Below are 44108 nucleotides of genomic sequence, written 5' to 3' on the forward strand. Positions count from 1 at the left end.
CCCGTTTTCGGCCCCGCCCAGGGCATGCACGGCGCCACCTTCGTGGTCGACGCCGCCTTCTTCACCCGCGACCTCGACGAGGACGGGCTGGCGGTCGACATCGGCGCCGCCACCAACGTGCTCGGCGAGGTGCTGAAGCCGCTGAATTACCAGAATCTCGACGAACTCCCGGCATTTTCCGGCAAGATCACCACGACGGAGGTGATCGCGAAACACATCTTCGACGCACTTGCGCGCGCGGTCGCCGACAGGAAGCTCGGACCGGGCAGCCACCGCATCTGCCGGCTGAAGGTGACGCTGCACGAGTCCCATGCTGCCCGCGGCTGGTACGAGGCCGATCTTTGAGCCAGAGCATCACCTTCGCCTATCCCGGCGATCTTTCCCTGAACACCGGCGGCTATGCCTATGACCGGCGAGTGATCGCCGGCCTCCTGGAAAGCGGCTGGTCTGTCCAGCGACTGTCGCTGGGCGAGGGCTTTCCCGCCCCGTCCCCCGAGATGAAGCGGGAAGCCGAGCGAAGGCTGTCGGCTCTGCCGGACGGTGGGCTCGTCATCATCGACGGCCTTGCCTTTGGCGTACTGGACGAATGGGCCGAGCGCGAGACCCGCCGGCTCCGCATCGTCGCGCTCGTACATCATCCGCTGGCGCTCGAGACCGGCCTCGACAGCACGCAGCAGAGCCGTTTCCACGACTGCGAGCGTCACGCACTGTCGTTTGCCAGGCACGTCGTCGTCACCTCGCCGATGACCGCGCGCACTTTGGTAGCCGACTACGGCATACGTTCGCACCAGATCACGGTCGCCATTCCGGGCACGGATCCCGCGTCCATCGCCACCGGCAACGGTGACCCGCCGCACATCATTTCCATCGGTACACTGACGCCGCGCAAGGGCCACGACGTCCTCGTATCGGCGCTGAAGGCGATGGAGCACCTGCCCTGGCGGGCAACCATCATCGGCAGCCAGACACTCAATCCGGAGACGGCCACGCTTCTGCGCCGGCAGGTCGAAGCACTCGGACTTGCCGATCGGATCTCGCTTGCCGGCGAATGCGACGATACGCGCGCCCTTCTGGCCGGCGCCGACATCTTCGCGCTGGCCAGCCGCTTCGAGGGTTATGGCATGGTCTTCGCGGAAGCCCTGTCGCAGGGACTGCCGATCATCGCCTGCCGGACGGGGGCCATTCCCGAGGTCGTTCCGGAGGACGCGGGACTGCTGGTGCCTGTCGATGACGTCGGCGCCTTCGCCCAAGCGCTCCACAGCCTTCTCACGGACAAGACGCTGCGGCGCGCGAAGGCCGAGGCAGCCAGGCGTGCCGGCGCACAACTGCCGGGCTGGACGACGACCGTCGACATCATCTCGACCGCATTGAGGGCCAATCCATGACCGGTTTCGACAAGGACTGGCTGGCCCTTCGCGAGCCCGCCGATCTTGCCGCACGTCATGACGGGCTGGTGGACGACCTCGCTCGCCATCTCGCAGGCATGGAAAACGCGCGGGTTCTCGACATCGGCTGCGGCACCGGCTCGACCTGGCGGAGCCTCGGTGATCGTCTGCCAGCCAAGGTGGGCTGGACGTTGCTGGACCATGACGCCGAACTGCTGGAAGAAGCGGAGCGGCGGATCGGCCAGAACGGCAAGGTCGCGTTCCGTCGGCACGACCTCAACGACATCGACGGCCTGCCGCTTCAGGGCATTGAGGTGGTCACGGCATCAGCGCTGTTCGATCTGTGTTCGGAGCGCTTCTGCGAAGCTGTCGCCGACCGGCTCGCATCCGCTCGCATCGGCCTCTATGCGGCGCTGAACTATGACGGGATCATGGAATGGTCCCTTCCCCACCCGCTCGACAGACAGATGGTGGACCTGTTCAACAGGCATCAGCGCACCGACAAGGGGTTCGGCCCGGCGCTGGGCCCCGATGCCACGGCCTGTCTCGCCAGCCTGTTTGCGGCACGCGGATACAATGTCAGGATCGGGAACAGTCCCTGGCGGATGGATGCCGGGTCGACCGCCCTGCACGTCGAACTGCTGAACGGCCTGCGCCGTCCGCTTCTGGAAATCTCCGAGCTTTCGGAGGAAACCGTCGCCGGCTGGCTGGAATACCGGCTTTTGGCCATCGGCCAGCCGGGCAGCTCATGCCGGGTCGGCCACACGGACATCATCGCCCTGCCGGTCTGGCTCTGATCCCCAAAAACTGGAGGAGGATCAGGGTGAGGTCGGCTTGGAATCATTGGGGAACGTGTTGCGCCGTGTTCGGTGCTCACATGGGAAGAAACGCCATCGTACTTCGGAAAGTCATCTCAGATCTTGGCCACCATTGAGAGACATCCACAATTCTTGGCGCCCTGTACGCCACGAACGACGAACCCGATGACGATGACGAGAATCATGGCATACTGTTTCTCGTCAGCGCCCGGCGTGCCACCTCGATCCAGTACTCCACACCGATGGTGAGCGCCTCGTCATTGAAGTCGTAGTTGGGGTTGTGCAAGTTGCGCCCGCCCTCGGCGCTGCCGTTCCCCATCCAGATATAAGCGCCGGGCTTCTTCTGCAGCATGAAGGAGAAATCCTCCGCCCCCATGCTCGCCGGCATGTCCTGGCGAATGGCGTCCTCGCCGGCCACGGCTTCGGATGCAGCACGGGCGATATCGGTTTCCGCCGGTGTGTTGATGGTGGCCGGGTAACGCCGCTGATAGTCGAATTCCACCCGCGCTCCGAAGGTTTCGGCAACCAGCCTCGCCCGGTGCCCCATCTCGGCCTCGAGCCGGTCGCGGACGTCGGGCGACAGGGAACGCGCGGTCCCCCTGATCAGCACGCTTTCGGGGATAATATTCCAGGTGTCGCCGGCGTGGATCTGCGTGATGCTGATCACCCCTGCGTCAGCCGGGCTCAATGTGCGGCTGACGATCGCCTGCCAGGCTGTGTTGATCTGCCCGGCCACCAGGATCGGATCGATGCCCTGATGCGGCATGCCGGCGTGGGATCCCTTGCCGATGATCTTCAGCTCGAAATTATCCTGCGCCGCCATCATGGCGCCGCTGTGGAGGGCGAACTGCCCGACAGGCAAGCCCGGCCAGTTGTGCATGCCGAATACGCAGTCGACCGGGAACCGATCGAACAGGCCGTCCTCCACCATGACCCGGGCGCCGCCTTCGTTTTCCTCGGCCGGCTGAAAGATGAAGACCACGGTGCCGCGGCTCGGCGGATCGGCGGCCATATGGCACGCCGCACCCAAAAGCATCGCGGTGTGGCCGTCATGGCCGCAAGCGTGCATCTTGCCGGGCGTCGTCGACGCATAGGGCACGCCTGTCGTCTCGGTTATGTCGAGGGCGTCCATATCGGCCCGCAGGCCGACCGACGGTCCATCGCCATTGCGCAGCACGGCAACGACGCCGGTTCTGCCGATGCCTTCATGGACCTCAAGACCGGCGGCCCGCAACTCGCGTGCGACAAAGGCCGCGGTGCGGTGTTCCTCGAAGGCCGTTTCCGGATGGGCATGCAGGTCGTGACGCCATTCGATCAGGCGCGGTTCGAGCGCCCTGACACTATCGGAAACCTTCATCGTTATGCTCCCAACAACAATGTGCCAGCCACGCCCAGCGCCGTTCCGACGAGCAGCCAGGCAACCCGGTCTATCAGCGCAATATGCCCGCCGCCGGCATAGGATCCCCCCGGCACAGCGGCGCCAGGCGCGCCCTCGCCCCGCTGCGGCACCTCGGAAAGACCTTTCCCCCCGGTGACGACGCTGGAAAAGGCCAAGAAGAAATCGTCGGCGTTCTTCTTGGCAACGCTCTGGATCAGCCGCCCGCCGACGCTTGCGAGTTTGCCGCCGATATCGACATCGGCGACATAGGCCAGCCGCGTGCCCTCGCCTTCTGGCGTCAGGCGGATCCTGGCCGAACCCTTGGCAAAGCCCGCCGGGCCGCCCTGCCCCCGCCCCGACAACGTGTAGCCGTGCGGCGGATCGAGATCGCTCAATTCCACCTTGCCCTTGAAGGTGGCGGAAACCGGGCCCACCCTCACGACCACAGAGGCCGTGAATTCGCTGTCACCGGTCCGCAGCATTTCGGTGCAGCCGGGAATGCTGCGCCTTAGGCTCTCCGGGTCGTTGAGCCCTGCCCAGACCTTGTCGATGGCCGCTGGGATCACATGTTCGCCAACAAATTCCATTGCCGTCTTCCCTGTTGCGCGATCTAGTTTCCGTAGACCCTGAAGATCGCCTGGGTTCCTTCTTCGCCAAATCCGCCCGCCGCCAGCTTTTCATAGAGCTGCTTGGCCAGCGCCAGCGCCGGCAGATCGAGCTTCATGCGCTCGGCTTCGGCAATGGCAATCGACATGTCCTTGATGAAGTGGTGGACATAGAAACCCGGCGCATAGTCGCCGTTGAGCATCTTCGGGCCGAGATTGTTGAGCAGGAAGCTCGACGCCGCCCCGGTGCCGATCGACGACAGGACCTGTTTCGCGTCAAGCCCGGAGGCCTTGGCGTAGGCAAGGCTTTCGCTGACGGCGAGCATGGTTGCCGCAATGGCGATCTGGTTGCACATCTTGGTGTGCTGCCCGGCGCCCGGCCCACCCTGACGCACAATGTTTTCGCCCATCAGCTGGAATAACGGCAACACGGCGGTGAAGGCCTCTTCAGTACCGCCGACCATGATCGAAAGCTTGGCCGCCCTTGCACCGACGTCGCCGCCGGAAACAGGCGCGTCGAGCACAGAGACCCCTTTTGCCGCTGCCCTGGCAGCGATCTCGCCCGCAAGGGTCGGGCTCGATGTCGTCATGTCGATAAGGACCGTCCCGGCCTTTGCCCGCTCCACGAGGCCGCCTGCGCCGAGATAGGTTTCCTCGACATCCTTCGGATAGCCGACGATCGTGATCACAACGTCACACGCGGTGGCAACGTCTCCCGCAGTATCGTGCCAGATGGCACCCCTGGCGACCAGTTCGTCCGCCTTGCTCCGGGTCCGGTTGTAGACATGCAATTCATGGCCGCCGTCGAGGATATGGCCGGCCATGCTGCGCCCCATGATCCCCAGCCCGATGAAGCCGACCTTTTTCCTGCCGTTCGTAACGCTCATGTCAGTTCCTGTCCTTCGTGCAGGGCCGTTCCGCTGCGCTCACGCAGCAACGACCGCAGATATTGCGGAGAAAGCGGCTGGCGATCCGCCACCACGCCAAAGGGCGCCAACGCATCATTGACGGCGTTGGTCACAGCGCCGATCGCTCCCATCACGCCGCCCTCGGCCATGCCCTTGATGCCGGCAGGCGTGCGCTTGTTCGGCGTGTGATGGTGCAGGATCTCGAAATTCGGCAGTTCGCAGGCCGTCGCCACCAGATAGTCGGCAAAGGTCGCGGACAGATTCTGCCCGTTCTCGTCGTAGACGACCTCCTCCAGCAGCGCGCCGCTCAGACCCATGGCGATCGCACCCTGCTGCTGGCCGCGCACCACGATCGGATTGATCACGGTGCCGCAATCCTCCGAGACCACGTATCGGGCGATGCTGAGCGCACCGGTGGCGATATCGACCTCGACTTCGCAGGCATGGGACGAGTTGGAATAGGTCATCGGCGGCGGATCATAGGTCAGCGAGAAATCGAGCCCCGGCGCCACCCCCTCGGGCAGGTTCGTCGGATCGAGATAGGCCGTGCGAGCGATATCGGCGAGCGACAGGCCCGTCCCGTTCCATTCGCCGTTGATAAGTCGCTCCACCTGCCCGTCGAGCAGACGAATCTCCTGCGCGGAGTTCAGGCCGAGCTTGTGGGCGGCGATCCGCAGCACCTGTTCGCGCGCCTTCTGCGCGCAGAGATACAGCGAGCCGCCACCCGCCGTACCTCCGCGCGCGCCACGGCTTCCCATGCCATAAGGAGCCACATCGGTATTGCCGATCTGAATCCTGACATTGGACGGGTCCACCCCTAGACCCTCAGCCACGGCCTGAGACATAGCCGTCTCATAGCCCTGTCCCGTCGCGCCGAGCCCGACGGAAGCATTGACCACTCCGCTCGGCTCGATCCGCACCCATGCCGCCTCGTGCCCCGAGCCGGGAATGCCGGTCGACTTGTAGAAGGCCGATCCATAGGTCGTGGATTCGACCACGGTGCAAAGTCCGAGGCCGATATACCGCCCTTCGGCGCGCAAAGCCTGCTGGCGTTTGCGAAAGGCCTCATAGTCAATCGCTTCGACCACGCTTTCGAGCGTCTCGGCCGGCGTGATGTCCTCCAGCACTTCGCCGGTCGCCATCCGATAGGGCAGATCGCCCTCGCGCAGCATGTTGGTCCGCCGGACCGCCAGCGGATCAAGGCCCAACTGGCGGGCGATGGCGTCGATTGTCCCGTCCATCACCCAGCTGGTAATCGCCATCGGCGCCCGCATCGGCCCGTTGCCGCATTTGTTGGTGAGCGCGATCTTCACCTCGAACGCATAGTCCTCGATCCGGTAGGGACCTGTCAGGATCATGGCGACGACGCGCGACATGTAGTTGGCCGGATAGAAGCAATAGGCGCCGAAATCCTCGGCGATCTCCAGCTCAAGTCCGAGGATCCGCCCGTCCGCGGCAACGGCAGCGCGGGTGCGGCACAGGTTCTCCCGCGCGTGACTTGCCGCCATCAGGTTTTCCGTGCGGTCCTCGCGCCAGCGCACCGGGCGATTGAGCTGGCGCGCGAGCGCGGCAACGCTCAGTTCCTCGCGGTAAAGCGCGATCTTCTGGCCGAAGCCACCGCCCACGTCGGGCGACATGACCGTGACCTGACTCTCCGAAAGCCCGAGCCGCGCGGCCAGCTGACTTCTTAGGGGATGCGGCACCTGGTTGCCGATATGGAAGGTCAGGTGTTCGCGTCCTGCGTCCCAGACAGCGGCGCAGCCGCGCGTCTCCATCGGTACATGGGTCTGGCGATGCTGATAGAAGGACGCCTCGACTATCGCATGGGCTTCGCCACGGCGCTGAGTGACGTTTCCGGCAGAGAATGTCTGGTGAGAAACCAGGTTGGAGGGCAACGTCTCGTCGACAAGTGTTGCACCCGGCGCAAAGGCGCCCTCCAACGACGCGATCGCCGGCAGCACCTCGTACTCGACCTCGACCAGTTCTGCCGCATCCTCGGCGATGTAGCGGTCGCGTGCCACGACGACTGCCACCGGGTCGCCGTGAAACCGCACCTTGTCGATCGGCAGTGTCGCTATCTCAGTCGGGTGAAGCCCTTCGATCGGCGGCGCCAGGCGCAGGCGATTGGTCCATTTGTCGAGGTCTTCGCCGGTAAAGACGCCGGTCACGCCGGGCAATTCCCGCGCCGCATCCGCCGAAATACCCAGGATTCGGGCATGGGCATGCGGCGACCTCACGAAACTGACATGCAGCGCGCCCGGCACGACAATGTCGTCCAGATAGCGCCCTTGCCCGGTGACGAGACGCTTGTCCTCCTTTCGCGCCAACGGCTTGCCGATGTAGTGGAAGTTACGAGTCTCGCTCACGACCGGACCTCCCGCATCGCCGCCGCGGCCTTCATGACGGCGGCAACGATGTTCTGGTAGCCCGTGCAGCGGCAGAGATTGCCCGAAAGAACATCGCGGACCTCCTCCTCCGTTGGATCCGGCGTATCGCGCAAGAATGCCTCGAAGGTCATGACGATGCCCGGCGTGCAAAAGCCGCATTGAAGCCCGTGTTCCTCATGCATGGCCTGCTGCAGCAGGCTCAGGCCTATTCCGCCCACCGCCTCGATCGTCGTGATCTCGTGCCCCTCCATCTGGACGGCATAGGTCAGGCAGGCTCGCGCCGGCTGGTCGTCGATCAGGACCGTGCAGGCGCCGCAGACCCCATGTTCGCAACCGACATGCGTTCCAGTCAGTCCGAGGTCCTCGCGCAGAACGTCGGCGAGCAGCTTGCGTGGTTCGACCATTGCCTCGCGGGTTTCGCCGTTTACGGTGAGAGATATCAATCGGGCGTCGCTCATGCTGTCTCTCCACGTGCGCGGGTTAGCGCTGTCGCCAAGGCCTTCTCGACCAGGGACGCGGCCACGTCCCGGCGAAAGGCTGCGGGGATCGACGCGCTGTCCTCAGGCGAGATGGATTGCGCCGCGAAGTTGGAAACGCCGGCAATCCATTTTCCGCTTGGCATAGCCCCGACCTCGGCCACCGCCGACACATCGAGCCGCAACGGTACGGAACCGACGCCGCCAAACGCCATTTCCAGGGACGCCAGCCTGCCGTCGCTGTCCAGCAGCAGCGTCACCGCAACCGCGACGATGGCGAAATCGCCACGTCGACGGCTGAAAAGCTCGAAGGCCCAGCCCGAATTCGCCGGCAACTGCGGAAACCGGACCGAGGTCACCATCTCGCCATACCCGACATCGACCGTCATTACGGACCGGAAGAAATCGACGGTATTGATCTCGCGTTGTCCGGAAAGCCCGCGCACCACGATCTTGGCTCCGCCCAGAACCGCGATCAGCGGCATTTGCGCAGCCGGATCCGCATGGACCAGGCTCCCCCCCAGCGTGCCGCGCTGGCGGATCGCGTAGTGCCCGATTGTCGCCGCCGCCGCCGCCAGCAGAGGATGTGCACGACGTACTTCCGGCGCTGTCGCCACCCGCTGATGCCGGGTCATCGCGCCGATTTCCAGCGCGCCGTCGGACATTCTCACGAAGTCGAGTTCGACAAGGTCATTCAGGTCGATCAGATGCTCCGGCCGGGCGAGCCGCATGTTCAGCATCGGGCCGAGGCTCTGCCCGCCCGCGATCGGCTTGGCCCTGTCGCCATAGCGCGCGAGAAGGCCAAACGCCGCCTCCAGAGTTTGCGGTCGATGATAGTCGAATGACGCCGGTTTCATCCTGCTATCCGATCAGGCTCATCTCGCTGTCGGCGTCGAATACGTGCAACCTGCTCGTATTCGCCGAAAGCTTGATCTGGTCGCCATAGTTGTGACGCAGGTCCTTGTTGACGCGGAAGAAGAGCTCCTGGCCCTCCACCTTCAGACCGAGAAACTGGTCCGAGCCGACCGGCAGCACGGACGTCACGGTACCGCCGATCACTTCACCAGCGGCGGCCTCGGCCCGCTCGTCGACGTCTTCCGCGCGAATGCCAAGCCTCACCTTGCGCCCGTCGTAGTTCAGCAGTTTCTTGCCGCGCTCCGGTGCGAGATCGAGCCGCGTTTCCCCGCGCACGAAGGTGACTTTTTCGCCTTCCACGCTCAAGACCCCGTCGAGATAGTTGATCGGCGGATTGCCGAGGAACGACGCAACGAAGGTGTTTGCCGGATGTTCGTAGATTTCATCCGGGGTGCCGATCTGCTGCACCCGGCCGCCGCGCATCACCACGATGCGGTCCGCAAGCGTGAGCGCCTCGGCCTGATCGTGAGTCACGTAGACGAAGGTGGTCTGCATGCTGCGATGCAGCTCCTTGATCTCTGCGCGCATGGAAATGCGCAGCGCCGCATCCAGGTTCGACAGTGGTTCATCCATGAGGAACACCGCCGGCTTGCGCACCATGGCACGTCCAAGCGCCACGCGCTGCCGCTGCCCGCCGGAAAGCTGGCTCGGTCGCCGGTCGAGAAGATGGGTGATCTCGAGACGCTCGGCCGCGTCGCGCACACGGCGGTCGATATCGTCCTTCGGATGTTTGCGCATCACCAGGCCGAAGGCAATGTTCTCGTAGACCGTCTTGTGCGGATAGAGCGCGTAGCTCTGGAACACCATCGCCACGTCGCGGTGATGCGGCGGTGTGTAGTTCACCGTCTCGTCGTCGAAGAAGAGATTGCCTTCGGTGACTTCCTCAAGACCGGCGATCATGTTGAGGGTGGTCGACTTGCCGCACCCCGAAGGCCCGAGCAGGACGACGAATTCCTTGTCCTTGATCTCGAGATTGAGATTCTCGAGCGCGACAAACCCGTTGGGATAGCGCTTGGATGCGTTTTCAAAAAGAATGCGGGCCACTGGCGAACTCCCTGTTAACCCTTCACCGCGCCGGCTGTCAGACCGGAGACGATGTAGCGTTCGAAGATGATGGCGACGATCACCGGCGGCACGATCGCGAGAAGACCCGCCGCGTTGATGAACGAGAAGCTGATGGTGAAGTCGGACGTGAATGATGCAAGCACGATCGGCAGCGTCTGGGATTGCGCCGTCTGGGTGAACATCAGGGCCAGAAGGAATTCGTTCCAGCTGGTCAGGAAGGCGAACAGGATCACGGCGACCAGCGAAGGAAGGGCGAGCGGCAGATAGACCTTGGTCATGGCCTGGAAGCGCGAGCAACCGTCCACACGCGCCGCCTTGTCCAACTCATCCGGAAGCCCTTCGAAATACTGGATCAGGATGAACACCGTGAACGGCACCGTGACCGCCAGATAGGTGATGACGAGCGACAGGATGTTGTCGAGCAGGCCGAGATTCTTGATGACCAGGAAGAACGGCACGACCAGCGCGATATCGGGAATGACCCGCGTCGTCAGGATGAAATAGACAGACCCGGACCGTCCCAGGAAGCGGATCTTGGCCATGGCATAGGCCGCGGGAACGCCGACCAGCAGGTTGAGGATGACGACCAGGGTCGCCACGATGAAGCTGTTGAGCATGGCAGGCAGCAGGTTGCGCGCCGTCGAGGGAATATAGTTGCCCGAGGCGGGATCCTGCTTGCTGCGCGTCTCGTAGGTGACTTCCTCGGCGCCGGCCGTAAAGATCGCCCTGAAATTCTTGAGCGTCGGCTCGTCGGGTATCCAATGCGGCGGAACCGATACGATCTCGGCTTCGGTCTGGAGCGAAGAGGATACGAGCCAGCCGACCGGCGCCAGGACAACGAACAGGATAACCAGCGATCCGAGAAGAATGATGCCGCGATGCAGCCACCTGAAGATCTCGCCGCGCCGCTTGTAGTCGATGCCGCTCGACCGGGAGGGCTTGCCGGCAGGATTGTGCTGAACCGTTGCCATGTTAGATGCTCCTGCCAAGGGTTCTGATGATGAAATAGGCGAGCGCAAACGTCACCAGCGCCAGCAGGTAGGACATCGCGGCCCCCGTGCCGAAGGACAGATTGCGGAATGTCTCGACGTAGATCTCCCAGGAGAGCACATGGGACGCCGTACCCGGGCCGCCTTCGGTCAGAATGAAGAAGAGATCGAAATGGCGGATCGCCATCATCGTCTCGTAGATCATGACCAGCATGAATCCGGTCCGCATCGAGGGAAGCGTCACATGGATGAAGCGTTGCCACAGCGGCGCGCCGTCCACGCGTGCGGCCTGATAGAGATCTGCCGGAATGGACTTCAGCGACACCAGAAGCAGGATTGTCGCAAGCGGCACTTCCTTCCAGACGAAGGCATTGGCGATCAGCGGCAGCGTCTTGTGCTGGTCACCGAGCCAGATCATGTACTTGTCGATGAAACCCAGCTGGTAGAGCAGGCCGTTGAGCGCGCCATAGCCGGAATCGTAGATCCATTTCCACATCAGCGCATCGGCGACATAGGGAATGGCCCAGGGGATCAGCAGCACCGTGCTGACCAGCCTGCGGCCGCGGAAGGTCTCGTTCAGCAGCAGTGCGGCCAGAAGCGCCAGAAAGGTGATGGCCGTCACCGACATGACGGTAAAGGACACCGTGCGCAGTACGGCGGTCCAGAACAGCTGGTCGCCGAAGAGTTCCAGATAATTGTCCAGCCAGACGAAGGGCGTGCGATTGGGACGGGTCAGCTTGATCTGAAAAAAGCTCAGATAGAACGAATAGGCGATCGGGAAGACCGCGACCAGCCCGAGGACGGCCATGACCGGTGCTATGAAGAGATAAGCCGTGCGTTCTTCATAACCAAAGTGCCGCCGCATGCTTGTCGCCATTCCCGCTTTTGTCGTCATCATGATGCGGAGATCCCCCGTAGACTTACGGCCGCGAACTGGTGGCCGAGTTCCGATTTCACGTGCCCGCATGAGGCATGCGATATGTCCGCTAAAACGCGATGGGTTCGACCCTCGCCCGGCCAGCAGTTTTTTGCTTTTTCTCGCGGCATCGAAGGTCGACAACCGCCCGCCGAACTGAGGATCAAGCGGCCCGCCCTCGTCGCGGGCCGCTCCGGTCCGCCCCTTAAGCCTGAGACTTAAGATCGTCCCATTCTGCGCCCGCTTCCTTCAGGGCATCCGCCGGCGTGGCGTTGCCAAGGATCGCCGACTGCCAAGCCGCGCCGTTAACCTCGCTCCAGTCGCCAAACCAGGGCGTGATGACGTCCTTCTTCTGGGCGAGAGCCTGCTGCTTCTGGATCATCTCCACGTCGCCATACTTGTTGTAGGCGGCGCGCACATCGGCATCCTGGAACAGCGGCTTGACGCCGAAGCCGGAACCCAGATCGAGGAAAAGAAGCTTCTGGAATGTGTACTCGCCGTTCGCCTTGCCGCCGAACCATTCGATCAGCTTGGCCGCATTGTCGGCGCGCGCCTTGTCGGCCGCCGCCTGCGCGGACATGCCGTGGAAACGCATCCACCCGACCGTCGCATGGGAACCGTCCGCGCCCATCGGCATCAATGCCTGTTTCGCGCGGCCGGCGATCTGCGACTGGCCGGGGTCATTCAGCATGGCGAGGCGGTACTTCGGCAGCAGTGCGAAGGCGTGATTGCCTGCCGCGAACGCCTTCAGGCCGTTGAGTTCGCCGATTTCCACGCAGCCTGGCGAAACGATCTTGTGCTTGCTGACCGCGTCGACGACCCACTGGAGGGCGGAAAGGGCCCCGCCCTTCTCCTCCTGCATGATCGAGTCACCCTTGTCATCCGTGAAGCGTCCGCCATGCGAGAAGACCATGGCCGACATGAACTCGATCAGCCAGCTTTCCTTGGCCATGGCGAGCATCAGCGGGAATTCGGCAATCCCCTTCTGCTTCATCACCAGCGCCTGCTCGACGAGTTCATCCCAGCTCGCGGGAGGCGCGGAGAAGCCGGCGGCGGAGAGCTTTTCCGCATCGTAGATGAAGCCCATGTAGTCGGTGTAGTAGGTGAGGCCATACTGCTCACCCTTGTAGGTCATGGAATCAGTGCAGAAGGCTTCCGCATCGCTGTTATAGGCCATCAGGTTGTCGTAGGCGTTGATCGGAGCAATCCACTTGGCCTCGGCCCATTCCGGCAACCAGGCGTCGGATACCCACAGGACGTCCATAGGCGCCGCGCCGACGAACTTGGTGACCATGGCGTCGCGATACTGTGCCCAGGGGGCATTCGCATAATCGACAGCCAGACCGCTGGCCTTCTCGAAAGCGGCAAGGTGGCTTTTCACCAGATCCACTGCCGCCGACCAAGTCTGATAGTTGATGGTATTGCCCGCGGCAAAGGCACCCATGCCCGGTAATGCGAGCGCAGCACCTCCGGCAAGCGCCGAAGTCTTGAGAAATTCGCGCCGTCCGATTGCGCGTCCGAACCCAGTTTTCATCCTTGTTTCCCCTTTTTTACATCAAGACCGCGCCTGTCGCAGCCCGCAGCCGCGGAGACATTTTCGACCTCGATGAAAAAAAGCTAACAGCGATTCTGTTTGTCGTCAATTGACGACTTACGTCGAAGGGACAAGTTTCCGCTCGGTGTTTGCCTCCACCGAAAAAACAGGCCCCGATTTACTTGAATTGCGTGACCATGGCGTCGAAACCGCTGAGGAACGCGCGAACATGCATGTCGACAACCTGGGCCTGCGGCGTGATCAGGCTGGCGCGGTAGATGTGGCGACGAATGCCGTAGTGGGAGAGCGCCCCGTGGATTGTCCAGCCGATCTCATGGATCGCCTCGGGTTCCATGCCAAGCGTAATGCCGCGTTCGCGCGCCGTTTCGGTAACGATCGTCTCCGTCAGCTTGGTGATGATCGACGAGATATAGTTCGGCGCCATGTCGGCCTCGGCCAGCGAGGAATAGAGGAAAAGCCGCAGCCACTGCCGGCCGAGCACCGTATCGAGATAGTCATTGTAGAAATCGTTCAAGCGGTCATGCATCGGTCGGGAGCGGTCGCTCAGTTCCGCGAACCAGACTGCCTGGAAAGGCCCGAGAATCGCGGTATCATAGACCTCCCTCAGCAAATCTTCCTTTGTCGGGAAGAAGCGGTAGAGCAGCCTTTGCGAGATACCGCATTCGGCCGCGAGTGCCCGCGTCTGCGCCGTGAGACCGTATTCGGCAAACAGTTCGGTCGCCTTTTCCAGGATCTGCGCGCGGCGTTCGGCATAGGGCATGCGTTTTTCCTTCTTCTTGCCCCTGGCTGCGCTGATCTGTGCGGCGCCGGTCTGACTTCCCCGCAAATTGGTGGATTTGGCCTTCAAGTTATCCTCACTCCCGGCGCTGCACGCCTCTCGGTCCTGGACGACTCATATCATTGAACCGCTTCCAACTATCAATAGAGCGCATTATGTCGTCAATTGACGAATTAATGTGCGATGTGCATGCTGCAGGAATTGGAACCGGCGAGACCGGAAGCTGGACTGACGGTAGAGGAAGACCCAGATGATCTACGAGCAGCGAATTTACGAGATGAAGCCGGGCTCGACCGGCGCGTTTCTGAAGGTCTATGAAGAGGAAGGCCTCGCCATCATCACACAATACGCGAAGCTCGTCGGCTGCTGGACAAGCGAGAGCGGCGTCTTGAACTCGGTCGTCTTCCTCTGGGCCTATGAGGATTTCGGCCATCGCACCGCACAGCGTGCCAAGATGGGCGCCAATCCGGCGTGGCAGGCATTCGTGCCCAAGATTCTTCCCTTTCTGGTTCATCAGGAGAGCCGCTTCCTGCTGCCCGCGCCGTTTTCTCCCCAGGCGTGATTGCATGGCCTGCTGTGCGTGTACGTCAAAGGCGGTTGATCCGTCAGCAGCACGTCACGTGGCACCTTGACCGCCGCCAGAGGCCCGGCGCACCACGCCTTCAACTGTTCGGGTAGCACATCGGCCCCGTCGCGAAGCTTCACAGCCTCGAGGACGTCCTCGTTACTCACTTCCCCGGGCACGCCGACCGCGGACGCCAGTTCAACATCGGGGTGTGGCAGAGGAACGCGGTCGGCCTCCGCACCGCAGACATTCTCGCCGCGGAGGCGGATGATATCCTTCCTACGCGCCACGAAGTAGAACTTCCCCGCGTCGTCGCGCCTGTCGATCGCCCGTGCGGAACCAGCCGTCCGTGAACGCGGTCTGCTCCGGGTCGTCGAAATATTCGATCATCCGCACCGAGGTCTTTACCCAGAGTTCGCCCGTCTCCCCTTACCTTGCCCCTTTGTTTCAAATTGAAGCAAAACCGTGCCGCACTGCAAAAAAAAATTGACATTTTCCATGAAGACGGCAGCATAGATCCTGCTCTCTTTTAAATGCAGGTAAGTAAAATCCTGCACGATGACGGCGCCAAGGGGTCTGAAGCGCCGATCATTATGGTCTTGGGGGGAAAGTTTCGCATTTCATGGGGAACTTTCATGGACAATCACGACAAGCTCCGTCTAGCCACGATTGGAGCCGACAAAGAAACAGTAAGAAAAATACGCGACAATGTCGCTCTAAGCCGCGTTGCGATCGTTGTCGACGAAATCATGGAATTCGAGAAGCTTAACGACTTTTTGGTGCGCACACTGCCAAATATTGTCGTCGTCGGAATCCGCAACGATATTTCCGAATTCGATGGTCGCGTCGTCATACGCGGCCTCAAGGCGGTTCGCAGCCAGGCGGCTGTGCTCTACGTCGTCAAGGACGACCTGATCGACCAAGTCCCGGCCATGTACGATGCCGGCATCCACAACATCATCCTCGAATCCGACGTGGCGACGGAGTTATCTCGCGCCGCCACGATCATCGGTGGCGCCGGAAACTATATCAGCCGGCGGATCTTCACCCTAATCCGGGAGCCCAACATCCGCTCCTTCTACGCCGCTCTCAACGGCGCGCCGCTCTTGAGTCCGGGGGAGACGACAGGTGGTCAACTGAGCCTGAGGGAAGAGCTGGTGCTGAAACTCTTCGCCTTCGGCTTCAGCACCAAGGAAATCGCCGCAGAGCTAAAAATAAGCACAAAGACGGTAGAAACATACAAATCCCGTGCATCTGCAAAACTTTCACTCACTTCACGCGTGGCAATCGTAAAATATGGATGCAACAGAGGGTGGTTTTCCGTTCTGATAAACTGATCATTATTGAACAATATTAGATTTATGGTCTCGTTGTATTTTTCGAGGCAGGATACTCCCTGTTCTTAATTCAGAAAAACGTCCTATTTCGGAACTTTTTCTCTTTTTCCTGACTTGCAAGGGTTTTTCCCGGACATAAGCTGGGCCTAACGAAACGGGCTGCGAAAGAGAGCCGCATCCCAGATCGTCATCCAGGGGACTTCAGACGGGGAATCCAAATGGCAAACATCAGCATTTTCGGAATTGGTTATGTCGGCGTGGTGTCGGCAGCCTGTCTGGCCAATGACGGCCACACTGTGGTGGCGGTCGATGTCGACCCCACGAAAGTCGACAAGGTCAACGGCGGCGAAACACCCATCGTCGAGGCTGGTCTCGATACGCTCATCAAGAAGACCGTCGACCTGGGCCGGCTGAGCGCAACACTGGATGTTGCCGAAGCCATTCGCACGACCGACATGTCCTTCGTCTGCGTTGGCACTCCGAGCGATCCCGACGGTTCCATCGGGCTCGCCTATGTCAAGCAGGCCTGCATCCAGATCGGCAAGGAAATCGCCCTGAAGGACGGCTTCCATTCGGTCGTCATCCGCTCGACCATCGTGCCGGGCACCATGGAAGCGGTCTGCATTCCGCTTCTCGAGGAAGCCTCAGGGCGCATTGCCGGCGTGGACTTTGGCGTCGGCTATTATCCGGAATTCCTGCGCGAAAGCACCGCCATCGAGGATAATTACAATCCAGGCCTGATCGTCTTCGGCGCCCTCGACGAGCCGACACTCGACATGCTGAAGGCGATCAATCGCGATCTTCCCTGCGAGATCAACGTCGTCTCGCTTTCGACCGCCGAAATGATCAAGTACACCAGCAATTCTTGGCGCGCGACCAAGATTAGCTTTGCCAATGAAATCGGCAATATCGCCAAATCACTTGGCATTGACGGTCAGCAGGTCATGCGGGTGCTGTGTTCCGACGGCAAGGTGAACATGTCGCCGTATTTCATGAGGCCGGGCTTTGCCTTTGGTGGCTCCTGCCTTCCCAAGGACGTCAGAGCGTTACGCCATCTGGCAGGCGCCAAGTCGACCAGCACGCCGCTGCTCGACGCGGTCCTGCTGGCCAATGCCCGCCAGATCGAACGCGCCGAAGCCATGGTGGAGAATACCGGAGGCCGCTCCGTCGGCTTGGTCGGTGTCAGCTTCAAGGCCGGCACGGATGATCTGCGCGAAAGCCCGCTGGCCGATCTTGCCGCCCGTCTGATCGCTAAGGGATATGAACTCAAGATCTACGATCCGAGCGTCCGGGAAGCCTACAATCATCACATGACAGGCTCGGGTCGCGGCAACAATGCCATTCCGGATCTGAAGGACCGGCTGGTCGAGGGCATCGGCGAGTTGATCGACCAATCGGACGTGATCCTCCTTGGCAATCGTTATGAAGAGACGATCAATCCGCTTTCGGATGCGATGAGCGAGAAATCCTTCGTCGACCTCGCTCGGCTACGGGCCGGACTGCGGTCCAACGGCCACTATGAAGGCATCTGCTGGTAGGAGAGGGCCGATGCTAGGACATGCGCTCTATCTTTCGGCACTGGCACTTCTCGTCTTGATTCTGCCTCTCCAGCAATTGTCGGCCCATGCGGGTCTTGCCGCGACCGTCGGGCTGATCGGTGCCTGGCGCTATGGCTGGGGCCTCGTCAACTTCGTGCGCGCGCATGTCTTTATCCGCCTCGTTCATCCAGAAAGGCGGAAAGCCGCAGAGGCGCGCTATCGCCAGCAGACCATCCCCGCCCATGCCTTCTTCCTCGTGACGAGTTTCAAGATCGAACCGGAAATTTCGACCCGGGTCTATCGGTCGGTCTTCGCAGCCGCCAAGGCATCCCGCGGGGATGCCACCATCATTGCCTCCGTGGTCGAGGCCGCGGACGAGCGCCTGATCCGCCGGCTCTACGAACTGACGCCCGGGATGGCGGAAAAGACACGGCTGATCATCGATCGCATCCCCGGCACCGGCAAGCGCGATGCGCTGGCAACCTCGCTTCGCCTGATCGCCGGGCAATGTCCAGGCGAACGCGACATCGTGATCCTCGTTGATGGCGACAGCTGTCCGCCCATCGACATCGTCGAACGCACGGCCCCCTATTTCACCGAGCCGGGCGTCGGAGCGCTGACCACCGACGAGCGCTGTGAGGTCAGCCAGGGGCGTCTGTTCCGCCACTGGTTCAATCTTCGCTTCACCCAGCGCCAGATGATGATGTCGTCCATGGGGCTCTCGCGCCGGATCCTCACGCTGACGGGACGCATGTCGGTCTTCAGGGCAAACCTTGCCTGCAACGGCGATTTCATCCGCTGTGTCGAGCACGACAGCCTCGAACACTGGCGCCTGGGCCGGGTGACCTTTCTCACCGGAGACGACAAGTCCACCTGGTTCTGGTTGCTGCGCAACGGCTGGCTGATGCTCTATCTGCCCGATGTCGCCAGCCTTTCGATGGAGACCCAGCCGAAACCCGGTTTCGTCCCGTCCGCCGTGACGCTCATGGTTCGCTGGTTCGGCAATATGCTGCGCACCAATGGCCGTGCGCTCGCGCTCGGCCCCCGCCGGATCGGCGCCTTCACCTGGTGGTCGCTTCTCGACCAGCGGATCTCCATGTGGACCACGCTTCTCGGTCCCGCCACCGTCATGGCCGCGGCGGCATTGATCGACCCCGTCATCCTACCGGCCTATATCGCCTGGGTTCTGGCCACCCGATATGTCTATTGCCTGGCCATGGTCAGTTTTCTCCCCGCATTTCCCATAAGCTACCCGTTTCTCCTCTACTTCAGTCAGGTTGTCGGTGCGGCCGTCAAGACCTACGTGCTGTTCCGGCTCGACCGGCAAAAGTGGACCCGGCAATCCGGCACGCGGCACACAACGCGACCACCTCTCCCGACCCATCTCAAGAATCTCTCGTCATCCTATCTGCATGCCCTCGCCACCGCCTGGCTTCTGCTCGCGGCCTTCGCTCTGAGTTGAGCCCGTAAGAAAAGGAAGAACCATGTCTATGCACGACGAAATCGACCGGGATCGGGGGGACCTCTCGTCCAGCCAGGGCCGCCTTGTCTCGGACTTCCATGAGGGCAACGAACACCCCGCGATGAGCATCCCGTTCACAGCGGTCGTTGACGGGCGCTCCTATGAGGGGATCTCCATTTCCTTGGTCGAGGCCCGCGTCTCGGGTCTGGCCGCCTTCGGCCTTGCCCAGGGCGAGCGCATGGCAAGCTTTCGCTTTGATTTCGGCCAGTTCCTCTTCTCCCTTCCGGTCGCAGTCACCTTCGCCGCCGTCAACAACGATACGGGCGAGATCACCCTCGCCTTTTCCGAGCCGGCCGGTCCCCACATGCCGCAACTGCGCTACATCCTCAATGCATGGCTTGCCGGAGACGTGATCAATCTTCACGACATGCTTCAGGCCCGGGCTCGCCTGCCCAAGGCGTCTTCACGGTCCGAGCGCTATTCAAGGCCCGGAGTGGTGCACCGAGTGCTCGCCAGGACCACCGGCCTGTTGGCGACCACGGCGGCGACGGCCCTCTTCGTGTTCGCCGCCTCGGCACTGCTTTCCGACAGGTTGTTCCTGCATGAGTTGCAGGGTCCAGCCTTTGCTGTGTGGGACGGGCCTGTGCTGAGAGCGACCACCTCGGGCCAGTTGTCCTTCCTGGCAGAAGCCGCCGAAAAGGGGGAACCGCTCTACACGATCATCACCTCCACTGGCAGTGCGGTGACCGCTGTCATGCCGTGCAATTGCGAGGTGAAACAACAGCTGACCGGCAGTGCCGATACCGTGCTGATGGGCGAACCGATTGTCAGTCTTGCCGCGCCCTCCGCCGGGCTTGTCGTCGAGGCCCGCTTCTCCGCCGAGGATCTCAAGGCGTTGCGCGATGATGCGCGCCTGACGGTAACAACGGCAGACGGCGCATCGCAGGCCGCAACTTACCTAAGGATTCTGCCCCATGCCAACGACGCCGATCCGGCAACCGCGGTCACCGTGCTGATGAATTCAGAGCCCCCCTTGGCTGTCAGCAATGCAGGAAAGCCGATCACCGTGACGATCGACACCACACCTTCCTGGCTTTCCTTTCTCGCTGCTGCGCGCGCGTCCGTCATCGCCCATCTGTCCAACCTGTTCGGAGCCTTGGCCCATGACAACGACATCTAAGATCTATCCGCTCATCCTTTGCGGCGGCTCCGGTACGAGGCTTTGGCCCCTGTCACGCGAAGAACAGCCAAAGCAGTTCCAGCCGATCAACGGCGTCGGATCGCTGACATTTTTCCAAGAAACGATCCAGCGCCACCGCGGAGGCTTCTTTGCCAATCCGATCGTCTCCGTCGCCACTCGTCACCTGAAGGTCGCGGCTCGGCAACTCCACGAGGTCCAGTGCAAGGCGCACATCATCGCCGAACCCTTAGCCCGCAACACCGGCCCGGCCGTTCTCGCTGCAGCCCTGCATGTCGGCGGAGCGGACCCGGACGCCGTTCTGATCGTGCTGCCATCGGACCACGTTATCGATGGCGATCTCAACGCCCTTGTCCTGACCATGCACAAGGCCGCCCATGATGGATTCATCGTGACCTTCGGCATCCGGCCGACTTTCCCGGAAACCGGTTACGGCTACATCATGGATGGGGGAGCGTTCGATAACTATGCCGGCCTCCATCGTGTCGAACGTTTCGTCGAAAAGCCGGAACTGCCGATTGCCCGCTCCCTGTTCGAAACTGGCTTCGCCTATTGGGCATCGGGTATCAGCATGTTTCGCGCCGACAAGATCGTCGCCGAATACCGCAGGCATGATCCGCAGACCTACGAGGCCGTGCTCGCTGCGACCAACGCGGCCATGCCCCTCGACGATCACCACGGCATCGTCCTTTCGGCACCCCATTTCGCCAATGCCGTCAGCCTGCCAACGGAAAAGGCCGTATTCGAACGCACCGCCGATATAGCCCTTGCGCCGGCCAACATCGGCTGGGACGACGTCGGCGCCTGGAGCGCGCTACATGCGATTGGAGCCAAATGCAAAAGCGGCAATGTCACATCGGGCGATGTCATGCTGCATGACACCACCGAATCCCTGGTGCGTGGTGGTGATCGCCTGGTAGCGGTCGTCGGCATGAGCGACGTGATCATCGTTGATACCGACGATGCCCTTTTGGTCGTATCGAAAAAGCAGGCCCAGGATGTCAAGAAGATCGTCGAGAAACTCATTGCCTCGCGGCGATCCGAAGCGACCTCGCACCGGCGACAACAGACGGATTGGGGAAGCCTGAAGCCCATGCATTCGGGCACGGGCTTTTCCATGAACCTGATGACCATCGATCCCGGCAAACAGGCCCGGATAGTCGGCGGCAGGCACCGCAGCCACATCGTCACCGTGCTTGCGGGATCGGTTCACCTCAAATCCGGCGCGATGGGGATGCCCGTCCATGCCGGCAATGCCGAGATGTTCCTCAGCAGTGATTTCGCGCTGGTCAGCAACTATTCGGATCTGCCAGCGGAACTGATCGAGATTACCTGCGAGGTCGGGCTGCAATCGACCAACCCCTTGTCTGCGCAAATGACCGGATCCGTCGGGGTGCCAATTGCCGTCCCGCTCACCGTTGCACCGCTTGGCGGGCTTGTGCAGGCCATCGGAGCGGACGACTATGCCTAGAGCCGTCCTCATCCTGGCGCTCATCGCGATCTTTTTACCGACAGCCCCCGCCGGTGCGGGAGAGCCCGCCATATCGGGCCGTCTGGAGCCGACAGGCGTCTCGCAGCAAAGGGTCAGCAAATCGGCGATCGGCCTTCTCCTGCCGGTTCTGACCGCCACGGCCGGCAAAGGCTTCCTCGCCGAGATCTCGGCCTATGTGCCCATGACGAGGAAGGCGATTGTGGTGGAGAGCGGGACGCTGAGCCTCAAAGAGCTCCTAGCTCTCCAGCCGGAGACAGGACTGGTGAAGCTGCCGGACGGTTATCGGCTGCGCTCGCCGTTGATCATCTGGCACGGTGCCAGCCTGCGGATTGCAAAGGGCGAAACCCTCCTTCTGGATGGAAGCCAAGGCGCATTCATCGTCAATGCCGGAACGCTTGACATCAACGGCGCCTCGGTTAGCGGCCTGGCCAGCGGCGCATATCGCCCGTTCATCCTGACGGCGTCGGGCGCCAGCGCCCGGATGAGCAATAGCAGCTTTTCAAGCCTCGGCTTCGGCGAGGAGCCGGAAACCGCGGGCCTGGCCTTTATCGGCCGAGGCCTGCCTGTGGCCGGCGATGTGGTGGATGTGCACGCCAATCGCTTCTCCCACGTCAACGGATTGGTGCTGATCAAGGCAAGCCATGCAAGGATAGCGAGGAACAGCTTCGAAGACAGCGGCAGGACAGCGCTTGCGCTGATCGCATCGGCGGACATCCAGATTCGCGACAATATCGTAATCGGTTCGCTCGGCCATGGTCTCAAGCTTAGCCGGGGCAGTTCATCGCTCGAAATCACAGGCAATATTCTTGGTGACAATGCCGGACACGGTATTTTTGTCGATACCGGCACGGTCCTCGCCCGTATCGCTAACAACAGCGTCGATTCCAGCGGCAAATCCGGCATCGCCGTTCGTGGCAGCGCCTGCATCGAGATCCTCAGCAACCTGATAAAGACAAGCGGGGTAAGCGGGGTTGCCATCACAGACAGTTTCGCCGCGACGGTAGCGCGCAACACCCTGACCGGCAACCGGACGGGACTCTCCCTCCAGGGACAGCGTGGCGAAGCGGCCAGCCTGGTGTCGGAAAACCACTTCCGCCGCAATCAGGTCGGCATCCGCGCCGACGGCCGTGGTGATCTCAAGCTGAACGGCAATGATTTCTCCGAACAATGGCCAAGATTGTTCTCCGGCTCGATCGTCGACAAGACGGGGCGTTATCTCACGGCCGCTCAGGCAGGGCGCGGATCGCTCTTCACCTTCGCCTCCAATGCCGAAGCCGCAACGGTCGACCAGGCCCAATTTTCCGCTTTCGCCCTTTCATCCTGCTACAGCAAGGCTGGCGGCTGACATGGTATTCTCATCCGAAATCTTCCTATTCCTCTTCCTGCCGTCGTTTCTCGCGGCCTATTATCTGACGCCGACCCATTTGAGATCCTATACGATCGTCATCGGCTCCTACCTCTTTTACGCCTGGTGGCGGGTCGATTTCCTCGGCCTTCTGTTTGCCACGACGGTCTGGGTCTACGTCTTTGCGCGGCTGATCGAGCGTAATCTCGAGAGTCCCCGGGCCCGATGGCATCTCACGGTCGGCATCGGCGGCTGCCTGCTTGTCCTTGCCGTGTTCAAATACCTGAATTTCTTCGTTGACAGCATCGCCACGCTGCTGGGAACCACGCCGGAAGCACTCGGCTTCCACTGGCGGCTGATCCTGCCGATCGGCATCTCCTTCTATATCTTCCAGTCCGTGAGCTATCTGATCGACGTCTATCGGCGCGACACCCCGGCGACCTGCAGCTTTATCGATCTGGCCGCCTTCAAGGCACTGTTCCCACAGTTGATCGCCGGTCCGATCCTTCGGTTTCGCGATCTGGCCGATCAGTTTCGCTATCGTGAGCACAGCCTCGAGAAGTTCGCCGACGGTACGGCCCTGTTCGTAGTCGGCCTTGCCAAGAAAGTGCTGATCGCCGACTCCATCGCACCGCTGGCCAATGCCGTTTTTGCCGCCGACGCCCCGACCGCCGACGAAGCCTGGCTGGGCGCCATCGCCTATATGCTGCAGCTCTACTTCGATTTCTCCGGCTACAGCAACATGGCTTGCGGACTTGGTCTGATGATCGGGTTCCAGTTCGTCCGGAATTTTGACGCGCCATATATCAGCCGAAGCATCACGGAGTTCTGGCGCCGCTGGCACATCAGTCTTTCCACTTGGCTGCGCGATTATCTCTACATCCCGCTCGGCGGCAGCCGTCTCGGCGGGGTCCGTACCTATGTGAACTTGCTCATCGTCATGATGCTCGGCGGTTTATGGCACGGCGCGAACTGGACCTTTGTCGTGTGGGGCACCTGGCATGGCAGCCTGCTTGCCGTCGAACGCGCCACCGGCTGGGACAGGCGCGCCGCCTGTTACTGGTATGCACTCCCGCTCACCCTGCTGTTGGTTCTCATTGGATGGGTCGCCTTCCGCTCCGACGACATGTCGAGGGCCTTCGCCCTCTATGCCGGAATGCTCGGTTTCAACGGCTGGGGCATCTCGCCTGCCATGGCGATATCGTTCACACGGGAGGCTACAGCCACGATGGCAATCGCCGCCGTGCTGGTCTGCATTGAGCCCAGACTGCGTGATGGACTGCAAGGCGACGCGAGCTGGACCATCCCGTCCGATGGCAGCGTGGCCGCACGGCAGTCCCTTGTCACGCCACTGGCCATGCTTCTTCTCGCAACCGTGACGGTCCTCAAGCTTGCCGACGGCACCTACTCACCCTTTCTCTACTTCCAGTTCTAGGAGATCTTGGATGCAAAGGCTGGACGCATCGATGATTGCAAGACTCCTGCTGCCGGCAGGGCTGTTCGGATATGCCGTCGCTTCAAATGTGGGCCTGCCAGCCAGATGGCATTTCCTTGTGCCTCCGACAAAGGCGAACCTTTCCGCCCTGTTTCATGGCAGCCTGACGGCCAGGGTGGAGACACTCTATAGGAAGGGCCTTCCGCACAACCAGCTGGCAGCGCATCTGGTGGGGGCTGGTCGGTACCTCCTGTTCCACGAGGGGCGCCCAGGCGTTATCGCCGGCAAGGAGGGCTATCTCTTCACTGACGAGGAGTTTCGCCAGGGCTTTGACCGTCAGGCCGTGATCGATCGCGCCGTGATCGGCATCGAGGATGTCTCCCACAGGCTCGCCATGCGCGGGATCCGCCTGATCTTCGTGCCTCTCCCGGCCAAGACCGATATCTACAGCGACGAACTCCAAGCCGGCAGTAGCGCTGCCACTGTGGCTGGCCTTTACGACGACCTGCTGGACAGGCTTCGGCAAGTCGACATCGCGACGGTCGATTCGAGAGACGCCCTGCTCACGGCCCGCGCCGACAGTCAGGTGTACCTGAGGACAGACACCCACTGGACACCCGCAGGCGCTGCCGTCGTAGCCAAGGCGGTGGTCCAAGAGGCGCTCGGCGGCGGCGGCGAGGAATTCGAATTGGTGACCGCTCCCGCCCGCAAGGTCGAAGGTGATCTGGTGCGGTTCGTAACCGGCGGCGCCTTTGCAGACCTCATCGGGCTCGCCGACGAGGATGTCACGCCCTTCATCGCCGAACGGCGGGAAACCGCTCAAGCGGAGCTCGATATCTTCGGTGCCTCGAGCAGCATACCGGTCACGCTGGTAGGGACAAGCTATAGCGCCAACGAAGTATGGTCCTTTGCCGCGTTCCTTTCATTCTGGTCCGGGCTCGACGTCGCCAACGCATCCCTGATCGGCCAGGGCCCCGTCGTCCCCATGCGCGATTTCATCGCGTCGCTCGAGCAGTCGGATTCACTGCCGCAGACGGTGATCTGGGAGTTCCCGATCCGCTATCTGACGGATCCGGAACTCTGGAACGAAACCATCCCTCAAGGAAACAGGGAGAACGAGAATGGTTGAGCAGCGAAAAGCCCTACCCCCTGTGCGACTTCACCGGATCGCCGTTCTTGGTCTCGTCGCAAGCCTGTGCGCCTTTGAGACCGCGGCGGAACAGAAGATTTCCGCCGGCTTCGTGCGCGGAATAACCCGCACGGATCAGTTGCCGAGCGCTGACCTTCGCCTCATCCGCAAGCGGATGGTGTCACACCGGGCGGCAAGCTATCGCCAGCTTCAGCTGCTGGCGGATCGCGGCGACGGACTGGCGGCGATGATGGTCGCGAAACAGCTCTACGGCGAGCCGGGTCTGGCCGGTGATGCCATTCACTATTTCACCATTGCGGCATCAACGGGTCGTTCGGGCGCCGTCAAGCCACTGATCGCCCTGCTTGGCCGCATTGACGGCCAGACGACCAATCCCGTGCGGATAGATGCGGCCGAACGCACACTCGAACGTCACGCCGCCAAAGGCGACATTGCAGCGGCGGAAGGCCTTCTGAGGCTCTATGGACGCGGGCGCCCCTTTGTCGACAGCGACAGCAAGCTTGCGGCAATGCGTGCGAGCGCTGCCGATCAGGGCAATACAGATGCCGCGCTGCAGGAAGCCATGGCTCTTCTGTCCCTGGTCGATGGTAGGAGCATCCACCGCAAGAAAATCGAGACCTACCTGCAGATCGCAGCATCAGCCCAAGATCTGAAAACCCGAAGCGTTGCCGCCAGCCTTCTCAGCGGCCTGAACACCACCTCCACAGCAACGCCGGAGGGCACGCCATGATAAGGGAAGGAATACGAAGGCGTACACTGGGCCTTCTCTGTGTAACCTTGCTGATCGACGCCGGCGCCCTCATCGGCAACGCCGCGCGGGCCTCGGACTTCGGCTGTGCCGGCCTTGAGCAAAACGCCCTGGTCGCCTCCATCGAAGGCAGCGAAGGCTATTTTTTCCGCATCCTGTCCGATATCAGGATGCAGCATCAACTCTCCGATCACACGGCCGTCGAACTGGGCCGGCTCGCGCATGCCCTCGAGGCCGCCGGCACGACGCTTGTCTATGTTCCGATCCCACCTAAGAGTCTGGTGTTGCCCCAGTATCTACCCGATCGGGCAGCCGAGCTCGGCTTCGACTACGACATCGCGGTCGCAGCCCACCAGGAGCTCCTTAGAAAGCTGCGCCAGCAAGGTGTCGTAACGGTCGACATCCTGCCGGCCCTTCGCGACACAGGCACCGCCCACCCACCCTTCATCAAGGCCGACTTCCACTGGACCGCCTGGGGCGCCGCAGCCGCCGCCAGCGAGGTTGCCTCCGTCATTCGGCAATTGCCGGGATCCGACGCACTGAAGACGGCCTCGTTCGAGACCCACAGCAGCGGCCGACAGGCAATCATATCGACCATGCGGCGTCGGCTTCAGGCCTCGTGCCTGTCTTCGCTCCCGGCCGCCGAAATGGATGCTTTCGAAACGGTCGAGATTGTCAGGGACGATGCGTCCGGCCAGGACATATTTGGCGGTGCTGAGACAAGTGGAAAGGCAGTGCTGGTCGGGACGAGTTTTTCCGACCTCCCTTCGGCGAACTTCGCCGGTTTCCTGTCGCAAGAGCTCAGCTCGGCGGTTGAAAACTATGCCCTGTCAGGCGGCAACCAGTTCGGTTCGATCACCGCCTACATGACGTCGTCGGCATTCCTCGAAAGCCGACCCCGCTTTCTCATCTGGGAAAATCCCGTCTACAATAACCTTGGGAAATATGGTGACGCACCGCTAAAGGAACTGACCGCCGCGGCCGCAAGCAATTGCAACGCCGTGCCGATTACCCAGGGGCCTGAAATAGAAGGCAATGTGCTGAGCCTCTCCGTCGATCGAGGCGCACTTTCTAGCTCCGCCGTCATTTCCGCCTATGCCGGCAATCAGGCGAGCCGTCAGGCCCTGTTGCGACTGGCTATGGAAGATGGCGAATCCATCGAGACCCGGATCGTTCGACCGCTCAGGGCAAGTTCGAGCGGACGCTACTTCTTCGCCCTCGACGGCCGGATGAAGCCGATCAAAACGCTACAGATCGCCTTTGACGACCTGTCGCCGGGTCGCGCGGACGTCGTCATCTGCAGTGCTAGCCCCCAGGAGGAAAACTGAAATGACCAACCATTTTGGACGGGCTTGCCTCTTGTTGCTGTGTCTGTCCGTAGTCGGACAGGCTGAGGCACAGGACGCCGGACTCTACGGAAAGGTCATGGATCCCATGGCGTCTTTCGTTCGCGTGGTCAGCCTCGAGGCACCGGCAAGCGTCATCGGCGGAACGTCGGTCAATTCGCAGCAGGGCATTTCTCCCTATGTGAATGTCGAGCCGGGAAAAGTCGAGATATCTGCCGGAACCCGCAGCAGCCGGGTCGATGTCGAGCCCGGCAGTTTCTACACCCTCGCCGTCACTGCCTCTGGCGCTAGGGTCTTCAAGGATGACGTGAAGAATGACCCGGCGAAGGCCCAGGTCTACCTCTACAACCTCAGCGATCTGGACGGCGTCGATCTGTTCGTGCCGGCAGCCAAGGTTGCGGCCGTCGAAGCGGTCCCTTCCGGATCCAGCAAGGATGTCGCCTTGCGCGCACCGCTGTCGCTCGCCTTCGAGATCCGCAAGGACGGCAGGGCCCTTGCCCCGCCATTCACGATCGATCTGAAACGCCGCTCCGGTTACACGGTCATCCTGTCCGGCACCGCGGGAAAATACGGTCCAGTCGTCGTCGAGAACAACCTGTTGCAGCCTTAGGAGCCTTCCATGAACATTCGCGTTCCCCGTCAGCCAAAGTCTCCGGCTTCTATCCTCTCCGGGCTCCTGCTGTGCCTCCTGTCTTCAACAGGCCAGGCGGCCCAGTCACAGGTCCGGATCGAATTCATGCCGCCGCCAGTCGAGACGAACAATCTCTGTACGGAAAGGGCCTCTGACGAGGAAATCCTTGCGCGCTGGGCCGTCTGGAACGGCAAGGACCTGCCCCAGGCAAAGGCCTGGGTGATCTTGCGAGAAGCGCAGCGTCTGCGCGACCTTGATGCGAATGGCAATTTCGCCCTCGTAACCCGCATTATCGACAGAATGGCGGACGTCGGCCAGATTTTGAGTGCGGAGGCGACCGTCGAGAAGATCGAGCTCCATCTGCAGGCAGGCAAGACGCAGGAGCTCAAGGGGAGCAACCTGATCGGTCAATTGCTGGCCGACATTGACAGCTTGTCGCCCCGCCAGTTGAAGGTCGCCGCCGATCTCGTTTCTGCCGGACTGGTGAATGCCCGTGGGACTTCCGAGGGCCTGTCTCTCCTCGTTCGCTCGGCCTCGGGTGGCAATGCCGATGCCCTCCTGGAACTGGCCGGCAGGCGCCTTGCCGGCGAGCAGATATACGGCTGGGACGTCGATCCGTCGCTGACGATCACTATGGCGCTAGGCGCCATGGTCGGCAAACTGGATGAGCGCATCTGTGACCGCATGCACCGGATTGCGCGCGAATTCGAAAAGGGTGAGGTGGTTGTGGCTGACCGGCGGATCTCCGAAGCCTGGCTGCGCACCGCCGCCGACCTTGGCGACGCGAGCGCGGCCTGGAAGGTTGCCAAATACCATCTGGAAAGCACCGCCATAGACAAGGACAATGCGACCCTTGTGCGCTATCTGAAGCTTGCTGCCGATCGCGGTGTCGTGCCCGCCATGACCGAACTCGCGAAGTCCTATGAAGCCGGGGCCATCGTCGACAAGGATCCGGGTCTGGCGCTTTCCTATTTCGCTAAGGCTGCCGAGGCCGGCAGCCGCAGCAGTCTTACACACCTTGCCGATCTCTATCAGGCCGATATCGACAACCCGGTCTCGGCTGATCTCTATGAAAGGACCCTGCACGCCATAGCCGAGCTCGAGGAGCCGCCGGGCTGGGTGTTCAGCCGCCTTGGCTCCATGGTGCTAGCCAAAAAAGGTCGCTGGTTGGGAGAGGATGAGGCCAGAGGCTATTTCGAACGTGGCGCGAAGATCGGCGATGTCAGCGCGATCTCCAATCTCGCTCAATTCCACTTTCGCCACGCCGAAAGGACGGGCCGCTTCAGCGAGGGGATAAACCTCCTTCTTTCGCTGATCGAAATCCACGGCATTACGGGAACGACCCGGGACATTCGTAACGCCTTCCTCTGCCGTCGGCCGGGCGGCCCCGACATAGTGGAGGCTTCGAAATGGTCTGCGATGGTCGACGCCAGCGATGAGGCAAGCTGGCCGTTGTCGCGCATAGAAGACCTGCTTCGCCGACCCAACCCGGTCCAGATCGCCGCCCTTCAATCGGAAGCACTCTATGGTCGTGCGGATGCACTCGCGGCCTATTTCTACTTCCTCGAAAAGAGGAAGGTCGATGCAACGACTTTGCGGCAATGGTCCGACAGGGTAGCGGCGGAGCCTCGTGCTGCGCTTGCACACGCCAAAATGCTGCTTTCGCGTGCAACCGATGGCGAGACGCGTGCCCGGGCGCTCGAACTCTACTTGAAAGCTGCGAAGATCGGCTCAGTATCGACAAAGGTCTCGGCGGCCGAGGCGGTTATCGCCAACATGCCCGACAATCTGCCGCTTCGGGAACTGGCAATCGGCTATCTCGAGGGCGCGGCCAAAGAGGCAAACGGAAAGGCCCTGATGGCGCTTGCGCGTCTGCTGGGAACGCGCGAAACCTACGAGCGATATAGGGAAAACATTGTCGCCAACGGCGATGCCGAGGCCCTGATGTTTGCCGCCGAGCGCCAAGACGTCGACGAGCACAAGCGCGCTCTGCTCTCCCAGGCCGCCGCCATCACACGATGCTCATTCGACAATGCATTGGCATTCGCGAAGGCTTATCGCGGCTTGGATGACTCCGTATCCGACAATTGGATGACGATTGCCGAACAACTGGCAGAGGGACGCGGCTGGCGTTACCGGAAGCTGGCCGAGATGGCCCAGCAGGGGCAGACCATGCCACTCACCGCCGATGCACTGCGCTTGTACCAGGAGGCCGTGCGGCTGGGAGATGTGAAGGCCGAAATTCGACTGATGCAATACTTCGCGGATCCGTCCAAGCCTAGCCATTCGAGCACGAAGGCCGTGGAAGTTGCTGTTCTGGGGATAGAGAATGCCCCCCCCGATCAGCTTTCTGGACGCGTTGCGCGCATCAACAAGCTGGCTGAACCCCTCCGCTCGATGGTCATGAGTCGCATCGACTTGCACGGAATCTTCAGGAAGGCCGCCCGGCAGGGCGATCCCGCGGCCATGCGCGAATATGCCAAGCTGCAGCTTGCGGAAACCAGAGAGCCTTCGGCCCGGGGGGAGGCGCAGGCCTTGTTACTCGATGCCGCTAATGCCGGCGACGTCCCCGCCATGCTGATCCTGGCGCGCAATAATGCCTTCGGTATCGGTGGAGCAGCCTCACTTGATGAGGCCAAGGGCTGGCTTCGCAAAGCCTCCGGTCTTGGCAGCCGTGAAGCGACGGAAATGCTTGTCTCCATGCAAGAGGGCACCAACTAGGAGTGGCACCTTGAACAAAGGAATGAACGTCCTCGGGTTTTGCGCAGGATTGCTTCTTGCCTTAGCCGATCAAGCCGACGCATTTGGTGCTGAGGATTGCAAAATTACCATGGCGCCTGTTGTCGAAATAGATCTGCCGTCGCGCTACCGCGACGGGGATAAATCGCGCTCCGAAATCGATGAGGAGCTGGATGCCGCAGTCGATCAGGCCCTTGAGCCCATCGACGGCTTTGTCCGGGCTCTGGCTGAAGCGGCAAACCGGACGGGTAGGGAGAAGGGTGCGGAGAATGCGGCCAGCTGTATCTTCGACGGGCTCGCAGACTGGGCCTTCGCCAATGCCCTGCTAAAACCTGTCTCTCTCAATGGGCGGCTTGCTCTTTCCTCGCGCATTGCTGGAATGGCTGCCGCCTATAACAGGGCCCGCAAGGTTTCGGCTCCGGATTTCCGGTCCGAACGAGCGATCCTGGATTGGTTTGCCAGGCTTGCCGATGGCCAGATCGCGTTCTTCGACAATAATGCGCCTCCCATGGCGGCCACAAACAATCATCGCGCCTGGGCGGGTCTCGCCGCGACGCAGGTGGGAATTGCCACCGGCAGCACCTCCTTGATCGACTGGGGGGCAGAAACGAACCGGTTGATGATCTGTTCGGCCAATGATGACGGCAGCCTTCCCCAAGAGATGAAAAGACGCGACAAGGCCCTCCACTACCAGCTTCATGCCGTCGCACCGATCATCATGACCGCGAGCCTGCTGCAGCCATTGAAATCGGATAGTTTTGATTTGTGCAATGGCAAGCTGGACGCGATCGTCAGCTTCACCGTCACCGCGCTTGACCGCCCCGAAGTTGTTGCAGAACGTTCGGGGGCCACGCAGACGTTTGCGACGAAGAAGGAGAAATTGAGAGCATTCCAGATCGCCTGGCTGGAGCCCTACCTGGCCAACCGTTCCAACAAAGATGCGGAAGCCCTCGCTGCCGCCTATCGGCCCCTCTCCAACTCCTCGCTCGGCGGCAATTTGACCGCGATCTATCATCAAGCCACGCCCTGAAGGAAAGCGGGGCTGAATGTTACTTTCCGCTCCTCTTCAACAGTGAGGTTGAGAACATTGATCTCTGCCCCACCGCCTCGGTCTACCAAGCCCGCCGAGTTTGCATCTACGTTCTGCTTGGTGGTGGCACTCGAGCCCGGAGCCTCACCCCCCGCTGGATAAAAGTGGAGGTGGAGTGCACCCGTTTCACCGGACAGATCGGCTGGTTTGATTTTGCTCTGATGAACTGCCGTGGGTGCTCTCATCCCCGACAGCTGGAGCGAAATTGGGGCACAGGTCATCACCAACGCTGGATATGCTTCCGTCAAAACATGAACTGCTCATAGCCCTGAAGATCCCGTCCGTCATGACCTGGTCTTTTTTCGCAGCATTCGCCGGGGCTGACTATCGGGGACTTCGCGAGCGGGCCGCACAATATCTACAGCAGCCACGAGCCACCGGTGTTGCGGAATTGAATTTTCAGCGCGGTCAACCAGTTTGCCGACGACCGAGCGGTTGGTCTCCTCAATGGAATGTCGTTGGAGGCGTGCCGCAGATCAAGATTGCCTGAGGAAGCGCAACAGATCAGGCAGACCGCGCATAGGGCTGGGCAATCAGGGCACACACCATCAACTGGATCTGGTGGAACAGCATCAGGGGCAGAACGATGGCGCCGACGCTCTGTCCGGCGAAAATCGCGCCAGCCATCGGCACGCCACTGGCCAGGCTTTTCTTCGAGCCGCAAAAGGTGATCGTGATTTCGTCTTCCCTGGAAAAGCCGAGGAAACGGCTGCCGAACATGGTGACCGTGAGCACGGTTGCCAAGAGGACGACGTCGACAGCGACGACGATGCCGAGATCACGAAGCGACAGCGTCCGCCACAGGCCCTCGACGACGGCGGAGCTGAAGGCGAGATAAACGACCATCAGGATGGAACCACGGTCGACCGGAGACAAGAGCTTCTTGCGGGCACGGATCCAATCGCCGATCCATGGCTGGAGGATCTGTCCGAGAATGAAGGGCGCCAGCAGTTGCAACAGGATCTGCTCGAGCGCGGTCATCGAAAATCCGCCGCCGCCCGACGCCGAAAGCAGCAGACCGACCAGTAGCGGCGTCAGGAACATGCCAAGAATATTGGAGGCGGACGCGGCGCAGATGGCGGCCGGCACATTGCCGCCGGCCATCGAGGTAAAGGCGATCGACGACTGCACCGTCGAGGGCAATACGCAGAGAAACAGGATTCCGGTATAGAGCGCCGGCGGCAGCGATGCCGGCAGCAGCAGGCCGATGGCGAGCCCGAGCAGCGGAAAGATGACGAAGCTCACGAACAGGATCACTCCGTGCAGCCGCCAGTGCAAAAGGCCGGCGATCACCACATCGCGCGACAAGCGGGCACCATGCAGAAAGAACAGGAGAGCGATGGCCAGCTTCGTGGCGAGCGCCATCCGCACCTGCGCCTCGCCAGTGATCGGCAAGACCGAGGCCAGAAGCACTGCAGCGACAAGCAGCGTGGTGAATGTATCGGGGAGGAAACGACGCATCTTTTCTTTCCGCTGGACGGCATCGCCTTCACTCAATTATTGCGATACAAGATGCAATAGATAACACTCATCACAAAATGAGATAACAGATGCTCGACCTCGTACAATTGCGCAGTTTCCTTGCCGTCCAGCAGACCGGCAGCTTTACCCGCGCTGCGGAAAATCTTGGACTTGGGCAGTCCACGGTCAGCCAGCATATCCAGAGGCTGGAGGGCGCGCTCGGCCGCCGGCTGATCTTTCGCGACACCCACCGTGTCGGCTTGACGCCCGATGGCGAAGTTCTGGCGGGCCATGCCCGCGCGATGCTGTCGATCGACGCGCAAGTCTTCGGCCTTTTTGCCGAAAACAAGTTGCGCGGGCAATTGCGGCTAGGTGTTTCGGAAGACTTCGCAACCAGCCGTCTGACGGCGGTCCTCGAAGATTTCATCCGTGCCTACCCCTCTGTGGATCTGCAATTGACCGTCGCATTGAGCGGCGTGCTGTACCAGATGCAGGATTCCGGAGAAATCGATCTCGTATTCGCCAAGAGGCGTCTCGGCGATCAGCGCGGGCGCCTCGTCTATCGTGAGCCGCTGATCTGGCTGGCACGCGATCCGCAGCAATTGGCCGATCCATCGACCCCCGTGCCGTTGATTGCGTTCCCACCGCCGAGCATCACCCGCAACATTGCTCTGGAAGCGCTCAATGCAAACCGGATCCCCTGGCGCATTGTCTGTACATGCGGCAGTCTGAGCGGATTGACGGCCGCGGCGCGCGCCGGAATGGGCGTCCTTGTGCAGCCCCGCAGCATGGCGCCCGCCGGACTGAAGGAGATCCCCCCGGGCATCCTGCCGCCACTGGAGGATGTCGAATTCGTGCTGGTTCCGCGCAATGGAGCCGACCAGGCGCTCGTTACAGCACTTTCGAACGAGATCTTCTCCAAAGTCGGCGGCAATATCGAGCTCGCCTGACATCCCGGAAGTAAATTCCGCATCCCCGGGATCGTTGCACTACCCTATAAGTATCCTCCAAAAAGGGCACCAGTGCAGTCATTTTGAACAATCTCACATCGATTTGCCCGCTATTTGTGCACTTAAAAGATTGCACAAAAAGACATCTTGACGGGCGCTGAAAATCGGCATTGACTGAACCAATCGGAAATTGGTTCGGACCAATCATGCCAGTCACACCGCCCAAGGAAAACTCAAATTACGCCCTCGAGAAGCTGCGTGATCTTCTTCGGAATGGCGACTTCGGAGCGGACGGAAAGCTGCCGACTGAGCGTACACTTTCGGACAGACTGGGCCTCAGCCGTCGGGCGATCCGCCGGGCTCTCGAAGTGCTCGAGGCGGAGGGATCCATCTGGCGCAAGCAGGGATCCGGCACCTATGTAGGCCAGAAGCCGAGCGAGTGGAGCGATCATGTCGAGACCATCGTGGCGGGGACCAATTTCATGGAAATCATGGAGGTCCGCCTTCGCATAGAGCCGCAATTGGCCCAGCTTGCAGCGATGCGCGCCAAGCCAGACGATATCGCGCGGATGCGCGAACTCGCCCAGAAAATCCATGTCAGGGAAGATGCCGACGGCAAGGAATTGTGGGACGGCGCGCTGCACCGTCAGATCGCGCAGACCGCGGGAAACCTGCTGTTCCTGTCGATATTCGACATGATCAATCGTGTCCGCCAGGACGAAGCCTGGCAAACGATCCGCGAGCGCGCCCGCAGCAACGCCAATACTATGAGCATATCCAACGCCCAGCATGCCGCCATCATCAATGCCATTGCCGCCCGAGATCCCGCCAAGGCGGGCGAAGCGATGCGCCAGCATCTGTTGATGTTGCAAGAGCGTCTGATCCGGCAAACCTCGATGGATCATCTGGAGGATGATCCGATCGGCAATGTGTCGTGACATACCGAATACCGGCCGCGTGGCCGGTCTAACTTGAACGCCGGGGCAACAACCGGTGAGACCCTTAAGAACAAAGAACCAGACCAGAGGAGTCCTAGAATATGAAGATACTGTCCCGTCTTTCCACCCTGCTTTTGGCAAGCGCGCTGCTAGCAACGCCTGCCCTTTCTGCCGAGCTTCGCATAGGCCTCGCGGACGATGCCGACGTCCTTGACCCGGCTCAATCCCGCACGTTTGTCGGCCGCATCGTCTACACGGCGATGTGCGACAAACTCGTTGATGTCTCGCCGGACCTCAAAATCGTGCCGCAGCTTGCCACCGAGTGGAATTGGTCCGCCGACGGCAAGGAACTCACCATGAAGCTGCGCGAGGGGGTAAAGTTTCATGACGAGACGCCGCTCAACGCAGCCGCGGTCGTCGCCACCATCGAACGCAACATGACGCTTCCGGAATCGCGCCGCAAAAGCGAGCTGAGCTCGGTTGAGAAGATCGAAGCCACCGGCGACTACGAAGTCAAGTTCACCCTGAAGGCGCCGGACGTCACCTTGCTCGCGCAGCTTTCCGACCGCGCCGGCATGATCGTCTCGCCGACGGCAGCCAAGGAGCTGGGCGCCAATTTCGGCTCCAAGCCCGTCTGCGCCGGCCCGTTCAAATTCGTCGAGCGCGTGCAGCAGGACCGTATCGTCCTTGAGAAGTTCGCCGACTACTGGGACAAGGACAAGGTGTTCATCGACAAGGTCACCTATCTGCCGATCCCGGATTCCACGGTGCGTCTCGCCAACCTGCGCTCCGGCGAACTCGACATGATTGAGCGGTTGGCCGCAACCGATGCCGCTTCGGTCAAGAGCGACGCCACCCTCACCTATGCGGATGTCGTCGGCATCGGTTACATGGCCATGTACGTCAACGTCGCCAATGGTGCGCGCGCCGACAACCCGTTTGGCAAGGACAAGCGCCTGCGTCAGGCCTTCTCGCTCGCCATCGACCGCGAGGCGCTGAGCCAGGTGGTCTTCGAAGGAACGGCCATGGCCGGCAATCAGCCCTATCCGCCGACCAGCCCCTGGTTCAACAAGGATATCCCGGTTCCCACCCGCGATATTGCCAAGGCCAAGGAACTGATGAAGGCGGCAGGGCATGAAAAGCTCGATATCGAGCTACAGCATGCGAATAGCCCGGTCGTCACCCAGATGATGCAGGTCGTGCAATCGATGGTCGCTGAAGCTGGCTTCAATGTCTCACTGAAAGCGACGGAATTCGCTACCCTGCTTGCCGAACAGAGCGCCGGCAATTTTCAACTCAGCCGCTCGGATTGGTCGGGCCGCATCGATCCTGACGGCAACCTGCACCAGTTCGTCACCTGCGAGGGCGGCATCAACGACTCCAAGTACTGTAAAGCGGAAGTCGACAAGCTCCTCAACGAGGCACGCGCTTCGGCCGACGAAGCGGTCCGCAAGCAGAAATACGATGCCGCCGCCAAGATCCTCGATGACGATCTGCCGGTCATCTATCTCGGCCATCAGTCATGGATCTGGGCCATCAAGAAGGAAGTCACCGGCTTCGTACCCTCGCCCGACGGCATGATCCGCCTGCTCGGCGTCAAGAAGGGCTGATTTTGCCCGATCTTGCCTACGGGGCACCAATGCTCCGTAGGCAATCCCGCAATCCAGGACGGTGCGCCCATGCATATCTACATCGGAAAACGGCTGCTCGTAGCCATACCGACGCTGCTGATCGTCTCGATCTTCGTCTTCTCCCTGCAGAAGTTGCTGCCAGGCGATCCCATCCTCGCCATGGCCGGCGAAGAGCGCGATCCGCAGGTGATCGAATTCCTTCGGGAGAAATACCGCCTGAACGATCCGATCGTGTACCAATACGGCTATTGGATCGCGAATGTATTGCAGGGCGATTTCGGCATTTCGCTGCGCACCAACCAGCCGGTGCTGGAACTGATCGGCGAGAAGCTGCCGGTCACCATCCAGCTCGCGGTGATGTCAATGATCTTCGCCTTCATCATCGGCGTGCCGATCGGCATCCTGGCGGCCGTCAAGAAGAATACCGTCCCCGATTATATCGCCAATATCGTCGCGCTGTCGGGCCTTTCCATCCCGAATTTCTGGCTAGGCATCATGCTGATCTTGCTGGTCTCGGTCAGGCTAGGCTGGCTTCCGGCCTCCGGCTACGAATCGATCTTCGTCGACCCCGTGCGCTCGCTCGAGACCATGATCATGCCGTCTTTCGTACTGGGTAACGCGCTTGCCGCCACCTTGATGCGGCACACCCGCTCGGCCATGCTGGGTGTCATGAAGGCGGATTACATCCGCACGGCGCGCGCCAAGGGGCTGTCGGAACGGGTCGTCATCCTGAGCCATACCTTCCGCAACGCCCTGCTGCCGATCGTGACCCTGAGTGCGCTTCTGTTCGGCGAGCTTCTGGCCGGCGCGGTCCTCACCGAACAGATCTTCACCATTCCCGGATTCGGCAAGCTGATCGTCGATGCCGTGTTCAACCGCGATTACGCCGTCGTCCAGGGTGTCGTTCTGTGCACCGCCATCGGCTTCATCCTGATGAACCTCGTGGCCGACGTACTCTATGTCCTCCTCAATCCACGCATGAGGGCCAACCTATGACCGCGCTCGACCAAACCGCCGTTGCCGTTGCGGCACCGGCCAAGAGCAGCAATCGCGCATGGCGGAAACTCAAGGCCAACAAAAGCGCCCTTGTCGGCCTCGCCATCATCGCGTTCTTCACCTTCCTTGCGATCGCCGCCCCTCTTCTGCCGATCGTCGATCCGCTGGCGACCAGTTGGACGGCCATTCGCAAGGCGCCGTCCGCCGCCCATTGGATGGGCACCGACGATATCGGCCGCGATATCCTCTCTCGCATGATCTGGGGCGCGCAGGCCTCGCTCATGGCCGGCATCTTTTCGGTCGCCATCGCGATCGTCATCGGCGTTCCCTTCGGCTTGATCTCCGGCTATTTCGGCGGATGGGTCGATCAGGTGATATCGAGGATCACGGAGGCCTTTCTGGCCCTGCCGTTTCTGATCATGGCCATTGCCCTTGCCGCCTTTCTCGGTCCCAGCCTCACCAATGCGATGATCGCGATCGGCCTTTCCGCAATGCCGGTCTTCGTGCGGCTGACGCGCGGCCAGGTGCTTGCGGTCAAGACCGAAGACTATGTCGAAGGCGCACGCTCGATCGGCCTTGGCCACTTCGACATCATGACCCGATACATCCTGCCGAACATCATGGCGCCGATCATCGTGCAGGCGACCCTGACGGTCGCGACCGCCATCATTGCCGAGGCCAGCCTCTCGTTCCTCGGCCTTGGCCAACAGCCACCGGCCCCAAGCTGGGGTTCCATGCTCAATGTCGCGAAGAATTTCCTCGACCAGGCACCCTGGATGGCCATGTGGCCAGGGGCGGCAATCTTCCTGGTCGTGATCGGTTTCAACCTGCTCGGCGACGGTCTGCGCGATGCGCTCGACCCCCGGGAATCATAGAGAAATATCGAAGGAACAGTTGATGAGTGACTTTACCACCCGCCCGGAGATCCTCGGCACCTTCGGCGTCGTGACGTCCACCCACTGGATCGCGTCGGCCGTCGGCATGAGCATCCTGGAAAAGGGCGGCAACGCCTTCGACGCGGCTGTCGCTGCCGGTTTCGTGCTGCAGGTTCTCGAGCCGCATCTTGTCGGCCCCGGCGGCGACATGCCCGCCGTCATCTATTCCGCGAGAAAGGGCAAGGTCGAGGTCATCTGCGCACAAGGGACCGCACCCGCCGGCGCGACCATCGAGCACTACAGCGGCGAAGGCCTGTCGATCATACCCGGTGACGGACTATTGGCGACCGTCATCCCCGGCTCCTTCGACGGCTGGATGCTGATGCTGCGCGACTACGGCACCATGTCGGTGCGCGACGTGCTGGAACCTGCGATCCATTATGCCGAGCACGGCCACCCGGTACTGCCGCGCGTTTCGGCAACCATAAAGGGATTGGCGGGCTTCTTCGAAAAGGAGTGGCCGACATCTTACGAGACCTGGCTTCCGGGCGGTTCCGCTCCCGAGCCCCACGCACTCTTCCGCAATCCGGTCCTGGCCGCCACCTGGCAGCGCATTGTCACCGAGGCCGAAAGCGCCAAGGGGCGCGAAAACCAGATCGAGGCGGCCCGCAACGCATTCTACCGCGGCTTCGTGGCGGAGGCGATCGACACCTATCTGAAGACCGCCGAAGTCATGGATGCCAGCGGCAGCCGCCACAAGGGGGTGCTGACTGCCGGCGACATGGCCGGCTGGAGCGCAACGGTCGAAGAACCGCAGACCTATGACTATCATGGGTGGACCGTCGCCAAGACCGGTCCCTGGGGCCAGGGTCCTGTGCTGTTGCAGTCGCTGGCGCTCCTGAAGGGCATCGATATCGCCGCCATGGACCCCGGGGGTGCCGATTTTGTCCACACGGTCGTCGAAGCGATGAAGCTCGCTTATGCCGATCGCGAGGTCTACTACGGCGATCCGTCCTTCGCCACCGTCCCGATGGACCGGTTGTTGTCCGACAGCTACAACGACGAGCGGCGCAAGCTGATCTCTTCGCAGGCGTCGATGACGCTCTGCCCGGGCAAGCTGCCGGGTTACGAGACCCAATACGACCTCACCATGGAAATGCTGGCTGGCATGTCGGGCACCGGCGCGGTCTACGAGCCGACCATGTCGCACCTGACCGAAAAACGCGGCGACACCGTCCACATCGACGTCATCGACCGCGAAGGCAACATGGTGTCGGTGACGCCGTCCGGCGGCTGGCTGCAATCCTCCCCCATCGTTCCGGGTCTCGGCTTCTGCCTCAATTCTCGCGCCCAGATGTTCTGGCTGAAGCCCGAATTGCCGACCTCGCTGGCACCCGGCAAGCGCCCCCGCACGACGCTGACGCCTTCCCTGGCGCTCTACGAGGGCAAGCCGACGCTCGCATTCGGCACGCCGGGTGGCGACCAGCAGGATCAGTGGCAGCTTTCCTTCTTCCTGCGCTACGTCCACCACAAGCAGAACCTGCAGGCGGCAATCGACATGCCGTTGTTCCACACGTCGCATTTCCCGGGCTCCTTCTACCCGCGTACAAGCCAGCCCGGAAACCTGATGATCGAAAGCAATATCGGCAGTGACGTGATCTCCAGACTGGCCGCCATGGGTCACCAGATCACGCCAGCCGATCCGTGGACCGTCGGTCGACTGACAGCGGCCAGGAGAGATGCGGACGGCTTGATGCGCGCCGCAGCGACGCCGCGTCTCATGCAAGCCTATGCAATAGGGAGATAGTCATGACCTGGTCTATTGTCGCACGTGATCCGCAGACGGGCCATCTGGCCGTGGCGGTGGCAAGCCGTTTCTTCGCCGTCGGCGCCGCCGTTCCACATATTCGCGGCCGGGTGGGCGCCATTGCCACCCAGGCCTTCGTCAGTCCCCTTTACGGCACGGATGGCCTTGCTCTGCTGGCCCAGGGCCGTTCCCCCGAGGAAATCATTTCGTCGCTGACGGCCCGCGATGACGGGTGCCAACAGCGCCAGTTGCATCTGACTGACGCTACAGGACGCAATGCAGCCTTCACCGGTTCCAAATGCATCGACTGGGCCGGGCACATCGTCGACGACAATGTGTCCGTTGCCGGCAATATGCTGGCTGGTCCGCAGGTCATCGCCGAGACGCTCAGGGTTTACAAGGCGCTGGCGGATGCGCCTTTCGCCGAGCGATTGCTGGCGGCCATGGATGCCGGAGAAGCGGCCGGCGGTGACAAACGCGGCAAGCAGTCGGCGGCACTCGTGATCTACCGGGACCAGGATTATCCCTGGCTCGATATCCGTGCCGACGACCATCCGGACCCGTTGGTGGAACTCCGCCGGCTGTATGCTGTCGCGCAGGAGCGCTATCTCCATGTGGCGCAGACCATGCCGACCCGTGAGAACCCACACGGACTGACGGACCGCACGGAGATCGACCGCAAGATCGCAGAACTCGAGGCCGCGCGCATCGCCGAAGGACGCCCCTCGCCTTCGTTTGCAACGCCACTGAAGCCCGTGTGAACCACAGCCCCCGACATGCATGACCGGACCAGGAAAGCCATGAGCCCCATGACGACAGCCGCCGCCGCCCAAGCCGAGATGCCCGCCGTTCTCTCTGTCGAGGGGTTGACGACCTCATTCCTGGTCGACGGCCAATGGCGATCGGTGGTGCGCAACATCTCCTTCGACGTGAAGCCCGGCGAAACCGTTGCCATCGTCGGCGAATCCGGTTCCGGCAAGAGCGTGACATCGCTTTCCATCATGCGCCTGCTGGCCCGGGACACGAGTCGCGTCGAAGGCCGCATTATCCTCAACGGCAAGGACATCCTGTCCCTCAGCGAAAGCGAGATGCAGCAGGTTCGCGGCAATGACGCGGCCATGATCTTTCAAGAGCCAATGACGAGCCTCAATCCGATTTTCACGATCGGGCGACAGATTTCCGAGGTGTTGACGCGGCATAAGGGCATGTCGAAAACCGAGGCGCGTGCCGAAACCGTGCGGCTTCTGGAAAAGGTCCGCATTCCCAATGCCGCCAACCGGTTCGACGAATACCCGCATCAATTTTCAGGTGGCATGCGCCAGCGCGTGATGATCGCCATGGCGCTCGCCTCCAGACCCAAGTTGCTGATCGCCGATGAGCCGACCACCGCGCTCGACGTCACGACCCAGGGCCAGATTCTCGACCTCATCAAGGTGCTTCAGGAAGAGGAAGGCATGTCGGTCCTCTTCATCACCCATGACATGGGTGTCGTCGCGGAGATCGCCGATCGCACCATAGTGATGCTGCGTGGGGAAACGGTCGAGCAGGGGCCGACCGCCGATGTTTTCCATCGTGGCAAGCATCCCTACACGCGCGCCCTTCTGGCCGCCGTTCCGAAGCTGGGCTCGATGCACGGTCATGCCTGGCCACTGCGCTTTCCCATTGTCGATATCGGCACGGGCAAGGCGAGTGAGCCGACAGAGGTGGCCGATACCGTCGACACCCGCAAGACTCCGGTGCTGTCTGTCAAGAATCTCGTGACGCAGTTCCCGATCCGCAGTGGTCTATTCGGCCGCCAGACCGGCGCCGTGCATGCCGTTGAGGACATCTCGTTCGAGCTCTTCCAGGGCGAGACGCTTTCGATCGTCGGGGAATCGGGTTGCGGCAAATCGACGACCGGCCGTTCGATCACTCGGCTGGTCGAGCCGAAAAGCGGCGAAATCCATCTTGACGGCTACGATGTGCTTGCGCTGGATCAGCCAAGCCTGCGTGCCATGCGCCGCAGCGTGCAGATGATCTTCCAGGATCCGTTCTCAAGCCTCAACCCGCGCATGACGGTGGGAGCGGCCATCGCCGAGCCCTATCTGAAACACCGGCTCGGGAACAGGGAGGAGGCAACCGAGAAAGTTGCGGATCTCCTGCGCAAGGTCGGACTCAACCCGGATATGATGGGCCGCTATCCGCATGAATTCTCCGGTGGTCAGCGCCAACGCATCGCCATTGCCCGTGCGCTTTCGCTCAATCCAAAAGTGATCGTAGCCGACGAAAGCGTCTCGGCGCTGGATGTCTCCATCAAGGCGCAAGTCTGCAACCTCTTGATGGACCTGCAGGAGGAGTTCGATCTCGCTTTCCTGTTCATCAGCCATGACATGGCCGTGGTGGAGCGGATCAGCCACCGGGTCGCGGTCATGTATCTCGGCGAAATCGTCGAGATCGGTCCGCGTGCCGCGATCTTCGACAATCCGCAGCACGACTATACGAAGAAGCTGATGGCGGCCGTACCCGTGCCGGACCCCGCCCGGCGCGGTTTGAGGCGCAATGCGGCTGTCGATGAACTGAAAAGCCCCGTGCGTCCCATCGGCTACGAACCACCCCCGCGCGCATACCGCGAAGTCGCTGCGGGGCATTTCGTGCAGGTCTGAACGTCGGCGTGAGGACAGACATCGCCCTGATCCCTTTCGGGATATCTGCGACCGCCTTCCGGCCAATGGGCTAAGCCATCGAACGCCACAGCTATTCGGGAATGTTGAACGAGCGGCGGAAATAGGGGTTAGTGCATGGATCCTTTTCAAGGGTCCGCAGAAGTGCAGATAAGATCACCAACAATGCCTATGATCCGTGCCCGATGCCCCACGAACACAACGCCCGCCGCCGTCCAGATACAGGTGAAGTCTGCCGCCCATTTCTGCTTCGGTCGCTCGGCATGGAACCGACGGTTCAAGCACATTCGGTCCGATTACCGAACGCTCGCCCGCATCCTTCGGCAGGCGACACCGCCTGGGACGCGCCTTCAGGGCATTCTGGCGCATCAGCCGTTCAATGCGATGAAGCCCGCAGGATAGCCCTTCCGCCGTAAGCATCCGGCGTAGGCCGCGGATGGGTCTTCAGCATCCGGTCAGTGGGGTTTGGTTCGGCTTTTTGCGAAGCCAGCTTTCCCGAGCGTTCGGCGACGCGCCAGTTTCGCTATCCGCTCATTGAT

The 44108-nt window shown here is 61.5% G+C and carries 38 protein-coding genes and 1 pseudogene; 25 read left to right on the plus strand and 14 right to left on the minus strand.

Features of this window, described 5'->3' with window-relative positions; genetic code table 11:
• From DYZ14_RS20910 to DYZ14_RS20920, 3 genes are all read left to right on the plus strand, one after another.
• Positions 1-345 (plus strand): 6-pyruvoyl trahydropterin synthase family protein (locus DYZ14_RS20910; protein WP_154722489.1); only part of this gene is annotated, 345 nt, incomplete at its 5' end.
• A complete protein-coding gene (locus DYZ14_RS20915) occupies positions 342-1385 on the plus strand; it encodes a glycosyltransferase family 4 protein (RefSeq protein WP_154722490.1) in 1044 nt (347 codons plus the stop codon). The genes DYZ14_RS20910 and DYZ14_RS20915, both read left to right, overlap by 4 nt.
• A complete protein-coding gene (locus tag DYZ14_RS20920) occupies positions 1382-2182 on the plus strand; it encodes a class I SAM-dependent methyltransferase (RefSeq protein ID WP_154722491.1) in 801 nt (266 codons plus the stop codon). The genes DYZ14_RS20915 and DYZ14_RS20920 overlap by 4 nt, the downstream gene beginning before the upstream one ends.
• 202 nt (positions 2183-2384) lie before the next feature.
• Here DYZ14_RS20920 and DYZ14_RS20925 read toward each other — a convergent pair whose 3' ends face one another.
• From DYZ14_RS20925 to DYZ14_RS20975, 11 genes are all read right to left on the minus strand, one after another.
• Complete coding sequence (locus tag DYZ14_RS20925) at positions 2385-3560, minus strand: M20 aminoacylase family protein (protein ID WP_154722492.1); 1176 nt, start codon at positions 3558-3560, stop codon at positions 2385-2387.
• 2 nt (positions 3561-3562) lie between these two features.
• Complete coding sequence (locus DYZ14_RS20930) at positions 3563-4168, minus strand: CoxG family protein (RefSeq protein ID WP_154722493.1); 606 nt, start codon at positions 4166-4168, stop codon at positions 3563-3565.
• 23 nt (positions 4169-4191) lie between these two features.
• A complete protein-coding gene (locus tag DYZ14_RS20935; RefSeq protein ID WP_154722494.1) occupies positions 4192-5073 on the minus strand; it encodes an NAD(P)-dependent oxidoreductase in 882 nt (293 codons plus the stop codon).
• Entirely contained in the window at positions 5070-7460 is a 2391-nt protein-coding gene (locus DYZ14_RS20940; RefSeq protein WP_154722495.1) for a xanthine dehydrogenase family protein molybdopterin-binding subunit, read from the minus strand. The genes DYZ14_RS20935 and DYZ14_RS20940 overlap by 4 nt, the downstream gene beginning before the upstream one ends.
• Positions 7457-7939: a (2Fe-2S)-binding protein gene (locus tag DYZ14_RS20945; RefSeq protein WP_154722496.1), complete on the minus strand. Its 483-nt coding sequence runs from the start codon at positions 7937-7939 to the stop codon at positions 7457-7459. Before DYZ14_RS20945 ends, DYZ14_RS20940 begins: the two co-directional genes overlap by 4 nt.
• Positions 7936-8814, minus strand: a complete 879-nt coding sequence (locus tag DYZ14_RS20950) for an FAD binding domain-containing protein (RefSeq protein ID WP_154722497.1) — start codon at positions 8812-8814, stop codon at positions 7936-7938. The genes DYZ14_RS20945 and DYZ14_RS20950 overlap by 4 nt, the downstream gene beginning before the upstream one ends.
• Before the next feature lie 4 nt (positions 8815-8818).
• Positions 8819-9916, minus strand: coding sequence for an ABC transporter ATP-binding protein (locus tag DYZ14_RS20955; RefSeq protein ID WP_154722498.1), 1098 nt, complete (start codon positions 9914-9916; stop codon positions 8819-8821).
• Between the two features lie 14 nt (positions 9917-9930).
• The gene (locus DYZ14_RS20960) at positions 9931-10908 is read right to left on the minus strand and encodes a carbohydrate ABC transporter permease (RefSeq protein WP_154722499.1); all 978 of its coding nucleotides are present in this window, start codon (positions 10906-10908) and stop codon (positions 9931-9933) included.
• Position 10909: 1 nt separating this feature from the next.
• The gene (locus DYZ14_RS20965) at positions 10910-11791 is read right to left on the minus strand and encodes a carbohydrate ABC transporter permease (protein ID WP_154722525.1); all 882 of its coding nucleotides are present in this window, start codon (positions 11789-11791) and stop codon (positions 10910-10912) included.
• 256 nt (positions 11792-12047) lie between these two features.
• Positions 12048-13376: an extracellular solute-binding protein gene (locus DYZ14_RS20970; protein ID WP_154722500.1), complete on the minus strand. Its 1329-nt coding sequence runs from the start codon at positions 13374-13376 to the stop codon at positions 12048-12050.
• A gap of 178 nt (positions 13377-13554) precedes the next feature.
• Positions 13555-14244, minus strand: coding sequence for a TetR/AcrR family transcriptional regulator (locus DYZ14_RS20975; protein WP_154722501.1), 690 nt, complete (start codon positions 14242-14244; stop codon positions 13555-13557).
• Positions 14245-14425: 181 nt separating this feature from the next.
• Here DYZ14_RS20975 and DYZ14_RS20980 point away from each other — a divergent pair, with 181 nt between their 5' ends.
• Positions 14426-14737 carry an NIPSNAP family protein gene (locus DYZ14_RS20980; RefSeq protein WP_115671237.1) on the plus strand — a complete coding sequence of 104 codons (312 nt, stop codon included), beginning with the start codon at positions 14426-14428 and terminating at the stop codon, positions 14735-14737.
• Here DYZ14_RS20980 and DYZ14_RS24685 read toward each other — a convergent pair.
• Positions 14689-15030 (minus strand): AMP-binding enzyme, encoded by a 342-nt coding sequence (locus DYZ14_RS24685; RefSeq protein ID WP_195950062.1) that lies wholly within the window; start codon positions 15028-15030, stop codon positions 14689-14691. The two genes, DYZ14_RS20980 and DYZ14_RS24685, sit on opposite strands and share 49 nt — an antisense overlap.
• A 345-nt stretch (positions 15031-15375) precedes the next feature.
• Between DYZ14_RS24685 and DYZ14_RS20990 the strand changes: the two genes are divergently transcribed.
• The 13 genes from DYZ14_RS20990 (at position 15376) to DYZ14_RS21050 (ending at position 32191) form a co-directional block, all read left to right on the plus strand.
• Complete coding sequence (locus tag DYZ14_RS20990) at positions 15376-16077, plus strand: helix-turn-helix transcriptional regulator (RefSeq protein ID WP_195950064.1); 702 nt, start codon at positions 15376-15378, stop codon at positions 16075-16077.
• 218 nt (positions 16078-16295) lie between these two features.
• Positions 16296-17615, plus strand: a complete 1320-nt coding sequence (locus DYZ14_RS20995) for a nucleotide sugar dehydrogenase (protein WP_154722504.1) — start codon at positions 16296-16298, stop codon at positions 17613-17615.
• Between the two features lie 10 nt (positions 17616-17625).
• Entirely contained in the window at positions 17626-19077 is a 1452-nt protein-coding gene (locus DYZ14_RS21000) for a glycosyltransferase (protein WP_154722505.1), read from the plus strand.
• Positions 19078-19099: 22 nt separating this feature from the next.
• Entirely contained in the window at positions 19100-20257 is a 1158-nt protein-coding gene (locus DYZ14_RS21005) for a hypothetical protein (protein ID WP_154722506.1), read from the plus strand.
• A complete protein-coding gene (locus DYZ14_RS21010) occupies positions 20241-21746 on the plus strand; it encodes a mannose-1-phosphate guanylyltransferase/mannose-6-phosphate isomerase (protein ID WP_154722507.1) in 1506 nt (501 codons plus the stop codon). Before DYZ14_RS21005 ends, DYZ14_RS21010 begins: the two co-directional genes overlap by 17 nt.
• A complete protein-coding gene (locus tag DYZ14_RS21015) occupies positions 21739-23112 on the plus strand; it encodes a right-handed parallel beta-helix repeat-containing protein (RefSeq protein ID WP_154722508.1) in 1374 nt (457 codons plus the stop codon). The genes DYZ14_RS21010 and DYZ14_RS21015 overlap by 8 nt, the downstream gene beginning before the upstream one ends.
• A gap of 1 nt (position 23113) precedes the next feature.
• Positions 23114-24547, plus strand: a complete 1434-nt coding sequence (locus DYZ14_RS21020; RefSeq protein ID WP_154722509.1) for an MBOAT family O-acyltransferase — start codon at positions 23114-23116, stop codon at positions 24545-24547.
• 10 nt (positions 24548-24557) lie between these two features.
• Positions 24558-25676, plus strand: coding sequence for an alginate O-acetyltransferase AlgX-related protein (locus tag DYZ14_RS21025; protein WP_154722510.1), 1119 nt, complete (start codon positions 24558-24560; stop codon positions 25674-25676).
• The gene (locus DYZ14_RS21030) at positions 25669-26427 is read left to right on the plus strand and encodes a hypothetical protein (RefSeq protein ID WP_154722511.1); all 759 of its coding nucleotides are present in this window, start codon (positions 25669-25671) and stop codon (positions 26425-26427) included. The genes DYZ14_RS21025 and DYZ14_RS21030 overlap by 8 nt, the downstream gene beginning before the upstream one ends.
• A complete protein-coding gene (locus DYZ14_RS21035) occupies positions 26424-27773 on the plus strand; it encodes an alginate O-acetyltransferase AlgX-related protein (protein WP_154722512.1) in 1350 nt (449 codons plus the stop codon). The genes DYZ14_RS21030 and DYZ14_RS21035 overlap by 4 nt, the downstream gene beginning before the upstream one ends.
• Before the next feature lies 1 nt (position 27774).
• Positions 27775-28401, plus strand: coding sequence for an alginate O-acetyltransferase AlgF (locus DYZ14_RS21040; RefSeq protein ID WP_154722513.1), 627 nt, complete (start codon positions 27775-27777; stop codon positions 28399-28401).
• 9 nt (positions 28402-28410) lie between these two features.
• On the plus strand, positions 28411-31143 hold the full coding sequence (locus DYZ14_RS21045; protein WP_154722514.1) for a tetratricopeptide repeat protein: 2733 nt from the start codon (positions 28411-28413) through the stop codon (positions 31141-31143).
• Positions 31144-31153: 10 nt separating this feature from the next.
• Positions 31154-32191, plus strand: a complete 1038-nt coding sequence (locus tag DYZ14_RS21050) for an alginate lyase family protein (RefSeq protein WP_195950067.1) — start codon at positions 31154-31156, stop codon at positions 32189-32191.
• Positions 32192-32755: 564 nt separating this feature from the next.
• On the opposite strand, the gene DYZ14_RS21055 is transcribed toward DYZ14_RS21050, so the two are convergent.
• On the minus strand, positions 32756-33712 hold the full coding sequence (locus tag DYZ14_RS21055) for a bile acid:sodium symporter family protein (protein ID WP_154722516.1): 957 nt from the start codon (positions 33710-33712) through the stop codon (positions 32756-32758).
• A gap of 89 nt (positions 33713-33801) precedes the next feature.
• Here DYZ14_RS21055 and DYZ14_RS21060 point away from each other — a divergent pair, with 89 nt between their 5' ends.
• The 8 genes from DYZ14_RS21060 (at position 33802) to DYZ14_RS21095 (ending at position 43551) form a co-directional block, all read left to right on the plus strand.
• On the plus strand, positions 33802-34662 hold the full coding sequence (locus DYZ14_RS21060; protein ID WP_154722517.1) for a LysR family transcriptional regulator: 861 nt from the start codon (positions 33802-33804) through the stop codon (positions 34660-34662).
• Between the two features lie 206 nt (positions 34663-34868).
• Positions 34869-35600 carry a FadR/GntR family transcriptional regulator gene (locus DYZ14_RS21065; protein WP_154722518.1) on the plus strand — a complete coding sequence of 244 codons (732 nt, stop codon included), beginning with the start codon at positions 34869-34871 and terminating at the stop codon, positions 35598-35600.
• Positions 35601-35701: 101 nt separating this feature from the next.
• Positions 35702-37210, plus strand: a complete 1509-nt coding sequence (locus DYZ14_RS21070) for an ABC transporter substrate-binding protein (RefSeq protein WP_154722519.1) — start codon at positions 35702-35704, stop codon at positions 37208-37210.
• Positions 37211-37279: 69 nt separating this feature from the next.
• Positions 37280-38227 (plus strand): ABC transporter permease, encoded by a 948-nt coding sequence (locus tag DYZ14_RS21075; protein WP_154722520.1) that lies wholly within the window; start codon positions 37280-37282, stop codon positions 38225-38227.
• Complete coding sequence (locus tag DYZ14_RS21080; RefSeq protein ID WP_154722521.1) at positions 38224-39102, plus strand: ABC transporter permease; 879 nt, start codon at positions 38224-38226, stop codon at positions 39100-39102. The genes DYZ14_RS21075 and DYZ14_RS21080 overlap by 4 nt, the downstream gene beginning before the upstream one ends.
• A 22-nt stretch (positions 39103-39124) precedes the next feature.
• Positions 39125-40909 (plus strand): gamma-glutamyltransferase family protein, encoded by a 1785-nt coding sequence (locus DYZ14_RS21085; protein WP_154722522.1) that lies wholly within the window; start codon positions 39125-39127, stop codon positions 40907-40909.
• A gap of 2 nt (positions 40910-40911) precedes the next feature.
• Positions 40912-41670, plus strand: a complete 759-nt coding sequence (locus DYZ14_RS21090; protein WP_154722523.1) for a DUF1028 domain-containing protein — start codon at positions 40912-40914, stop codon at positions 41668-41670.
• Positions 41671-41709: 39 nt separating this feature from the next.
• A complete protein-coding gene (locus tag DYZ14_RS21095) occupies positions 41710-43551 on the plus strand; it encodes an ABC transporter ATP-binding protein (RefSeq protein WP_154722524.1) in 1842 nt (613 codons plus the stop codon).
• A gap of 209 nt (positions 43552-43760) precedes the next feature.
• On the opposite strand, the pseudogene DYZ14_RS21100 reads toward DYZ14_RS21095, so the two are convergent.
• Positions 43761-44001: pseudogene (locus DYZ14_RS21100) on the minus strand (IS3 family transposase); the annotation flags it as partial.
• Positions 44002-44108: the final 107 nt, after the last annotated feature.

Origin of the sequence: Ciceribacter sp. T2.26MG-112.2 (assembly GCF_900492205.1) — a bacterium.
GTDB lineage: Bacteria > Pseudomonadota > Alphaproteobacteria > Rhizobiales > Rhizobiaceae > Allorhizobium > Allorhizobium naphthalenivorans_A.

Coding starts and splice junctions, on each gene's coding strand:
- DYZ14_RS21090 (WP_154722523.1), top strand. CDS start 40,912: ATGACCTGGTCTATTGTCGCACGTGATCCGCAGACGGGCCATCTGGCC.
- DYZ14_RS20990 (WP_195950064.1), top strand. CDS start 15,376: ATGGACAATCACGACAAGCTCCGTCTAGCCACGATTGGAGCCGACAAA.
- DYZ14_RS21060 (WP_154722517.1), top strand. CDS start 33,802: ATGCTCGACCTCGTACAATTGCGCAGTTTCCTTGCCGTCCAGCAGACC.
- DYZ14_RS21085 (WP_154722522.1), top strand. CDS start 39,125: ATGAGTGACTTTACCACCCGCCCGGAGATCCTCGGCACCTTCGGCGTC.
- DYZ14_RS21000 (WP_154722505.1), top strand. CDS start 17,626: ATGCTAGGACATGCGCTCTATCTTTCGGCACTGGCACTTCTCGTCTTG.
- DYZ14_RS20980 (WP_115671237.1), top strand. CDS start 14,426: ATGATCTACGAGCAGCGAATTTACGAGATGAAGCCGGGCTCGACCGGC.
- DYZ14_RS21020 (WP_154722509.1), top strand. CDS start 23,114: ATGGTATTCTCATCCGAAATCTTCCTATTCCTCTTCCTGCCGTCGTTT.
- DYZ14_RS21070 (WP_154722519.1), top strand. CDS start 35,702: ATGAAGATACTGTCCCGTCTTTCCACCCTGCTTTTGGCAAGCGCGCTG.
- DYZ14_RS21035 (WP_154722512.1), top strand. CDS start 26,424: ATGATAAGGGAAGGAATACGAAGGCGTACACTGGGCCTTCTCTGTGTA.
- DYZ14_RS21055 (WP_154722516.1), bottom strand. CDS start 33,712: ATGCGTCGTTTCCTCCCCGATACATTCACCACGCTGCTTGTCGCTGCA.
- DYZ14_RS21025 (WP_154722510.1), top strand. CDS start 24,558: ATGCAAAGGCTGGACGCATCGATGATTGCAAGACTCCTGCTGCCGGCA.
- DYZ14_RS20925 (WP_154722492.1), bottom strand. CDS start 3,560: ATGAAGGTTTCCGATAGTGTCAGGGCGCTCGAACCGCGCCTGATCGAA.
- DYZ14_RS20965 (WP_154722525.1), bottom strand. CDS start 11,791: ATGCGGCGGCACTTTGGTTATGAAGAACGCACGGCTTATCTCTTCATA.
- DYZ14_RS21075 (WP_154722520.1), top strand. CDS start 37,280: ATGCATATCTACATCGGAAAACGGCTGCTCGTAGCCATACCGACGCTG.
- DYZ14_RS20970 (WP_154722500.1), bottom strand. CDS start 13,376: ATGAAAACTGGGTTCGGACGCGCAATCGGACGGCGCGAATTTCTCAAG.
- DYZ14_RS20950 (WP_154722497.1), bottom strand. CDS start 8,814: ATGAAACCGGCGTCATTCGACTATCATCGACCGCAAACTCTGGAGGCG.
- DYZ14_RS21015 (WP_154722508.1), top strand. CDS start 21,739: ATGCCTAGAGCCGTCCTCATCCTGGCGCTCATCGCGATCTTTTTACCG.
- DYZ14_RS21005 (WP_154722506.1), top strand. CDS start 19,100: ATGTCTATGCACGACGAAATCGACCGGGATCGGGGGGACCTCTCGTCC.
- DYZ14_RS20995 (WP_154722504.1), top strand. CDS start 16,296: ATGGCAAACATCAGCATTTTCGGAATTGGTTATGTCGGCGTGGTGTCG.
- DYZ14_RS21030 (WP_154722511.1), top strand. CDS start 25,669: ATGGTTGAGCAGCGAAAAGCCCTACCCCCTGTGCGACTTCACCGGATC.
- DYZ14_RS20960 (WP_154722499.1), bottom strand. CDS start 10,908: ATGGCAACGGTTCAGCACAATCCTGCCGGCAAGCCCTCCCGGTCGAGC.
- DYZ14_RS21095 (WP_154722524.1), top strand. CDS start 41,710: ATGAGCCCCATGACGACAGCCGCCGCCGCCCAAGCCGAGATGCCCGCC.
- DYZ14_RS21045 (WP_154722514.1), top strand. CDS start 28,411: ATGAACATTCGCGTTCCCCGTCAGCCAAAGTCTCCGGCTTCTATCCTC.
- DYZ14_RS21080 (WP_154722521.1), top strand. CDS start 38,224: ATGACCGCGCTCGACCAAACCGCCGTTGCCGTTGCGGCACCGGCCAAG.
- DYZ14_RS21065 (WP_154722518.1), top strand. CDS start 34,869: ATGCCAGTCACACCGCCCAAGGAAAACTCAAATTACGCCCTCGAGAAG.
- DYZ14_RS20920 (WP_154722491.1), top strand. CDS start 1,382: ATGACCGGTTTCGACAAGGACTGGCTGGCCCTTCGCGAGCCCGCCGAT.
- DYZ14_RS20930 (WP_154722493.1), bottom strand. CDS start 4,168: ATGGAATTTGTTGGCGAACATGTGATCCCAGCGGCCATCGACAAGGTC.
- DYZ14_RS21040 (WP_154722513.1), top strand. CDS start 27,775: ATGACCAACCATTTTGGACGGGCTTGCCTCTTGTTGCTGTGTCTGTCC.
- DYZ14_RS20945 (WP_154722496.1), bottom strand. CDS start 7,939: ATGAGCGACGCCCGATTGATATCTCTCACCGTAAACGGCGAAACCCGC.
- DYZ14_RS21010 (WP_154722507.1), top strand. CDS start 20,241: ATGACAACGACATCTAAGATCTATCCGCTCATCCTTTGCGGCGGCTCC.
- DYZ14_RS20935 (WP_154722494.1), bottom strand. CDS start 5,073: ATGAGCGTTACGAACGGCAGGAAAAAGGTCGGCTTCATCGGGCTGGGG.